Source organism: Actinoplanes sp. NPDC051343 (genome assembly GCF_044455125.1).
Classification (GTDB): Bacteria; Actinomycetota; Actinomycetes; order Mycobacteriales; family Micromonosporaceae; genus Actinoplanes.
In genome coordinates, this window is the sequence record NZ_JBITEL010000018.1 from 113,626 (window position 1) to 165,266 (window position 51,641).

Below are 51,641 nucleotides of genomic sequence, written 5' to 3' on the forward strand. Positions count from 1 at the left end.
GGGACGATCGACCCCAGGGAGAGCGCCGAAACCGGGCCGAGCGCGGACGCAACGCCACCGATTATCGTGTCGCCGAGCGCCGGGCCGCCGCGCGAGGCCATCTGGTAGATCGAGGAAACCCGCCCCCGCATCTCGTCCGGCGTCTCCAGTTGCACCGCGGCCTGCCGGATCGTCGTGGCCAGCGCGTCGAACGCGCCGACCAGCAGACCGGCGAGCAGGGCGAGCAGCAGCCAGCGGGACTGGGCCAGCAGGAGCGTGGCCACGCCGTACCCGGCGGAGGCGGCCAGCAGGATCCGGCCGGTCCGGCCGGGCCGGCCGACCAGGTGCACCACCGGCCAGGTGGCCAGCAGGGCGCCCGCGCTGGGAGCGCTCGAGAGCAGGCCGTACGCCGTGGGCCCGGCATGCAGCACGGTGAGCGTCAACGCCGGCAGGACCACGCGATAGGCCCCGAACAGGGTGGCCGACAGGTCGAGGCTCATCATCATCCAGATCGTCGGGCGCCGGGCCACGAAGCGAGCCCCCTCGGCGATGCTGTGCAGCACCGGCAGGTGTCTGGACGCTATCAGCCGCGGCACCTTGAGCACGCCGAGCACGATCGCCAGCACGGCGTAGGTGGCGGCGTCGGCCAGGTACATCAGGCCGGGGCCGTGCACGGCGATGAACAGGCCGGCCAGCGCCGGACCGGCCAGCACCGCGATCTCGCGGGACGGGTTGATCAGGGCGAACGCCTGCGCCAGCTGGTTGCGCGGGACCATGGCCGGGATCAGCGCCTGCCGGGCCGGCTGGTCGAAGGTGCCGGCCGCGGTCGTGAGCAGGACGGACGCCAGCACCTCGGCGACGCTGGCATGGCCGGACTCGGTGACGATGCCCAGCCCGAGGGCGACGACCAGGGCCAGCAGCTGGGTCGCCTGCAGGAGACGGCGGCGGTCGAGGCGGTCGGCGTACGCGCCGCCGATCGGGCTGAGCACGAGCAACGAGATCGCCTGCGCGAGGCCGACGAGGCCGGTCAGCGCGGTCGAACGGCTCAGTTCGTACACCTGGTAGAGGTTCGCGGCCACGGTTCCCCGGGTGCCGATCTGGGAGAAGACCACGCCGAACCAGTAGAGATCGAAATCGCGGTGCCTGAGAACCGCCGGGACGGCCATCGATGAGAGCCCCTCTCGATTTAGTGGCCAAATGGTATTACAGTTTGCCTGCCAGTCAGTGAAAGGCGGAACCCCCGATGCTCAAGCAGGAAATCAACGAGCTGCTGACCCGGACCGGGCCCGGAACCGAGATGGGCGACCTGTTCCGGCAGTACTGGATCCCGGCGCTGCTCGCCGAGGAACTGCCCGAACCCGGCAGCCCGCCGGTGCGGGTCAAGCTGCTCTCCGAGCGGTTGATCGCCTTCCGCGACAGCGCCGGCAACTACGGCCTGATCGACGAGTTCTGCGCGCATCGTGGCGCGTCGCTCTGGTTCGGCAACAACGAGCCGCAGGAAACCGGGCAGGCGCCCGGGCTGCGCTGCGCCTACCACGGCTGGAAGTACGACACGACGGGCCAGTGCATCGAGGTGCCGTCCGAGCCGGACAACAGCACGTTCTGCCGCAAGGTCAAGCTCACGTCGTACCCGATGGTCAAGGTCGGCGACGTCCTCTGGGCCTACATGGGCGACCCCGGCCGGCAACCCCCGCTCCCGGAGTACGAGTTCTGCACGGTCCCGTCCGAGCAGACCTACACGTCCAAGCGCTGGCAGGAGTGCAACTGGCTGCAGGCCCTCGAGGGCGGCATCGACTCCAGCCACGTCTCCTGGCTGCACAACGCCGGCCTGAAGAACGACCCGCTGTTCAAGGGTTCCAAGGGCAACGAGTACAACCTGAACGACATGCGGCCGTTCTTCGAGGTGGTCGAGTCCGACGGCGGCCTGCTCGTCGGCGTGCGCCGCAACGCGGAAGAGGGCCACTACTACTGGCGCATCACGCCGTGGGTCATGCCGGCCTTCACGATGGTGCCGCCGCGGGCCGACCACCCGGTGCACGGCCACTTCTGGGTGCCGATCGACGACGAGAACTGCTGGGTCTTCACCTTCGACTACCTGCCGGTCCGGGCGCTCACCGAGGCCGAGGTTGCGGCGATGAAGGCGGGCCACGGCGTGCACAACGAGTACGAGCCCGGCGGCACGTACCGGCCGCTGCAGAATCGGGACAACGACTACCTGATGGATCGCGGCGCCCAGCGCCGCGGCGAGACGTTCTCCGGCATCCGGGGCATCGCCATGCAGGACGCCTCACTGCAGGAGAGCATGGGCCCGATCGTCGACCGGTCCAAGGAGCGGCTGGTCTCGGCCGACAGCGGCATCATCAAGGCCCGGCGCAAGCTGGTCACCGCCGCGGTCGAGTTGCGCGACAAGGGCATCACACCGCCCGGCGTCGACCCGGCCCACCACCGGGTGCGCTCGGTCGCCACGGTGCTCCCCCAGGACGAGTCGTTCGTCGAGGCCTGCCGCGAAGACCTGGTGGCCACGCCGGGCGTCCGCCAGACGACGGTGTGAGGCCATGACCCTTTCCACTACCCCTCATGCCAGGCCGACCCTGCTCAACAGCTGCGCCTGGGCGACGACCGCCCGGGAGGCGGCCTTCCGGATCGACAAACCGCCGGCGTACGTACGCACGAGCCGCGTGTTCGCCCTCGACCCGGGCGCCGCCGACGTGGTGCGCGATCTGGCCCGGATGCCCTGGCACGACACCCGCTTCATCGCGTCGTTCGACGCCGGCACGCTCGCCGACGAACTGCGGGACGCCGACTTCGCCATGATGATCGCGACCGCCGACGACGGGGCCGCCGCGGCGTACGCGATCGGGCACGCCTGCTGGGAGCGCGGCATCACGACCGCCGGCATCGTGCTCGGCCCGGGCGGCCCCGGCCGGCACCGGGCGGCCACCGAAGCGGTCACCGCATTGCGCCCGCACGCCCGGGTCCTTCTGGTGACCGAGGACCGGCAGGACATCGTCGAGGTCCTGGGCGAGGTGGGTGCCTGATGCCGACGCTTCCGGCGCTCGTCGGCCGCAAGAAGTCCGGCGAGAAGATCGTCGGTGTGGTCGCCTGGGACTACCAGATGGCCCGCATCGCCGACCGCGCCGGCGCCGACCTCCTCGTCGTCGGCGACTCGGTCGGGGTCAACCTGTGGGGTCACGCCAACCCGTTCGAGGTCACGCTCGACGAGATGATCGTGGTGGCCAGGGCGGTCCGGCGCGGGGCCGGCTCGGCACTTGTCTGCTGCGACTTTCCCTACGGTCCCCTCCAGCAGGGTCCGGCGAGCGCGGTCGCGGCGGCGATCCGCATCGTCAAGGAGACCGGGGCCGACCTGGTCAAGCTCGACGGCGCGGGCGACCACCTGGACGGCGTGGAAGCGGTGCGCCGGGCCGGGGTGCCGGTCTTCGCGCAGATGGGCGTCACCCCGCAACTCGCCCTGCGCTACGGCGTCGACTACGCGGCCCTGTCCAAGGCGGGCGCGCAGGTCCCCGACTCGCTGGCCGGCGAACTGGTCGCCGAGGCCAAGCGCCTCGAGGCGGCCGGCTCCTCGATGATCGACTTCACCAATTCCGGGCCGGTCGCCGGGCGCCTGGTCACCGAGGCGGTCTCGATCCCGGTCCTCGGCGGCTTCGGCGGCGGGCCGTGGCTCGACGGGCGGGTGCGGATGGCGCACGCGGCCATCGGCTATGCCGCGAGCGGCCTCGACACGCCTGCCGACACGTACGCCCAGGTAGCGCAAGTGGCGCACTCGGCTCTCGCCGCCTATGCCGCGGACGTGCGCGCCGGCCGTCAGATCAAGGGGGGAATCCGCGTTGCCGACAGCGGTCGTTGACGGCATCAGCACGCGCTACGAGGTGACCGGCGACGGGCCGCCGCTGCTGATGTACTCCCCCGGCGGTTTCGACTCGCGCCTGGAGAACTGGTCGTCGCTCGGCGTCTACGCCCGCCTCGGCCTGCTTCCCCGGCTGTCCGAGCGTTATACCTGCATCACGTTCGACCGCCGCGAGTCCGGCCGCTCCGGTGGACGCCTCGCGCGCCTCGGCTGGGCCGACTACGTGGCCCAGGGCAAGGGACTGCTCGACCACCTGGGCTTCGACCGCGCCTTCCTGATGGGCGGCTGCGTCGGATGCTCCGCGGTGCTCGCGCTCGCGGTGGCCTACCCCGCGCTCGCACGCGGCATGGTGCTCTATTCCCCGGCCGGCGGCCCGCGCTACCGGATCGCCCAGCACGCGCGCTTCGCCGACCATCTGAGTTTCGTCCGGGAAAAGGGTCTGGCCGCGGTGGTCGAGCTGGCCCGCACGACCTCGCTCGGCTTCACCAAGGACCCGCGGCTCGGCCCCTGGGCACCCGTCCTTCGCACGGATCCGGCGTTTGCCGACGCTTACGCGTCGTTCGACCCGGTGCGGTACGCCGTGCTGGTCACCGGCATGTCGCGGCTGCTCTACGACCGCGACACGGTTCCCGGGGCCGAGCCGGAGGACCTGATGAGCCTCGACGTGCCGGCCCTGATCGTGCCCGGCCAGGACGCCTCGCACGCGCCCTCGGCCGCGCGCTACCTCGAGGAATGCCTGCCCGGGGCCGACCTCTGGGACGTGCCGGTCGCGCTTCAGACGGCCGGCAACGCGCCGTCACGCGTGCTGGAGTTCCTCGACGCCCACTGACCCGGCAGCGTTGCGGGTGCGGATGATCCCCCAGCCGACGAGCGCGCCCGCCACGACGGTCAGGGTCAGGCCGGCCACCGTGACCGCCGTCCGGAAGTCCGCGGTCTGTGCGGCGGTCCAGTGCGAGGTCGCGAGGTCGCCGGCGAACAGCGTCGCCAGAATCGTGCCGGTGGCGGCGATGGCGGCGCCCGAGGCGACCTCGGTGACGGTGTCGGTGAGCGCGACGCCGATCGTGGTCCGGTTCGCCGGCAGACCGCGGAGCACGTTGATCGCGGCGACCACGCCGACGACGCGCATCCCGGCCGCCACGAGGACCAGCGCGACGGCGATCCAGACATATCCGAATCGGCTCAGCAGGCCGTAGACGGCCAGCCCGGCCACGACCGACGAGGCGCTGAGCCAGGCCGCCCGTTCCAGGCCGACCCGCTCGACGAACGGGTTGACGAACGCGCCGCCCGCGACGAGCACGACCACCTGCGGCAGCATGGCGGCCGCGGCGAGGGCGGGCGACCAGCCCCAGTCGAGCTGAAGCTGAAGGGTCGCCAGGTAGCCGAGGCCGGCGGTCGCCAGTCCGGCGGCCGCCTTGCAGGCGAGGCCGCTGGACACCAGCGGGCGCATGACGAGCTTCAGGTCGAGCAGCGGATACCGGGCCGAGCGCTCGCGGAGAACGAAGAGGATTCCGGCCCCGACGGCGACGGCGGTGCCGGCCCAGGGCGCCCACGAGCCGGTGCCCTGGTTGACGAACAGGGTGGGCGTGACGAGCGCGAGCACGATCGCGGCCGTGCCGAGCGCCGCGCCGGGGACGTCGACCGGGTCGCGGTGCAGGTCGGCCGGCTGGTCGGCGCCGATCCCGGACCGGATGCCGACGATCGCGAGCACCGCGATCGGCACGTTGACCAGCAGCAGGACCTGCCACGGGGCGACCGCGAGCACGAAGCCGCCGGTGGTCGGACCGATCGCGAGACCGACCAGACCGACGGTCGAGATGAGCGTGGTGGCCCGCACCCGCAGGCCGTCCTCGGCGAACAGCCGGAAGGCCAGTGCCATCGAACCCGGCGTCGTCATCGCGGCCGCGACGCCGGTCACGACCCGGACCGCGATGAGCTGCTCGGCGGTCGTGACGAACGCCGTGGCCAGGCTGGCGAGGCCGAGGAGCGTCAGGCCGATCAGCATGACCCGCCGCCGGCCGTAGCGGTCGGCGACCGCGCCGAAGACCAGCATGAGACCGCCGAAGACGACCGCATAGGCGCCGGTCACCCACTGCAGCGCGACCGTCGAGGCGTGCAGCTCGCGCCCGATGGTGGGCAGCGCGACGTTGAGGATCGAGTTGTCGAGCATCTCGAAGAGGAAGACCGCCGACAGCCCGGTGAGTGCCACCCAGGCCGCCCGCAGTGACTGCGGTTCTCGCTTGTCCATGCCCTCACCGTAGAGCACCGCTCGTATTAATACGAGCGCCGTTCGTATGGGAAAGAACACCGCTCGTTCCCGGCTAGACTGCGCTCATGTCACCCACCCCGCAGCAACGGCGCGACGCGCGGCACCAGCTCAGCACCGGCTCGAGCACCCCCGGGCCCCGCCGCGGGCCGTCGCGCGGAAGCAAGCAGCCGATCACGGTCGACGCCATCATCGGCGCCGCGTTCGGCATCGTCGAGACCGAGGGCTACGAGGCCCTGACCATGCGGCGGGTCGCGACCGCGCTCGAGACCGGGTCGTCCTCGCTCTACGCCCACGTGGTCAACAAGGAGGACCTCGACGAGCTGCTCATCGGCCGCCTCTGCGCCGAGATCACGCTGCCCGTGCCCGACCCCGCGGCCTGGCGGCAGCAGATCGTCAGCATCTGCACCCAGCTGCGCGACCAGTACCTGCGCTATCCCGGCATTTCGCAGGCCGCCTTCGCCGCCGCCCCGTCGAACCTCGACACGCTCCGGGTCAGCGAGGGCATGCTGGCCGTGCTGCTCGCCGGTGGCATCCAGCCGCAGATCGCAGCCTGGGCGATCGACGCGCTGACGCTCTACGTCAACGCCTACAGCCTCGAATTCTCCCGGGCGACCCGGAACGGCGGCGCCTGGGTCCGCAGCCGCGACGAGATGCTGGAGCGGTTCGCCGCCCTACCGGGAACGTTCCCCCACACCAAGCGCTACGCCGCCGAGCTCACCGCCGGCACGGCCCACGAACGCTTCGACTTCACGGTCAACCTGATGCTCGACGGTCTCCGCGCATGAGCGGGGACGTCTGGGCCGGCCTGGCCGACAAATTCGCCGACGAGGCCTACGCCTCGGTCAAGGGCTACGTACGCACGTACGTCATGCACCACCACCTGCTCGCCCACCTGCCGGAACCCCCGGCCACGGTCCTCGACGTCGGCGGCGGCGCCGGCCACCAGTCCTTCCCCCTGGCCGAGCTCGGCTACGACGTGACCCTGCTCGACTCGTCCCCCGCCATGCTCGGCAAGGCCCGCGGGCGGGTGCCCGCCGGCGCCCGGGTCACCCTGGTCGAGGCCGACGGCGAGCGAGCCGCCGAAGCGGTGGACGGCCGGCTCTTCGACGCGGTGCTGTGCCACGGCGTCCTCGGCTACCTGGACCGCCCGGAACCGATGATCGAGCAACTGTGCCTCTGCGCCCGTCCCGGCGGCATCGTCTCGATCATGACCGGCAACGCGAACGCGTCGGCGGTGCGGCCGGCCCTGGAACAGCGCTGGGACGACGCCCTGGCCTCCTTCGACGCCCGCACCGAGATCGGCGTCCTCGGCGCACCGAGCCGGGCCGACACGGTCGGCGAACTCAGCGAACTGCTCCGCGCTCACGACGTCGAACCACAGGCCTGGTACGGCGTCTGGCTCTTCGCCGACTGGCTGGAGTTCAGCGGCGCCACCCCCGACCGCACCCAGGCCGAGAAGATCGCCGCCGCCGAGCTTCAGGCCAGCCGCCGCGATCCCTACCGCGGGATCAGCCGCGTCTTCCACCTGCTCGGCCGCAAAAGCCGGCCCTAGCCGCTACACCTAGCACCTGGCGCGGGTGTAGGGCACGTCGCCGAGGTCGGGGAAACTCGGCAGGTCGACGAAGTCGGACCGCCCGGCCTGCGCATATTCGACGGTGAACAGCACCGGCAGCGGCGCCGGGCAGGCGACCAGCACGTCGAACGTGATCGTCAGCCAAGTCGTGCCGCCGCCGGCCAGCAGAAAGTCGCCGCCGCGGCCCGCGGCCGGCAGCTGCCCGCAGCCGCCCCAGGTGGCCGCCGCCGCGTGCAGTCCCCGCAGCGGAAGAATCGCCTGCAGCTGATGCAACGCCACGGTGCCCGCCGACCGGTTGACCACCTCGACGCCCAGCTCCAGCTGGTCCTTCACCTGGGTCGAGCACCGCTTGCCGGTCCCGGCGACCGCCTGGTCGACCACCGGAGCGGCCGACGGCAGGACCGCGGGCGCCGCGCGGTCGGCACCGTGCCGGCGTCCGACCAGGTAGCCGGTCAGGCCGGCCAGCACGACAAGGACCAGAACCCACCCGAGCGCGATCCGGCCCGGCAGGCGCGGCGTCTCCTCGGACCCCGACTCGATGACATCCACCGCAGCCGGGCCGAGCTCGATCGAAGGGTTGGACCCGTCGTCCCGCGCCGCCATGGACCGATCTTAGGCGTGCCTGGGAATAGGCGCCCCGGGTGTGGGTATGGGCCTCGCATGGGTTCGCGGGTAGTGGTCCTGACCGGCGCGTCGAGCGGCATCGGCCGAGCGGCAGCGCTGGCGTTCGCCGCTCACGGCGATCAGGTGGTGCTGGCCGCCCGGGACCGCGCCACCCTCGAGGCGGTAGCCGCCCTGGCCGACGGCGACCCGCTGGTGGTGCCGGCCGACGTGACCCGGGCCGCCGAGGTCGAGGCGCTGGCCGCCGCCGCGGTACGGCGTCACGGCCGCATCGACGTCTGGGTCGACACGGCCGCGGTCATGGCGTACGGAAGGTTCGAGGACCTCCCCCACGAGGTCTTCGACCGGGTGGTGACCACCGACCTGCTGGGCTCGGCCCACGTGGCCCGGGCGGCGCTCCGGGTCTTCCGGCGACAGGGTCACGGCACCCTGATCATGGGTAGCTCCCTGCTCGCCCATGTGACCGTCCCTTACATGTCGGCCTACAGCACGGCGAAGTGGGGCCTGCGCGGCCTCTTCCGCACCCTGCGCCAGGAGACCCGCGACCTCCCCGACGTGCACGTCTGCTGGGTGGCCCCCGGCAGCGTGGACACCCCGATCTATACCAGCGCCGCCAACTACGCCCGCTTCGTGGGCCGCCCACCCCCGCCGGTCGACTCCCCCGAACGCGTGGCCGACGCCATTCTCGGTCTGGCCGACCGCCCCCGCACCGGGGCCACGGTGGGCGCCGCCAATCGCCTGATCCAGGCCGGCTTCGTCCTCTTCCCGCCCCTCTACGACGCCCTGGTGACCCCGCTGATGCGCAACTTCGGCCTGTCCCGCCAGGCCGCGGTCCCCCACGACGGCAACATCTTCACCCCGAAACCAAGAACCGAGGGCGGCCCCGCCCGCTGGACCAGAACCCAGGTAGCGAGCGCCACCGTCGCCGCCGGCACCGCAGCCACCCTGCTGACCCTCTCCGCCCTGCGCGGCCTGACCGCCGCCAGGAAACGCGCGAGCTGATCCCGCCGGCTACCGGGACTCGTCTCGCTCGATGGCCATGATCGCGTCGACGCGCCGCTGGTGGACACCACCACGGAACCCGGTCGTCAGCCAGAGGTCGGCAAGTTGGAGAGCCAGCGGGGCGGACACCACCTTGGCCCCGAGGATCAGCACATTGCTGTCGTTGTTGAGACGCGAGATCTCGGTGGTGAACCGATCGAAGCCCAGCCCGGCGCGCACCCCGTGAATCTTGTTACAGGCGATGTGCTCGCCTTGGCCGCTGCCGCCCACGATGATTCCCCGGTCGGCCTGGCCGCGGACCACGCGGTGCCCGACGTCGAGGCAGAGGGCCGGATAGTCGACCGGCTCGGGCCCGTCGGTGCCGCGGTCGTCGAGCGCATGCCCGTGCGCGGTCAGCCGCTCGATCAGCTCGGCCTTGAGGGCGACCCCGTTGTGATCGGCCGCGATAGCGATGCGCACAGTGATCCTTTCAGGCCGACAGGTTCCAGGTGCCGCGTGCGAACAGCTCCTCGAGCGCCGGCGGGCGGGTCAGGATGCGCTGGCTCAGGGCCGCCTGCACCAGCGCCTGCAGCACGTGCCGGTTGGGCTCGATGCCGTACGGCACGGGGTCGGCGCCGGTGATTGCGGCGACGCGGCTGTCCAGTTCGGACATTCCTGCGGCCAGGTAGCGCCGCTTGGCTTCGGCGAACGCCTCGAACAGGGTCGGCGCCAGGCCGGGATCGGCTGCCAGCAACGAATCCTTCACTACCAGCAGGTGGTTGACCGGGTAGATCCCGGTGCGGCGCAACGAGGCCAGCCCGGCCTCGAGCGGGTCGGGGATCAGCGGCACCAGGCCGTCGCCGGCGGGTACGCCGATGGCCGCGGCCAGCTCGCCCGACGCGACCATGCCGGCGAGGGCGGAGCCGGGCGGGGCCGGGACCACGTTCGCGGGCGGGCGGTAGGACGCCACATGCTCGTCACCGGACAGCACCCACGTGATGCGGGACAGGTCGACGCCGTACTCGTTCTGCAGCACGGACCGCGCCCAGACCCCGGTGGTCACCGTGTAGCCGCGGTTGACCCCGACGGACCGCCCTTCGAGCTGCTTCGGATGATCGATCGGGCCGCGGTCGAGACGCACGATGGCGCCGTGGTGGAACCCGCGTACGAGAAAGACCGGAAGCGCGGTGAAGGCCGCGCCGTGCTCCTTGGCCACCAGGTAGGTCGTGGCCGCCATCTCGCACACGTCGAACTCGGTCGATCGGACCATCCGCCGGAAGGCCTGCACGAGCACCGGAACGTCCTGCCAGTCGAGCTGGTAACCGGCCGGCTGCACCGAGCCGTCGGTGACCGCCCGGTTGATTTCCGAGGGCCTGGAAACTGAGGTCAGCACGTTGGTATGGTAGCAAACGGTTAGACCATTAGTCTTCTAAACCCCTGGGGGTCAGATGGCCGGGACCGTCCTCGCCGCGGTTCGCACGGCGCCGGGCACGACCGAGATCCGCGAGTTCGGAATGCCCGAGATCGCGGACGGCTCCGCGCTCATGCGGGTCGAGGTCGCCGGCATCTGCGGCACCGACGTGAAGATGTACGGCAAGCCGCCGTTCCCCGGCCCGGTCATCATGGGCCACGAGAACATCGGCATCATCGAACGGTCCGGCGCGGCTTTCCGCGAGCGCCATGGCGTACGCGACGGCGACCGCGTCTTCGTCGAGCACTACGTCGGCTGCTACCGCTGCGAGTGGTGCCGCATCGGACAGTACCGGCACTGCGAGCTGACCGACTGGCGCACCAACCCGGACGCCCGCCGTTACGGCTACACCTCCTCCGACAAGCCGGGCCGGCTCTGGGGCGGCTTCGCGCAATACCTGTACCTGCCGTGGAACGCCGTCGTGCACCGGGTTCCCGCCGACGTCACCGCCGAGCTGGGCGGCCTCGTCACCCCACTGTCCAACGGCATCGAGTGGGCGCTGGTCGACGGCGGCGTCGGCTACGACTCGCGGGTGCTCATCCAGGGGCCGGGTCAGCAGGGCCTGTCCCAGGTCGTGGCGTGCAAGCAGGCCGGCGCCTCGCTGATCGTCGTCACCGGGACGGCCCGCGACAAGGCCCGCCTCGACCTCGCACGTCGGCTGGGCGCCGACTTCACCATCGACGTCACGTCCGAGGACCCGCGCGAGCGGATCCGCGAGATCACCGGCGGCCGAGGGGTCGACGTGGTGCTCGACTGCACGGCCGGCGCCGGGACCGCCCCGGTGCTGCTCGGCATCGACGTGCTCAAGCGCCGCGAGGGCACGCTGCTGATCCAGGGCGAGCTGGCCGCGTTCCCCGCCTTCCCGGTGAAGAAGCTCACCGAGAAGGCGATCACCATCAAGAGCGCCCGCGGGCACAGCTTCCGCTCGTGCGAGCTCGCGCTCGCGCAGCTGGCGTCGCACCGGTTCCCGCTCGAGGAGCTGGCCACCCACACGTACGGCCTGGCCGACGTCGACACCGCGATCCGGGCGGTCGGCGGCGAGGCCGGCGAGGACGTCATCCACGTGTCGCTGCTGCCCTGGCGGGACCTCTGATGGCCCACGTCGTCAACCAGAACCCGCCGCGCACGCCGCTCGATCTCGTCGACGCCTTCGCCGGCCTGGGCGTGGCCACGGTCCACGAGGCGCAGGTCCGCACCGGCCTGATGCGTCCCCGGATCAGGCCGATCTGGAAGGGCGCCCACATCGCCGGCACCGCGGTCACGGTCAGCGTCCCGCCGAACGACAACTGGATGCTGCACGTCGCGGTCGAGCAGTGCCGGCCGGGCGACGTGCTGGTCGTCGCGCCGACCTCGTTCTCCGACGCCGGCTACTTCGGCGAGCTGCTCGCGACCGCCCTGGCCTACCGGGGCGTGCGCGGCCTGGTCATCGACGCCGGTTGCCGCGACGTCGCCGAGCTCGAGGCGATGGGTTTCCCGGTCTGGTCGGCCTGCGTATCGGCGACCGGCACCGTCAAGGAGACACTCGGCAGCGTCAACGTGCCGATCGTCTGCGCGGGCCAGATCGTCGACCCGGGCGATGTCGTGGTGGCCGACGCCGACGGCGTGGTCGTGGTTCCGCGCGCCGACGCTTCGCAGGTGCTGGCCGCCTCCCGGGCCCGCGAGGAGAAGGAAGCCCGGTCCCGCCGACGCTATGCGGCCGGCGAGCTCAGCCTCGACGTGTCGAACATGCGTGACGCGCTCGCCGCCGAAGGACTGACCTACCAATGATCATCGACATCCACGGTCACTACACGACGACTCCGGCCGGGCTCACCGCGTACCGGAAGAAGCAGATCGCCTGGATGGACGATCGCCGGACCGCCCGGCCCGACCCACCGGCGATCTCCGATCAGGAGATCGCCGAATCCATCGAACGCAACCAGCTGCGCCTGATGGACGAGCGCGGCGAGGACCTCATGCTCCTGTCCCCGAAGGCCTCGGGCATGGAACACCACCGCCCCGACCGCTCGGTGGCGCGCGACTGGGCGCGGGTCAGCAACGACCTTGTGCACCGGGTCGCCGGCCTGTTCCCGGGCCGGTTCGCGGCCGTCTGCCAGCTGCCGCAGACCCCCGGGGGCTCCCTTGTCGAGCCGATACTCGAGCTGCGGCGCTGCGTCGAGGAACTGGGTTTCGTCGGCTGCAACCTCAACCCCGACCCGTCCGGCGGCTTCTGGACCGCGCCGCCGCTCACCGACGAGTTCTGGTTCCCGCTCTACGAGGTGATGACCGAGCTCGACGTGCCCGCGATGATTCACGTGTCCTCTTCGGACAATCCGGCGGTCGACACGCTCGGCGGCCACTACCTCAACGCCGACACCACGGTCTTCATGCAGCTGGTCGCCGGCGACCTGTTCGCCCGCTTCCCGTCGCTGAGGTTCGTGATCCCGCACGGCGGCGGTGCCGTCCCCTACCACTGGGGCCGCTTCGAGGGCCTGGCGGCCCGGCTGGGCCGGCCGCCACTGCGCGACCACGTGCTGGGCAACGTGTACTTCGACACCTGCGTCTACCACCAGGCCGGTTTCGACCTTCTGACGTCGGTCGTCCCCGCCCGCAACCTGCTCTTCGCGGCCGAGATGCTGGGCGCGGTCCGCGGCGACGATCCCACCACCGGCCGGTCGTGGGACGACACGACGGCCTACTTCGCGTCGGCGCCGCTCCGGCCGGCCGACCGCGAACGCATCGCCTCCGAGAACGCCCGGACCGTCTACCCGCGCCTCGACAAGGTGCTGTCGTGAACCGCCCGGTGGTCGGGGTGGCCGGCCTGGGCGCGATGGGCCGGCCCATCGCCACGCGGCTGGCCGCACACGGCTTTCCGGTGCTCGGCCTCGATCCCCACGTCACGCTTGCGGGCGTACGCCGGGTCGACCGGCTCGACGCGGCCGACCTGGTCCTGGTCGTGGTCCCGACCGACGACGACGTGACCGCGGTCGTGACCGACCTGCTCGCCGCCCCGCACCCCCGGCCCGGCCAGGTGGTCGCGATCTGCTCGTCGGTGCGGCCGGAAACCTGCCGGAGTCTGGCCGGCGCGGCGGCCGAACACGGCGTCGACCTGCTCGACGTGGCGCTCACCGGCGGCATCCGCGGCGCCGAGGGCGGCACGCTCAACCTGCTCGTCGGCGGCGATCCGGCGGTCGCGACCCGCCTCGAGGACGTCTTCGCCGTCATCGCGAGCGGCTATCACGTGCTCGGCCCGGTCGGCGCGGGACAGGTCGGGAAGGCGGCCGGCAACCTCATCCACTGGGCCGAGATCGTGGCCATCGTCGAGTCGTTCCGGCTCGCCGAGGCGTACGGCGTCAAGCCCGCGGCCCTGCGGGACGCGCTGCAGCAGGGCGGAACCGATTCCCGGACCCTGCGCGAACTCGAACTGATGAAGTTCACCTGGTGGGCCAAGGACATCGACGTCGCCGCCGCGATGGCCGCGGCCGCCGGCGAGCACCTGCCCGTGGCCGAGCTGTCCCGCCGCCTGATGCCCGCGGTCACCGTTGACTCGGTGCGGGAGCTGCTCACACCGTAGTTTGGAGCTCATGAAGGCAGCACGTTTCGCCCGGTTCGGCGGCCCGGAAGTCCTCGAGATCGTCGAACTCCCCGACCCGCACGCCGGCCCCGGCCAGGTCAGGATCGTGGTGCGCGCGGCCGGCGTCAACGCAAGCGACTGGAAGAAACGCCAGGGCCGGATGGACCCGGAGCTCCCGCAGACCCTGGGCTACGAGGCTGCGGGCATCGTCGACGAGGTAGGCCCCGGCGTCACCGGCGTGGCGCCCGGCGACCGGGTGTTCGGCCTGTCCGCCGAGGGCGCGGCTCAAGCCACGTCGGCCGTGCTGTCCTTCTACGCGCCGATCCCGGCCTCGCTGGACTTCGCCGAAGCGGCCGCCCTGCCGTCCGTCATCGAGACGGCTACCCGCGCCCTCGACCAGCTCGGCGTCGGCGACGGCCAGACGCTGCTCATCAACGGCGCCTCCGGCAGCGTCGGCAGCGCCGCCACCCAGCTCGCCGTCGCCCGCAACGCCCGCGTCATCGGCACCGCCGGCCCGGCCAACCACGACTATCTGCGCTCGCTCGGCGCCACCCCGGTCGCCTACGGCGAAGGGATGGCTTCGCGGGTGCGGGAGCTGGCCCCCGACGGCGTCGACCGGGCTCTGGACGTCGCCGGCAGCGGCGTCCTGCCCGACCTGATCGAACTCGCCGGGGGGCCCGGCCACGTGGTGACGGTCGCCGACTTCGAGGGCGCCCAGCGGTACGGCGTCCGGTTCAGCCGGGGCGACACCGGCCGAGCACTCCACATCCTCACCGAGATCGGCCCCCTGATCGAATCCGGCCGTTTCACGCCCCCACCGGTCCAAACTTTCCCGCTCGCCGACATAGCCGAGGCCCACCGCGTCAGCGAGGCCGGCAAGACCCGCGCCAAACTGGTCCTCCTGGTCGACCAGATGAGTGATGACAGGGCAGCCGGCCCCGACCACGCAGATAGCCCCGGTCATCACTCGCTTGGAAGACCAAGTTTCGTTACGCCGAGTGCTTGGAAGTCAACCGCCGGCCGCATTGACGATCTGACCCGCACCCGCCGGTGTTCCGGGTGAAGCGCAATCGGCACCAGGGCCGCCCGGGCAAGAAATCAGATGTCCCGCCCCAGCCCGCGAAAGTCACGCGGCGGAAAGGGCGCCTCGATAACGCCCGATCTCCACCGCCGGCATGGGCCGGGGAGGCGCCGCCGCAGCCGATCAGCGCGGGCGGCGACAGCGGCGGCGGCGACCCGATCGTGAGGTCGCCGCCGCCGATATTCGGTCAGCTTCCGTAGACGCCGAACTCCCAGAGCGAGTAGCCGTACTGGGTGGTGCGCTGGGTGCCGTTCATCCGCACGTACCGTCCCGAACCGGAGACCGTGAGGGTCTGGTTGCCGCCGGTCCCGGCGGTCGTGGCATAGATGGTGGTCCAGTTGGTGCCGTCGGCCGAGGTCTGGACCTGGAACGCCTTGGCCGCGGCCGCCTCCCAGTTGAGGTTGACCGAGGTGATGGTGTGGGTGGCGCCCAGGTCGACCTGGAGCCACTGCGGGTCGGTGAACGTCGATGACCAGCGGGTGCCGGCGTTGCCGTCGGTCGCCGCCGAGGCCGGGAACGCGGTGGTGTTCTCGGACGACGTGGCGGTGGTCGGCCGGCCCTGCGAGAGCAGCGTGTTGCCGGGCGGCGGGGTGGTGGTGCCGCCGCCGTCGGTGCTCCAGACCTTCAGGTCGTAGAGCGAGTAGCCGTACTGCGACTGGCGGGCGGTGCCGTTGACCCGCACGTAGCGGGCGGTGCCGCCGACCGGCGCGTCGATGTGTTCGCTGGTGCCGTTGGTGTTGGTGTACGCCGTGGCCCAGTTGGTGCCGTCGGTCGAGGTCTGGATCTGGTACGCCTTGGCCGCCGACGCCTCCCAGTTCAGCGAGACGTGGTTGAGGTTGTAGTTCCGGCCCAGGTCGACCTGCACCCACTGCGGGTCGCTGAAGCCGCTCGACCAGCGCGTGGCCTGGTCGTTGTCGGTCACGTTGGACGCGGAGAACTGGGCGCTCTCGCTCGACGACGAGGTGGCCGTCCTGCCGGCGGCGACGTTGCTGCCCCAGCCCGACTGGCCGGCCGGGGCCTTGTTGTAGACGGCGAGGTAGTCGATGTCGAGGTGGCCGCCGGAGACGGTGCCCGCGGTGGGACCGCCGCCGAACGCGGCCGGGAACTGCCCGCCGATCGCCAGGTCGTAGATCGGCGTGAAGTTGTGGTGGATCGCGTTGTTCCAGGTGGTGGCGTCCACCTGGCTGGAGTTGATGGTGAAGATGTTGGTGTCGTCGAGGTAGTACCGGATCTGCTCGGGGCGCACCGAACGGTCGATCTCCACCGCGTACTTGTGGAAGCCGGACTTGCAACCGGCGCAGGCCCTCTCGCCGGAGCCGATGCCGGTGTATTCGTTGCACGGGTTGGGCGCGGGCGCGAGCCCGCCGCAGTGCAGCGTCGAGAAGAGCGAGTCGTGGCCGTTGATGTTCTCCATGACGTCGATCTCGCCCGAGCCGGGCCAGGGGATGCCGACACGCAGCGGCGAGCCGACCATCCAGTAGGCGGGCCAGTAGCCGAGTCCGTTGGCGGTGTTGACGTCGGGTTGTTTGAGCACCGATTCGATGCGTACGACGCCGCCGTCGGGGGCGCCGAACCCGTCGGCCTGGGTTTCGACCCGGCCCGACGTCCAGCCCGAGTTGGGGTCGGTGCCGGTGTGAAGCGCTTTCAGGACCAGGTGGCCCTGGCCGTCCTGGTAGACGTTGGCGGTGCTGGTCGTGGTCGTCTCGATCTCACCGGTGCCGAAGTTGGCGCCGGCGCCGGCGTCGTAGCGCCAGACGCCGGTGTCGAGCCCGGTGCCGGCCGCGCCGTTGAAGTCGTCGGACCAGGTCAGCGCGAAGCCGGCGGGTGCCGGTGGCACGGCCGCGTTCGCAGCGGCGGAGGGGATGAACTGGGTTGCCGTGGCCGCGCCGAGAATCAGCGCGGCCAGGCCGGCCCTGAGCCGTTTGGACATGGGGGTCACCTCAAGGGGGATGAAAGAAACCCGAGCGCTGGGGAAGCGCTTTCTCACCCTCTCCTTGGAACGTGTCGCTGTCAAGAAATCCGGAACCGGGATCAGTGGCCCGTCGCGCCAAAACAGGACCGACGGCATCGCCAGGAATATCCCGGTCGCCAGCGCCGCCGCGCCGGTCGCCCGCAGCGCGCGGCGGCGCCACACCCGGCGGCGCCCCGATCCGACCAGATCCTCCACGGTGAGCCGGATCGCCGGTACCTCCACCGCGTCCAGCCGTTCCCGCAGTTCCTGCTCCTCCATCACGAGCGCTTCCTTTCCGCGGAGACCGCTTCCATCAGTTCGCGAAGGGTGGCGAGGCCGCGCGAGCACTGGCTCTTGACGTTGCCGGCCGAGCGCCCGAGCGCCTCGGCCGTCTGCTCGACCGACAGGTCTCTGAGGTACCGCAACACGATCACCGCGCGCTGGCCCTTCGGCAGTGCACGCAACGCGGTGAGCAACTCGTCCCGGTCCTCGAGGCCGCTCGCCGGTTCGGCCGCGGGCCGGTCGGGGAGGTCGCCCAACTGCACGGCCGCGGCGGGAAAGGTTGCACGGTTCATCCGAGCGGTTGGTGTACACGTCCGACTGCGGACACTTTGCTTCCGCGAACGCGTGAGCCGACTCACAGTCAGCAGATGACTACACCGACTCCGCGTCCGAGCCGCTACGGCTGGGTTCCTGATCTCCCCGACCACCGTGACCACATCTTCAACGCGCCGGCCCCCGTGCTCGGCACGCTCCCGCCAAGCGTCGACCTGCGCCCGCAATGTCCGTCCACCGTCTACGACCAGGGCCGGCTGGGCAGCTGCACGGCCAACGCGATCGGCGCGGCCTTCGAGTTCGACCTACTGAAGCAGGGGTTGGCCGACTTCATGCCGTCGCGATTATTCATCTACTACAACGAGCGGGTCATCCTGGACACCGTCGACAGCGACAGCGGCGCGATGATCCGCGACGGCATCAAGAGCGTCAACAAGCAGGGCGTCTGCGCCGAGGACGACTGGAAGTACGACATCGAGCGGTTCACCGAGAAGCCCGCCCCGTCGTGCTACCAGTCGGCGCTCGACAACCAGGCACTGGCCTACAAGCGCATCCCGCAGAGCCTCAACCAGCTGCGCGGCTGCCTGGCCAACGGCTACCCGTTCGTCTTCGGCTTCACGGTCTACGAGAGCTTCGAGAGCGCCGAGGTCGCCCGGACCGGCGACGCACCGCTGCCCGGTGCGAGCGAGGCGGTGCTGGGCGGGCACGCGGTGCTGGCCGTCGGCTACGACGACGCGACCGCGCGGTTCTCGGTCCGTAACTCGTGGGGGCCGGACTGGGGCAACGGCGGCTACTTCACGCTGCCGTACGCCTATCTGACCGACCGTGGACTGGCGTCCGACTTCTGGACGATCTCTCAGGTCGAGTAAGGGATTTTGATGGTGACCTCGGTCGGCCCACCGGCCGGGCTCACGATTCTCAGGGTGCCGTCGACCGCCTCCAGGCGGTCGGCGATGCCCCGCAGGCCGCTGCCCCCGCCCGCCTTCGCTCCCCCGCGGCCGTTGTCGCCGACCGTGATCCGGTCACCGTCGAAGATCACCTGCGCGGACGTCGCGCCGCTGTGCTTGACCACGTTGCTCAAGGCCTCGGCGACGGCGAAATAGGCGGCGGTCTCGGCCGCCGCCGCCAGCGGCGACGGCGGTTCCCCGGTCACGGTCACCGGGACGGCGAGATCCAGGGCCAGGGCGCGTACGGCGTCCCCGAGCCCCCGATCGGCCAGCACCGGCGGATGGATGCTGTGCATGACTGCCCGCAGATCGTCGAGGGCCGCCACCGCGGTCGTGCGCGCCTCCTCCAGCAGCCGCTCGGCGGTGTCCGGGTCGCGGCGCAACAGGTCGCCCGCGAGCCCGAGGCTGAGCGCCAGCGACACCATCCGGGCCTGCGCACCGTCGTGCAGGTCGCGCTCGACCCGCTTCAACTCGGCCACCTGCCGGTCCAGGGCGGTACTTCGCGACCGGGTCAGCGTGCCGACCCGGGCCACCAGTTCCTGCTCGCGACGGCCGGGCGGACGCCGGTACATCAGGTAGTGGAAGGTGAAGATCGCCGAGGTCGCGAGCATCATCCACATCGGCCAGAAGTAGCCACCGCCGCTGAGCGCCCAGGACGCCAGGTCGACCGCGACGAGGAGGCCGCCCGCGGCCGCGTCGAGGGCGAGCCAGCGTTTCCGGCCCTCCGGGCGCAACGCCTTGCCGATGAGGTAAACGGCCGCGGCCACGGTCAGAAGTCCGAAGTAGACCCAGCGGGGCCAGAAGTAGCCATGGGTGATCGTCGCCCACGCCAGCGTGGCCGCCGCACCGAGCACGACCGCCACCGCGACGGCTGTTCGCCGGGTCATGCGGCCACCTTGCTCCTGCTCCGATACGCGATGTTCCGGAGCGCGATCTCGGCCGGCCCCCGGTAGCCCGCGGCGCTCATCCGGTTGGCCGCCACACACGACACGGTCCACACCGCCAGCGCGGCGAACAGCGCCCACCAGGTGCTGCCGCCCAGGTCGAGGGCCCACGGCGAGAACAGGGCCAGCCACGCCACCGACTGGAACAGATAGCCGCTCAGCGACCGCTGCCCGAGCGCCACCACCGGGGCGACCAGGCGGGACCTCGCGTTCAGGCGGATTGCGAGCAGGCCGAACAGGGCGACGTAGCCGACACCGCCGTACTCGCCGGTGACGTCGTGGAGCAGGCTCATGAGCTGGACGCTACCGGCGTCCACCCGCAGCCATCCGGCCGACACCAGACCGTAGGGCAGACCGCCGGCGATCGAGATCGCGAAGCCCGCGACGGCGGCGCGGCGCAGCAGCGTACGGTGGGCGGCCGGCTCCTCCAGGAGCCGCCGCCGCGCCGCCCAGATGCCCAGCCAGACGATGACGATGAACGGGATCACCGTCGCGGTGTGCAGCGGCCACTCGTGCAGGCGGTCGATGAGCGAGGCGCGGTAGCCCGGCGCGGCGAGCGACGGGTTGGGGCTGTTGGTCAGCACCGCGTTTCCCGGGTGGACTTTGAAGACCATCACGATGGTCAGGACGACCGCTTCGACGGTCTGCAGACCCCAGAGCCACAGGATCAGGCGGTGGAACCGGTCGCTGCGACGCAGCAACAGCAGGGTGCAGATCACCCCGACAATCCCGTACGCGCCGAGAAAGTCCCCGAAGTACAGAAGCGTGGCGTGCACCAACCCGAACCCGATGAGCGCGACGTTGCGACGCAGCAGGGTCCTCCGGTCGTACCGCCGCGCCATCTGCACCAGCCCGTAGCCGAACATGATCGCGAACACCGGATAGGCCCGGCTGTTGACGAAGAGGCTCATCAGCAGGTTGACGACCCGCTGCGGCCCGTGCGGTGTGCCATCGAGGCCGGGCTGCCCGGCGAAGGCGAAATTGGCCGCGTTGGCGAACGCGATGAACAACAGCATGGAGCCGCGGAGGAGGTCGGGGGCGAGGGACCGCTCATATCGCTTCATGCCGTTGAGCCTGGCCGTACCGCCGTTCCGTCACGAGAAGGCTGGAACCCGTCTCGCGGTGGTACTAGTACCCCTCCAGGTATTTCAGAACCGCCAGCACCCGCCGGTTGTCGTCGTCGGACGACTGCAGGCCGAGCTTGGCGAAAATGCTGTTGGTGTGCTTGGCAACCGCCTTCTCGGTGATGAACAGCGCGGTGCCGATCGCCGCGTTGGACCGGCCCTGAGCCATCTGCGCCAGCACCTCCCGCTCCCGCGGCGTGAGCTGCCCCAGCTCGTGGCGGTCGAGCAGCTTCGCCACGACGGTCGGGTCGAGCGCCGTGCCGCCGGCGGCCACCCGCTTGACCGCGTCGATGAACTCGCCGACGTTGGACACGCGGTCCTTCAACAGGTAGCCGATGCCGCCCCGCTGGTCGGCCAGCAGCTCGCGGGCGTAGAGCCGCTCGACGTACTGCGAGAGCACCAGCACCGGCAGGCCGGCCACTTCCCGGCGGGCGGCGAGGGCGGCCTTGAGCCCTTCGTCGGTGAAGGTGGGCGGCAGCCGCACGTCGACGACGGCGACGTCGGGCTTGCGGTCGAGGAGCTCCCGGAGCAGCTCAGGCCCGCTGCCGACGGCCGCGACGACCTCGAACCCGTACGCCTCGAGCATCCGGATGAGCCCGTCCCGCAGCAGCGCCAGGTCTTCACCGACAACAACTCGCACCGGGCCACGCTATCCGACTTCGTCCGATCCATCGAGCTCGGGAAGATGCGGTCAGCCGGATCGAGGACAGCTAGCGCAGCGATGCCGGCTCGGGGGCCCCGGTCAGCCAGCGCTGCGCATAGTCCGCCGCCGGCACCGGCCGCGAATACAGATATCCCTGCCCGAACCGATAGCCCATGGAGCGCAACACCTCCGCCTGCTCCGCCGTCTCGATGCCTTCCGCAACCGTCGACAGATTCAGGGTGGCCGCGATTTGGCTGACCGCCCGCGCCACCGCGCGCGGCCGCGAAGCCGTGGTCACGTTCTCGACGAACGAGCGGTCGAGCTTCAGCCCGGTCATCGGGCAGGTCAGGATCAGGCCCAGCGACGAGGCGGCCGTACCGAAGTCGTCGAGGGCGAGTGTGACGCCCAGCTCGCGCAACGCGTACAGGGTTTCGATCGCCACCGCGTCGTCGAGGAGGGCCGTCTCGGTGACCTCGATGATGAGGCTGGGGCCGGGCAGGCCGGTGTCGAGTAGCGCCTGGCGCACTTCGGCGGCGAAGCCGGGTTCGCGGAGTTGGCGTCCCGCCACGTTGACCCCGATCCGCATGCTTCCGGCCGCCGGGTGGGCGAGCCGCCACGAAGCCAGCTGCTCCAGGGCGGACCGCAGAACCCAGCGTCCGATCGGCACGATCAGGCCGCTCTCCTCGGCGATCGGGATGAACTCCGACGGCGGCACTGTGCCGACGTCCGGCCCGGCGTCCCACCGCAGCAACGTTTCCGCGCCGGTCGACGTGCCCGTCTCGAGGTGGACGATCGGCTGGTAGACGAGGCTGAACTGCTCGGCGTTCAGGGCCTCCTTCAGACGCGCGGCCAGCTCGGCGGTGCGGCGGATGCGGTGGCCGAGTGACGGGGTGTAGCGCACCCACGTGGCCCGGCCCTGGTCCTTGGCCGCGTACATCGCGATGTCGGCGTTGGTCAGGAGTTCCGCCATGTCGCTGCCGAAGGCGACCCCGATGCTGCACTGCACCACCACCGCGTCCTGATGCATGAGGGCCACCGGCCGGGCCAGCTGAGCCAGGATCCGTTCGGCGACGGCGTCGGCTTCGAGAACGGTCGCGCCGGGCAGCAGCACGGCGAATTCGTCGCCGCCGAGGCGGGCGACGAACTTCTTTTCCGGTACGGCGGTGCGCAGGCGGGCCGCGACCTCGACCAGCAGCGCGTCCCCGGCCGCGTGACCCATCGTGTCGTTGACCGTCTTGAAGTGGTCGAGGTCGACCAGCACCAGCGCGGCCGGCCCGTCCGCCAGCGAGGCGGCCAGCGAGTCGTGGAAGTGGGCGCGGTTGGCCAGTTTGGTCAGGCCGTCGTAGAGGGCCTGGTCGCGCAGCCGGGTCTCCTGCCGGCGCAGTTCGTCGAGGAGGGCCGCGTTGTCCTGGAAGGAGACGAGCTGCCGGGCCACGACGAGGGCGACCACCGCGATCGCGCCGAGGACCGCGACCCACAGCCGCGTGGAGGCTCCGGCGGGCAGCGTGATGACGAGGGCGGCGAAGACGGCGCTGACCGCCGCGTACGGGGCGAAGCTGTAAGGCTTCCGCCGCCGTGACCCGAACGGGTTTCTGGCCCGGCGCGTGAGCGCCTGCTGGATCCGCGGGCCGCAGACGAGCAGCGGGGAGGCGAGAACCGGCGTGTACAGCACCCAACCGGTGGGCGGGACGGCCAGCCCGGCGCAGAGCACCACGACCGCCGCCGTCATCGGCAGGGCGGCCAGCCGGTGCATGGGCGCGTTGCCGGACAGCACCATCTTGACCGCGGCGAACGACGTCACCGCGGCGACCATCGCGGCCGCCCGCGTGACCGCCCCGCCGTCGGCGAAGCACCAGGCCACGACGCCGCCGCCGACGAGCACGGTGGCCGAGTCGAGCCAGCGGGCCAGGCGGACCCGGCCGCGCTGGTCGGCCGCCGGGTGCACGAGCATGACGATCGTCACCGCGAGCTGGGCGACGGCCGTGAACGCCGACTGCACCGGCCCGGCGACCGCCGTCACACCTGACGCGCCGGTCCACAACTGGATCGCCTGCACGGTGTCTCCGACCAGGCACAGACTCATCGCCGCGGCGAGCACCCGCCAGAACCGCCGGACCGGCCCGACGGCCGCCCGCTGCACCTGCCAGGAACCCCACACGCAGGCCAGATCGAGCGGCGGCTGCGTCGTCCAGAGCACGCGCGGATCGCCGTGGAAGCTCAGCAGCAGTGCCACCGTGAGGACCGACCACAGCCCGAGCGCCCACAGCAGGGGGTCACGGCGAAGGGTCACCTATGTTGAGTCGGCACCCGCCGGCTACTCCTGAGTAATTGCCTTATGACAACAGCAGGTCGGTCAGACCGAACACCGGCCCGGACGCGGGAAGCTGAGGCGTGAAGGACGGCTGGAGGCTCAGGTAGGAAGCCGGGTCGGCGCGCAGCAGCCCGATCAGCACCTCGGCGACGATCCGTCCGCCGACCGGGCCGAGCCGGTTGCCGTCCTCGAACTGCTCGGCCTCCTTCAGGATGTAGTACCAGAGCGGCGTACCGCGGTCCCAGCCGCCCGCGACCGCAGGCGCCCCGATCGCCGCCGCGACCTGTTCGCCGCTGGGCAGCCCGGTCGTGTCGCCGCGCAGCAGATCCCGCACCGCCAGCGACTGGTACGCCGTCGTGTCGACCGTCCCGGTCACCTGATGCGGCAACCCGATCAGGCTGGCCGGGAGCTTGCCGTCGAGCCGCTTGGCGCGCTGCGCGGGCGGACGCCCCGGCACGTCGAAGATCTGGGCGAGGTCGAGCCACCGGCCGTCCGGGACCGGGCCGAAGCCGACCAGGTCGGGGAAGAGCGGGACGGCCGGGCCGCCCTCGACGAGGCGGTAGCTGTGCCGGATCTGGCCGTGCCCGTACCGGTAGGCCGCGTCAGCGAACTCGAGCGGGATGAACGCCTGCATCGGCTCCGGCGCGAACCACGTGCCGCCCTTGGTCAGCACCTCGTCGACCAGGTCGGCGCCGACCAGCCGGGGCAGGAAGTCGTGCACCACGACCCACTGGTAGTGCCAGGTCAGCATGATGCGGGCACGGTCGAACACGTCCGCCTCGGGCGTACCCTGCGCCCGCAGCCAGTCGACGATGCGGTTGTGCGCGTGCAGCAGCGCGACGTGCAGGCTGAGCACGAAGAAGTGGACGTCGTTGCGCGGGTCGCCGATCAGTGCCACGCCCTGCTGGTTGCGGGGCACGTCGTGGCCGCCGGCCGAGAAGAGGAACTTGGCCGGGTCGTCGACGTCGAACAGATAGGCCGAGCCGACCGGGCCGTCCGAGTAGAGCATCTCCAGGTTGAGCTTGGGGCTGCGGGCGTTGCGCAGCGCCTCCGGGTCGATGCCGACCCCGATCGGCGAGCGGTCGGCGGTGATGTCGTGGGCGACGATCTGCCCGAACAGCGGCCATCCGGCTGCCTCGGTGGCGTCGGCGGCGTCGGCGCCCTCGGCCGGGTCGAAGCAGATGCCACCGGGACTGCCGGCCCGCATCAGCAGGGCCGGGTCCTGGCTCAGCGGGCCCAGACCGGCGAACATGCGGCCGTAGCGAGCCGGACCGGTCGGGTGGTCGACGGCTCGGACCAGGCTGAGGCAGTTGATCATTTCTCCTCCTTGACGCGTCACTCAACAAAGACCGGACAAGGCGCCGGGACGTGACGTCACAAATGCGGGCGCTGCCTTGTCTAAGCCTTCGAACCGAACCTCACGGAAGGCAGAACACCATGAAGATCGCTGTCATCGGCGGAACCGGGCTCATCGGCTCGCAGGTCGTCAAGATCCTGAACGCGGCCGGGCACGAGGCGGTCCCGCAGTCGCCGTCCACCGGGCTCGACCTGCTCAGCGGCCAGGGCCTGGACGAGGCCCTCGAGGGCGCCGACGTCGTGGCCAACCTCAGCAACTCGCCGACCTTCGACGACGCCTCGCCCGCCTTCTTCCGGACGACCATGGACAACCTGATCGGTGCGGCCGCCAAGCACGGCGTCGGCAACGTGGTGATCCTGTCCATCGTCGGCGCCGAACTGGTGCCCGACCTGGTCTACTACCAGGCCAAGGTGCTGCAGGAGGACCTCCTCAAGGCCGGCCCGGTCCCGTGGTCGATCGTCCGGGCGACCCAGTTCTTCGAGTTCATGCCGTCGGTCATGACGTGGGTCGCGGACGAGAACGGCGTACACCTGCCGGCCACCCCCATCCAGCCGATGGCCTCGGCCGAGGTCGCCGCCCAGGTGGCCGACGTCTGCGCCGGCCCGGCGCTGAACGGCACCCGCAACATCGCCGGGCCGGAGGTTTTCCGCCTCGACGAGCTCGGCAAAATCATTCTGGCCGCGCAGGGCGATCACCGCCCGGTGGTCACCGACGACACGGCCGGCATGTTCGCGGCCGCGCCGGGCGACGCGCTGATCGCCAAGGAGGGCGCGGTCATCACCTCCACGACGTTCCGCGATTGGCTGGCGTCGCGCCGATAACCGACAGCAACTCCAGCTTCTCGTGGCTCCCGCTGCCCGGTGTGGCGTTATAGACCACGAGAAGCTGGGTCGCGTCCGGATCGACCAGCCGCTGGCAGTCCAGCTCCAGCCGCCCGGCCTCCGGGCGCACGATCCGCTTCGGCCCGGGTGGGCGAACCACCGCGTTAATCCTTTGTGGACACTCGCGTCACCGCCGCATCCTGGAGCACCTCTGCCCAGGTTGATGTGGCCGGTGTCGGCCGACCGCTGCAGCGTGGCAAATCCGGCCAGCCGGAACACGTGATCCCGCCGCGCCCAGCATCTGCTCCGACGGTGCGGGGCCGCGCGGCGCAGCTCGGTCGGCGGCTCCGCAGATCCTCCGCTAGGCTCGCGCGGTCGTGTATTCCCACAGTTTCGCCGCCTCTTCCTCGTCCCGTACACGGCGATAGATCGCCAGCTCGGCCGGCCCGCCGGTGAACTGCCCGAACCCGTCCGGCCCGTAGAGCCGCCCGCCCCGGGCGTCCGGCGCGGCCGCGGCGTAGAGGATCGGCACCGCACCCTGCTCGACGTGGTGCACGAACACACCCCAGCGGGCCAGGCGCGTCATCAGCGCCTCGTGCGGGGCCGGCCGGTCGCGCCCCAGGTTGGGCCCGGCGGCGTAAAGCCCGGTCAGCGTGGTGCCCGGGTGCGCGGCGTTGCTGACGATCCCCCACCCCGCGGCCCGGCTCCGGCGGTCGAGCTCCAGCGCGAACATCAGGTCGGCCAGCTTGGACTGCCCGTACGCTCGCACGGCCGAATATTTCCGGTCGCCCTGAAGGTCGGCCCAGTTCAGCCTGGCCGTACGGGCGGCGCTGCTGGTCACCGTGGTCACCCGCGCCCGCCCCTCGCGCAGCAGCGGCAACAGGTGCACGGTCAGCGCGAAATGCCCGACATAGTTGGTGCCGAACTGCAGCTCCAGCCCGTCCGCCGTGGTGTGCCGGGTGGCGGGCGCCATCACGCCGCCGTTGTTGACCAGCAGGTGGATCGGCCACCCCTCGTCGCCGAGCCGGTCCCCCAGCTCGGCCACCGACTTCAGCGAGGCCAGATCCAGCCGCCGAACCGACACCTCGGCCCCGGGCACCACGTCACGGATGCGTTCCAGCGCGGCCGCCCCCTTGGCCTCGTCCCGCACGGCCAGCAGCACCTCGGCGCCGGCATCCGCGAGGCGGGTGGCCAGTTCCAGCCCGAGGCCGCCGCTGGCGCCGGTGACCAGCGCACGGCGTCCACGAAGGTCGAGGTCGGTCGGCAGGGTCACTCTTCGGACGTCATCTCCCAATCGGACGGTGTTACCCAACGCTGCCGCGGCCCCCCGCCGGCCAACCATGGTCTGCCGATACAGGGCTCCGCGGCACTTTCCCGGCCGCGCCGACAACGCACCAGACGGTCCCGGCACGACACAGCGCGGCCCACCCGCGACGCCGCGAGACTTCAAGCGCGGCGCCGCCAGACCTCAGGCCCGGCACCGCCGAAGTCGAGGCAGCTGGAGTTCAGGGGTGATGCCAGCGGGCCAGCTTGGGCGGGCTGACGACGATCCAGAGGACCAGCACGTGGGTGCCGGTCACCTGCACGGCGACCACGGCGAGGGCCCGGCCGCCGCGGCGCAGCGCCAGGCCGGCGCGGCCGTTGACCGACTCGACGGTCAGGTCGGCGCCGGGGCGGCCGCAGAGAAGGACCTCGCAGAGGCGGCCGACGTCACCGCGCCCGTGCGCGGGGATCGGACCCGGGGCACCGCCGTCGCAGAGGGCGACGACCTCCGGGTGCAGGAGCGCGGCGACGTCGCCGGCGCGGCAGGCTTCCGCGAACCTCCGCACGACGTCGTCATGCGGATCGGGCATGCTCGGTCGGGACCACTTCCTTGTCGAGCGGCTCCGCCCCGGCGCCGTCCTTCGACAGCCCCGGCGGGGCACCGACATCCAACGAACGCCGCCCCACAGCGGCCTCCGACGGCACCGGCGAGACGTCGGCACCTGGCGTCACCATCCCACCAGGCACAACCGACGGTGTCGGCGAGGCGGTGGCCTCCGGCGGGGCCGGCGAGGCGGTGGCCTCCGACGGCGCCGGCGAGGCGGTGGCCTCCGACGGCGCGGGCGAGGCGGTGGCGTCCGATGGGGCGGGCGAGGCGGTGGCGTCCGATGGGGCGGGCTCGCCGGCCGTCACGAAGGCGCGTCGTGGGTGCTGCACGGAGGCCAGCGAGACGATGTCGCGGCCGAACAGTAGCGCCGTCAGCCAGACTGCCAGCACCCGGACCTTTCGCTCCCAGCTCGGCACCGCCAGCACGTGGTAGCCGCGGTGCATCAGCCAGGCCGGGAAGCCCTTGATGACGATGCCGTGGAACTGGAAGATGCCGCGGCCGAGGCCGAGCGTGGCGACCGTGCCGAGGCTGTGGTGCTTGTACTGCTTGAGCGGCCGGCCGCGCAACGACGCGACGATGTTGCCGGCCAGCAGCTTGCCCTGGCGTACGGCGTGCTGCGCGTTGGGCACCGTGGCCGCGCCCGGCGAGGGGGCCGCCAGGTCGGGCACCGCGGCGTCGTCGCCCGCACCCCAGGCGTCGGCGACCGGCGCCGAGGGTGTGCCCACCCGCAGATCGGCCCGCACGGTCAACATGCCGCGCGCGTCGATCGGCAGGTCGGTGTGGCTGCGGACCATCGGGTTGGCGCCGTTGCCCACGGTCCAGACTATGAGGCCGGAGTCGAAGGCCTCGCCGGTGGAGAGCCTGACGTGTCCGTCGCGCGCCGATTCCACCTGCGCATTGAGGTGTACGCGGCCGCCGCGCTTCTCGAGCGCACGGACCACCCACCGGCCGGGGCCGTCGGTGACCTCGGGCAGTATGCGGTCGCGGGCCTCGACCAGGTGGAAGTCGAGTTCGGCCGGGTCGATCTCGGGGTATCGCCGGGTCAGTGCGGCGGCCAGCGACAGCAGCTCGCCGAAGCCTTCGACGCCGGAGAAGCCGCCGCCCACGAAGGTGACGGTGAGCAGCCGTTGACGGGCGGGCCCGGGCGGGAGCATCGACGCCCGGTCGAAGTTGGTCAGCAGGCGGTCGCGGATCGCCACCGCTTCCTCGACGTGTTTCATGCCGATCGCCTGTTCGGCCACGCCGGGAATCGGGATCGTGCGGGTCACCGCGCCCGCGGTCACCACGATGATGTCGTATCTCAGGTCGAAGGGCGGGCCCGCCGACGGGTGCACGGTGGCCGTCCGATGCGCGTGGTCGACCTTCACGACCGTACCGGAAATGAGCCGTGACCGGCGTAGGTGCCGTCTCTGAGAGACGGCGGCGTGCCGCGCTTCGACCGAGCCGGCGAGCACCTCGGGCAGGAAGGGCTGATAGGTCATGTAGGGCCGCGGGTCGACCACGACCACCTCGGCCTCGTCGCGCCGGAGCTTCTTCTCCAGTTTCCAGGCCGTGTAGAAACCGGCGTAGCCGCCGCCGACAACGAGAATGGTCTTCACACGGCATAAGACAAGACAGGGTGCCGGATTGTGACGCCTCCGGGTCAGGAGAGCTGTGCCAGTTTTTCGGGAACGACCATCCAGAGCACCCGGTCGATGCGGGACTCCGATCCGGTGACCGTGATCACGCCGATGAATTCGCCGTTCTTGCGCATGACGGCCGCGGTCCCGCCGTTGGCGGAGGCCCAACTGATCTCGACGCCGTCCCAGTACCAGCCGGAGATCGCGGTGAAGAACTTCGCCACCCGCTCCGGCCCGACCACCGGCGTGCGGGCCACCCGGATCGCGCCGTTGCCGTCGGACACGCTCTGCACGTCGGCCGCGAACAGCGCCTCGAGGCCGGCCATGTCGCCGCTGCGGGCCGCCGCGATGAACCGCGTGAGGAGTTCCTTCTGCTCGTCGGCCGCCACCGGGGTGCGCCGGTCGCCGGCCACGTGCTTGCGGGCCCGGCTGACCAGCTGCCGCACCGCCGGCTCGGTCGACTGAAGGATGTCGGCGATCTGCCCGTACGGGTAGTCGAACGCCTCCCGGAGGACATAGGCCGCCCGCTCGTTCGGGGTCAGCTTCTCCATCAGGAGCAGGGCGGCGAACTCCAGCGCCTCACCCCGTTCGGCGCCCAGGTAGGGGTCGGCGGAGGTGTCGACCGGCTCGGGCAGCCACGGGCCGATGTAGGTTTCGCGGCGCACGCGGGCCGACTGCAGCTCGTTGATCGCCAGCCGGGTCGTGGTCGTGGCCAGGAAGGCTCCCGGGTTCTTGACCTGGCTGCGGTCGGTGGCCTGCCAGCGCAGCCAGACCTCCTGCAGCAGGTCCTCGGCCTCGCTGGCGCTGCTCAGCATGCGGTAGGCGATCCCGAAGAGCCGGGGTCGCAGGCCCTGGAACACCGCCGTCGCCTCGTCGAGATCCGTCACCGCCCCATCGTGGCGCACGAGTCCCCATTTACCAATCCGCCGATGACCTCGTCACAGATTCGGCCGCTGTCCGGTCACCCCTGCATGCAGCTCTTCGAACCCACCCTCGAACCGGCGGCCCAGGCGTTCGCGGACGCCACCGCCAAGCCCCCGTTCCTCTACGAACTCGGCCCGGAACGCGCCCGTCAGGTGCTCGACGACGTACAGGCCGCGCCGATCGGCAAGGCCGAGGTCCAGGAAAAATGGATCACGGTGCCGGTCGATGTCGGCGACGTCCGGGTCAGAATCCTCAAACCGGTGGGTGCGGCCACCGGGCCGCTTCCGGTCATCCTGTACGTCCATGGCGGCGGCTGGATTCTCGGCAACTCGGGCACCCACGACCGTCTCGTCCGCGAACTGACCGCCGGCACCGGCGCCGCGCTCGTGTTCGTGGAGTACGACCGTTCCCCCGAGGCGCGCTATCCGGTCGCGGTCGAGCAGGCGTACGCGACCGCGCAGTGGATCGCCCGCGAAGGCGGGGCGGAGGGCCTCGACGCCGCCCGCATGGTCGTGGCCGGGGATTCGGTCGGCGGCAACATGGCCACGGTCCTGACGATCCTCGCCAAGCAGCGCGGCGACGTCACGTTCCTTCACCAGTCGCTCTACTACCCGGTCACCGACGGCGGGCAGGACACCGGCAGCTACCGCACCTTCGCCGACGGGCCCTACCTGACCGCGGCCGCGATGGCCTGGTTCTGGGACGCCTACCTGCCCGACAAGGCCAAGCGCGACGAGATCACCGCGTCGCCGCTGCGGGCGACGCTCGACGAGCTGTCCGGCCTGCCCGAGACGTTCCTGATCGTCGACGAGAACGACGTCCTGCGCGACGAGGGCGAGGCCTACGGCCGCAAGCTAACGGGCGCGGGCGTACGCGTCACGAGCGCCCGTTACAACGGCACGCTGCACGATTTCATGATGCTCAATCCGGTCCGGGGCACCGCCGCCTCGACCGGCGCCATCGAGCAGGCCATCCACGTCATCCGTAAAGCCCTTTCCCGCTAGGAGTCGACAAATGACCACGGTTGTTCTCGTCCACGGCGCCTTCGCCGAGTCCGCCAGCTGGAACGGTGTCGTCGAGCGGCTGCAGGCCCGCTCGGTCGACGTCGTGGCGGTCGCCAACCCGCTGCGCAGCATCCCCGGCGACGCCGCCTACCTGCGTGACGTCCTCGCCACCATCGACGGCCCGGTCGTGCTCGCCGCCCACTCGTACGGCGGGATGGTCGTCAGCGAGGCCGCCGCCGGCTCGTCGAAGGTCGCCGGCCTGGTCTACGTCTGCGCCTTCGCCCCACTGACCGGGGAGTCGGCGTTCGACCTGTCCAACAAGTTCCCCGGCGGTACGCTCGGCGAGGCGCTGAACGCCTACCCGGTCGGCTCCGGCGGCCAGGAGTTCGCGATCCGCCCCGACGCCTTCCACCACCAGTTCTGCGCCGACGTGCCGGCCGCCACCGCGGCCGTCATGAGCGCCACCCAGCGCCCGGTCACCGCCGAAGCCCTGACCGCCGGCCTGCCCACCACCACGCCGGCCTGGCAGAGCATCCCGTCCTGGTTCGTCTTCAGCGACCAGGACCTCAACATTCCGGTTGCCCTGCACCGGTTCATGGCCGATCGGGCCGGGGCCAAGGGCGTACGGGAAATCGCCGGCGCCTCGCACGCGCTCAGCGTCTCCCGGCCGGAGGCCGTCGCGGCCTCGATCCTCGAGGCCGTCGACGCCTCCTGACCCGTCGTCGGGTCCCCGGCTTCCGGCCGGGGACCCGCACTCCCGGAAGGCCTGACGAGATGACCGAACTCCCGACCCAGCGCATCCTCACCAGCACGCTCGACGTCGCCTACCACGAAGCCGGTCCGGCGACCGGCCCGGCGGTCATCCTGCTGCACGGTTTCCCGTACGACGTGCACAGTTACGCCGGCGTCGCCCCGCTCCTGGCCGAGGCCGGCCACCGGGTGATCGTGCCGTACCTGCGGGGCCACGGCCCGACCCGTTTCCTGCGCCCCGACGAACCCCGCACCGGCCAGCAGGCCGCCCTCGGCGCGGACGTCATCGAACTCATGGACGCCCTGTCCCTGCCCACCGCCGTCCTGGCCGGTTACGACTGGGGCGGCCGGGCCGCCTGCGTGGCCGCCGCCCTCCATCCGGACCGGGTCGAGGGTCTGCTCACCGTCAACGGCTACCTGATCCAGGACATCGCCGCGGCCGCGAATCCGCTGGATCCGGCCCGGGAGGCCGGCTTCTGGTACTTCTTCTACTTCCTCACCGACCGCGGCCACGCCGGCCTGCTCGGCCACCGGCGCGAGATCGCCGAGGTGATCTGGCGCCGCAACTCTCCTAAGTGGTCATTCACGACGGCCGACCTGGACCGTGCGGCCGCCGCCTTCGACAACCCCGACTACGTCGACGTGGTCCTGCACTCCTACCGCCACCGCCTGGGAGCGGCGCCCGGCGCCCCGCGCTACGCCGCCCCCGAGGCCGCGCTGACCCGCACCCCGCCGATCACCGTCCCCACGGTCACCCTGGACGGCACCGCCGACGGCAACTTCCCGGCCACGAACGGCTTGGAGGACGCGCACCACTTCACCGGACCCCGCATCCACCGCCAGGTCCACGACGCCGGCCACAACCTCCCGCAGGAGGCGCCGGAGCAGTTCGCCGACGCGGTCCACGAGCTCGCATCCCTTACTGTGACGGCGTGACGGGGACCCTTCTGCGCGTACGCCTGCTGGCGGTTGCGGCGATCGCCGCCTTCCTGGCCCTGGCTCTGGGCATCCGCCTGGCCTTCACCGGAGGTGACGTCCTCGACAGCTCCCCGGCCCTGGCCCAATACTCGGGCACCACGCTGTACGCGGCGGTGGTCTACGCCGCTGTCTTCGCTTTGTTGCCCCGCACCCGCCCCGGGCCGGCCGCACTGGCCGCGCTCCTGCTCTGCTGGCTCGTCGAGTTCTTCCAGATGACCGGCATCCCGGCCCACCTCTCCGACCACAGCGCCCTGGCCCGGCTGGCGCTGGGCCGGTCCTTCGACCCGGCCGACCTCTTCTGGTACGCCGTCGGCATCCTCCCGCTGGCCGCGCTCCACGGCCTCGTCACCCGCCGCACCCGCGACTAGGGGTCGTGCATCCGGGATCTGAGCACGTCGAACTCGCATCCCGGCGCGTCCGGGTCGAAGCCGTGCCCGGTCAGCCAGCGCGACGCCACCAGGCTGCGCAGTGACCACCAGGCGCGGATCACGTCCCGGTCCGCGCCGGCGCCGTAGCCGGCAAGCAGGTCGTCGAGGCGTTCTTCGTGCCCGAGGGTCAGAGTGGCGAGGTCGAACATGGCGTCGCCGGGGGCGGCCTCGGACCAGTCGATGACGCCGGTGACCTCGTCGTCGTCGACGAACACGTGGGTGATCTGCAGGTCGCCGTGGATGAACGCCGGTTTCCACGGCCGGAGCGCGGCCTCGGCGATCCCGCGGTTGCGCCGGAGCACCTCGGCGGGCAGAACGGCGTTGGCGAGCAGCCACGCGCACTCGCGGTCGAGCTCCGCCGCCACGTCGTCGAGCCGGGCCCCCGGCCACGGCGGCAACGGCGCATCGTGCAGCCTCCGTACGGCCGCACCCGCCGCGGCCCAGGCCGCCGGTGACGCGGCCGACGGCTCGCCGAGGACGCCGAGCGCCTGGCCGGGCACCGCGGCGATCGCGAGCACGGGCGGCTCGCGCCAGAGGATCGCCGGGGTCGGTATCGGCGCCATGGCCATCGCCCGCACCTCGACGTCAGCGTGCGCCGGGTCGCCGTCGACCTTCAGGAACACGTCGCCGACGCGCAGCGTCGCACGCTGGCGGTGTGCGACGACGACTTCAACGTCTTCCATACCGGCCATCCTGGCGAGGACCGCCGCCGATGTCACCGGATTTTGCGGGTCCAGGGGAGTCACTCGACTAAACTGCCGCGATGCGATTCGCCCCCGGCCGGACCATCACCCGCCTACCCGGCGGGGAGGCGAACCCGTGACCGACGCCGGGGTCTTCGCGGCGTACGAGCCGGAGCCGTCCGGAAAACGGCCCCCGGCCGAGCCGGTCGTCATCCGCGAGGGCACGCCGGCGGACGTTCCCGGTTGTCTGCACCTGGTCGAGGCAGTCCTCGGATTGGATCCGGCCGGCTGGGCCGAAAGCCTGACCGCCAGCGCCACCGAGCCCGATCGCATGCTGCACGTGGCCGAAGACGCGGGCCGCATAGTCGGCTACGCAAGGGCCTCCCATTGGATTCGCCCCGCCGACGCCCCGCCGAACGCGGCCCCGTCCGGCTGGTACCTGCTGGGTCTGGTGGTAGCACCCACTCACCGCCGGCAAGGCCTCGGCGAGGCACTGACCACCGTTCGCCTGCGAGCGATAGCCGCCCGCGCCACCGAGGTCTACTACTTCGCCAATGCGCGGAACGAGGCCTCGCTGGATCTGCACACCCGCCTGGGATTCACCGAAGTGAGCCGCGATTTCTGGTTCCCCGGCCTGACCTTCGACGGCGGCGAGGGGGTTCTGGCCCGGGCCATCCTCGGGAACCCCGACTGACTCACCGGGCCGGAACCACATTCTTGGACCAGCGCATGGCTTCCATGACGGTCCGAGTCAGTTCGGCCCCCGAATACTGCCCCTCGAACGCCTCCATGTCGCCGCGCTGATAGGCCTCGACAGTACGGAGCAGCCGCCCCAGGGACCCGGTGCCGCGGGCGAGGGCAACGTCGATCTCGTCGCTCAACGGCAGGTGCTGCGCCAGCATCGCCGGCGTGACCGCCAGAAGCGCCGCCACCGCGGTGACGAGACCGGCCACGAACGCCGCGTCCGGGTCGGTCGAGAACGCCGGCGCCAGGTTGCTGCACAAGCGCGCCCGGTGCAGGGCATCCACCAGCTGGGCCTCGGTCGCCTCGGCCACGTCGTCGACGACCATCAGCATTGCCCATCGCCGGATCTGGTCGAGCCCCTGCATGACGACGGCCTGCCGGATCGACGAGATCCGGGTGGTGGGACAGGCGGCCGCCGAGTTGCTGGCCCGCAGAACGCGCATGGTCAGTGCGGGGTCGCTGGCGATGATCCTCAGGACCTCTTCGAGGTCGGCGTCCGAGTAGCCCAGCGCCGCCACCAGTTCGAGGCGGTGGAGTTTGGTCGGGGAGAGTGAGGCCGCCGTCAGCACTTGGGGCCGGGACAGGACGTACCCTTGCCGCAGTTCGAATCCGTAGTGGTTGGCCAGTTTCAGGTGGTCGGGGGTTTCCAGTCCTTCGGCCACGATCTGCATCTGCGGGTATCGGCGGCAGGCCGCGATGATCTCGTCGACGTGTTCGGTGACGCCGTTGAGGAGGTCGAGTTTGACGTACGACGCGTACGGGATGAGCCGTTCGTGGCCGGAGCCCCACACGAAGTCGTCGAGGGCGATCCGGTAGCCCTGCTCGACGAGCGCCGCCATCCCGTCGACCACCGCCTGGTCCACGGTGACCGTCTCCAGCACCTCCAGAACCACCTGTTCGGGCCCGAACGGCAGCGGGAGTTCGTTGACGAGGAACTCGCGGGTCATGTTGATGAAGCAGGTGCGGTCGCCGACGACCTCGTCGAGGCCGAATTCGGTGAACGCGTTCACGACGACCTGACTGGTTGCGTACGAGTCGCGCCGTTCGGCGTCGACCGCGTCCATCTGGCCGCGGAACAGCAGTTCGTACGCTACGACGTCGCCGGTCCGGTCGAAGATCGGCTGCCGTGCCACATGGACGAGATGGGTCCCCGGTGCGGGTGACGACAGGCGAATCAGCACGGTCCACCTATCGGGCGGCCGGCTCCGAATGTGAGAGGTAACGGCGGACCACCCGGGCCCCGATGCCGGTGAGGATCTCGTGCGGGTTGGTGTCGGCCCAGCGGGCCCAGTCGGCGGCCGTCGGCTCGCCGGCCGTGCCGGGGCCGAACATCACCGCGGTGTCGCCGGGCCGGACGGGCAGATCGCCGATGTCGACGACGACTTCGTCCATGGTGATGCGGCCGACGACGGGTACGCGTACGCCGTGCAGCTGAAACGACGCACGGCCCGACGCCCGCCAGGGAATCCCGTCGGCGAAGCCGAGCGGGATCTGCGCGAGCGGACCGCTCACCGAGACCACCCGGGCGCGAACCGTCATCGCCGGCGTGAGGCCGAAAGTGCGGCCGGGCACCGGCTCGCTGCCGTAGAGCGCGATTCCGGTACGCACGAGGTCGTGCCGGGTCTGCGGAAGGTGCAGCGTGGCGGCCGAGTTGGCCAGGTGGACGACCGGCGCGAGCACCCCGGCGGCCCGGGCGGCGTGGCGGAAGTCGGCGAACTGCCGGATCTGCTCGTGCAGCCCGGCGTCGGTGGTGTCCTCGGCCGTGGCGAGGTGCGACCAGAGCCCGGTGATGCGGATCGTGCCGGCCTCTTCGAGCCGGCGGGCGGCGTCGAGCAGCTTGGTCCAGTCCGGGGCGACGGCTCCCCCGCGGGACATGCCGGTGTCGGCCTTGAGGTGCACGGAGGCGGGCCGGCCGGATTTCCAGGCGTCGGCCGCGACGGATTCGAGCACCGCGACGTCGGCCACCGAGACGTCGATGCCGGCCGCCAGCACCGGGCCGAAGTCGTGGTCGGGCGGGTAGAGCCAGAGCAGCACCGGCGCGTCGATGCCGGCCGCCCGCAGGCGGAGGGCTTCGGCCGGGGTGGCCACGCCGAGCCACCCGGCGCCGTTGGCGAGCGCCGTCCGGGCGACCGGCACCATGCCGTGGCCGAAGCCGTCGGCCTTGACCACGGCCATCAGTTCGGCGCTGCCGGCCGTCCGGGTCAGCAGCCGGGTGTTGTGGGCGATCGCCGCGAGGTCGACGACCGCCTCGGACAGCACGTCGAGCGCGTAGGAGACGCTGGTCATCCGGCCACCGCGGCCACCGCCCGGCGCCCGGAGGCCAGCGCGGTGGCGATGAACTCGTCGAGCAACTGGCTGTACGAGACGCCGGCCGCCTGCCACATCTGCGGGTACTGCGAGTGGGAGGTCAGGCCGGGGATGGTGTTGACCTCGTTGACGACGGGGACGCTGTGGCCGTCGCGCTCGATCAGGAAGAAGTCGGCCCGCAACAGGCCGGCGCAGCCGAGGGCCCGGAAGACGCCGACCGCGGCCTCGGCGAGGAGCCGTTCCTGCGTCGCGTTGAGGTGGGCCGGGATGACGAAGGTGGTGCCGGCGTCGGTGTATTTGCCTTCGTAGTCGAAGAAGCCGCGGTCCTCGGCGATCTGGATCTCGAGGGCGGGCGCGGTGACGACCGTGCCGTCGGCCTTCTCGAGTACGGCGACGTCGATCTCACGGCCGCGGACGGCGGCTTCGACCAGCACCTTGCTGTCGCGGGCGCGGGCCTCGTCGAGGGCGGCGGCCAGGTCGTCCCAGTTGTCGACGCGGGAGACGCCGATGCTGGAGCCGCCGCGGGCCGGCTTGACGAAGACGGGCAGCCCGAGGCGTTCCCGGTCGGCTTCTTCGACGGTCTCGTCGTCGGGGCGGACGACCACGCCGTCGGCGACCTCGAACCCGGCCGTGCCCAGGAGTTTCTTGGTGAATTCCTTGTCCATCGCGGTGGCGCTGGCGAGGACGCCGCTGCCGACGTACGGCGTGCCGGCGATCTGCAGCAGCCCCTGCATGGTGCCGTCCTCGCCGAACGGGCCGTGCAGGACCGGGAACACCACGTCGACGCCGGTGAGCACCTTGAGCGCCGCGGCGATGCTGGCGAGCGGTTCGTCGTCCTTGGCGGCGGCGGCGAAGCCGGCGAGCAGCGACTCCACGTCGGCGGGCGGCCCCTGGTCGACGCCGGGCACCCAGACTCCCTCGGTGGTGATGTGCACCGGGGTGACCCGATAACGGGAGCGGTCGAGGTGGCTCAGCACGCCGACGGCCGACTGGCAGGAAACCTGGTGCTCCGTGTTACGCCCGCCGAACAGTACAGCGACGTTGATCAAGCCCGACAATTCAGTGACTCTCCGTATTTCGGTCGCGACCCGCTCGCGGATTCTGATTTCTCGGACGGCCCGGGAATGGTAGATGCACGCGCAATGTACCGGCAATCTATCGAAGCGTCGCAATGTGAGGTGTTCTGCGTCACACCCCGGCAGTACGCTGCGCAGTCGCGTCGTCTACCCGCTGTTCGCAGTGGCGGAAAACAGTTCTCGAACACATTTTTACCGCGCATTTCCCGGAATCACTGAGCAGCGATCCCGTCACTCTGGGTCGTATAGGTCCCGGAAACCGGGACAACCGCACGGGACTGTGGCCTTTTGTGGAGGGGACAACCGGCCGGATTGCATGCCCTTACCGATTCAACCTCTCGGTAAGGAGATCACACCTTGACCAGAACAATCGGTCGAAGCCTGGCGATCCTGGCCGCACTGCTGTGCGCCCTGGTCGCCGCGCCGACCACCGCAGCCTTCGCCGGCGGGACAGCCCCGGCCGTCGCCGCGGACGGGAGCACCGCCGCCTCGCCGGCGGTCGCCAAGGCCATGAGCGACTGCCCGCTCGAATACTGGTGCATCTACGCCTCCCCGAACTTCGGCGGCAGTCCCGGCAAGTGGAAGGACGCCGAGAACAACTACGGCTCGTGGCCGCACGCCGGCTGCCCGGACGGCACGTGGAACAACTGCGCCCAGTCGGTCTACAACCACGGCCGCAGCTACAAGGTCAGCTTCTTCGACGACTACGACCAGGGCGGGGCGTTCTTCTACCGGCTTCCGGCCGGCAGCTACCTGGCCAACCTGGCCCAGGACACGTGGAGCGACGGCACCAGCCCCAACCGGAAAATCGACTCGCACAACTGGCACGCTCCGTAGGGATGACCTGATGACCCGGAAAGTCTCCGTGGTCGCCGGTGTGATCCTGCTGGCTGCCATCGCCTGGGCGGTGGCAGCCGGTGCCCGGCCCGACCATGCACCGCTGCCCGATCCCGCCACTCTGAACACCGCCGCGCTGGACCTCGCGACCACGTCCACCGCCTACCAGCAGCGGGCTTACGTGCTCTCGCTGGCCGAGCAACAACTCATCACGCGCTGCATGGCCGGGCAGGGCTGGACGTACTGGCCGGCCGAGCCGGCACCGGTCACCGACCCCATCGACCTGCCGTACCGCCGTACGCACGGTTACGGCCTCAACGATCCGTCGGTCACGCCGCCCCCGGCCGGACCCCGGGACGACGATCCCGGCTTCGAGAAGGCCCTTTCCGGCAGCGCGCCGGCCTACCGTCAGATCACCCTGCCCAACGGGTCGACCCTCGGCTATCCGACCACCGGCTGCCTGGCGCAGGCCCGCGCGTCGCTCTACGGCGACGACACCACCTGGGCACGTGCCGACTCCGTCACCCAGATCCTCAGCAACACCGTGCTCACCCAGGCCGGCCGGGACCCCACTTTGACGAAGACCATCGAGCGATGGGCCGGGTGCATGAAGGCTGCGGGTTTCACCTACCAGTCCCCCGGCGCGGCGCTGTCAGCCCTCACCGCCGTCCACCCACGGGCCCGGGAAATCGCCGTGGCGACCGCGGACGGAAAGTGCCAGCTTCAGGTCGGACTGCCGGCGGCCGACCAGGCCGCGCGGCGGGCCACCGCCGCCGCCCTGCCGGTGGCTCAGCGCAGGGAGTTGCTGGATCTCGCCCGCGCGCATTGCCACGCCTACCGCCGGGCGGCGCAGGTGACCGGCCGATCCGGTCCGCAATGCTGACCGGTCAGCGAGACCGGCCCAGGCCGGCGTCCCGGGCCCGGACGATGGCCTCGGCCCGGTCGCGCAGCCGCAGTTTGGCGAAGATGGCCGACACCCGGTTGCGGACCGTCTTCGGGCTGAGCATGAGCCGCCGGGCAATCTCGTTGTTGGCCAGACCGCCCGCCATCATGTCGAGGACCGCCCGCTCGCCGGTGGTCAGCTCCGGGAACGGCGTCGCCGGAACGGGCGCCGCGGCGGCCGCGAAGTAGTCGGCCAGCCGGCGGGCGATCCGGGCCCCGAAGATCGCCTCGCCGTCGGCCGCGGCGTGCACGGCCCGGCGGACCTCGGCCGCCTCGGCCTCCTTCAGCAGGTAGCCCCGGGCGCCGGCCTTGACCGCGGCGAACACCGACTCGTCGTCGTCCATCATGGTCAGTACGACGACGGTGACGTCCGGCTGGTCGTTGCGGATCTCCCGGGTGGCTTCGATGCCGTCGAGCTCGGGCATCCGCAGGTCCATGAGCACGACGTCCGGCCGGGTGCGGGCCACGACCTCGACCGCCTCGCGGCCGGTGGCGGCCAGCCCGACCACCTCGACCTCCTCGAACTGATCGAGCAGCGCCCGCAAACCGTTGCGATAGACCGGATGATCGTCGGCGACCACTATCTTGATCGTGCTCGCGGTCATCGGCGCGTACCCTCCGTCGAAGAGCCGGGGCATTTATTGTTGACGATACGGGCAAAGGGGTACGCGTGGGGAGCGAGGACTTCGACACCGGTGTCGCCCATCCGGCCCGGCGCTACGACTACTGGCTGGGCGGGAAGGACAACTTCGCCGCCGACCGCGCATCCGGGGACGCCGTCGAGGCGCAGTTCCCGACGATCCGGGTCAGCGTGCGGGAAAACCGCTGGTTCCTGCACCGGGCCGTGGCGTTCGCCGCCCGGCACGAGCGGCTCCGGCAGTTCCTCGACATCGGCACCGGCATCCCGACCAGCCCCAACACGCATCAGATCGCGCAGCAGGCCGACCCGGCCGCCCGGATCGCCTACGCCGACAACGACCCGATAGTGCTCGCCCACGCCCGCGCGCTGCTGACCGGCACTCCCGAGGGCCGCACCGTCTACCTCGACGCCGACCTCCGCGAACCGGGCGAAATCCTCCGGCACCCCGAGCTGCTCCGCACGATCGACCTCTCGCAGCCGGTCGCGCTGATGCTGGTCGCCGTCCTGCACTTCCTCGGCGACGACGAGAACCCGCGCGCCGTTGTCGACACGCTGGTCGACGCCCTGGTCCCGGGCAGCCTGGTCATCGCCTCCCACGCGACCCTCGAACACCTCCCGGCCGACCAGGCCGAGGCGATCATCCGGGCCGACGGGCGGGCCCACCCGCGCTCCGGCGCCGCCCTGGCCGCCCTCTTCGACCGGCCCGACCTGCGACCGGTCGACGCCGTGAAGTCGGTCTCGCGCTGGTGGCCGGACGACGCGCCGCAGCCCCGCCCGACCGTCGAGGACACCGCCTGCAACGGCCTGGTGGCCCGCGTCGTCCGGAACACCCGCTGAACCGTCCGGCCTAGGCGGAGGCTTTCGCGGCCCGTTCGATGACCCGGGTGACTGCCGCCGGGTCGGAGATCAGGCCGAGGTGGCCGCCGCCGAAGTACGCGATCGACGCGCCTGTCAACTTCCACCAGCCGCCGCCCGGCAGACCGCCGCGCGGCCTAGCGGGAGGTGTCCAGCGCACGAAGCAGTTCGGCCTTCGTCATCGAGGAGCGGCCGTCGACGTTGCGGCGGCGGGCCTCGGCGTACAGCTCGGCCTTGGACCGCTCGTCCTTGGACCGCTCACCCTTCGCCGGGCTCCGGGGTTTGTCGGACGACTTCCTGGTGGGGCTGGGCTTGCCGAGCTCGTGCCAACTGCTCTCGGTCATCTCGACGCCGAACCTGCCGGCGGCCCGCTTGATCCGCTTGAAGGCCTCGTCGCGCTCGGCGTCGGAGACTTCGCGTACCTGGTCGAACCGGGCGATCGCGTTACGCACGTGCCGGGCGTCGTTCAGCGGCTCCTTGCGCACCCGCGGGAACGCGAAGGTGCTGTCGGACAGGGCGTTCCGGTCGGCGGCGTCAAGTTCATGCCTCTTGGTAGCCATGGGAAACAGGTACCCCCGCACGCTCACGGCTATGCACCGGCAGGGCTACCCGTCGGGGCCCCGCACAAACCAGTTACCTCCCGGAGCCGCCGGGTATGCCGGGCGGTGACGCCAATTTGCGGAGGTAATGATGAAGGCAGTCGTCTATCGGGGACCACGCCAGGTCGAGGTCACCGAGGTGCCGGATCCGTCGATCCAGGCGCCGACCGATGCGATCGTGCGGATCACCACGACCAACATCTGCGGTTCCGACCTGCACATGTACGAGGGCCGCTCGGCGGTCGAGGAGGGCAAGGTCCTCGGGCACGAGAACACCGGCGTGGTCGAGGCGGTCGGTGACGCGGTGGGCCGGGTCAAGGTCGGCGACCGGGTGTCAGTGCCGTTCAACATCGCCTGCGGCACCTGCCGCAACTGCGTCTCCGGCTGGACCAGCTACTGCCTGCGGACCAACCCGACCGACGGCGTCGACGGCGCGGCCTACGGCTATGCCAACATGGGCCCCTACGACGGTGGCCAGGCCGAGTTCCTGCGGGTGCCGTACGCCGACTTCAACCTGCTCGAGCTGCCGCCGGGGCGCGAGCACGAGAACGACTTCACGATGCTGTCGGACATCTTCCCGACCGGTTGGCACGGCACCGAGCTGGCCGGCATGCAGCCCGGCGACCGGGTGGCCGTCTTCGGCGCCGGCCCGGTCGGCCTGATGGCCGCACACAGCGCGATGATTCGCGGCGCCTCCGAGGTCTTCGTCGTCGACAAGGAACGCGACCGCCTCGACCTGGCCGGCAAGATCGGCGCCACTCCGGTCGACTTCTCCCGCGGCGACCCGGTCGAGCAGATTTTGGAGGCCACCGGAGGCCGTGGCACCGACTGCGGTGTCGAGGCGGTCGGTTATCAGGCCCACGACCCGTCCGGCGAGGAGCACCCCGAGCTGGTGCTCGACAACCTGGTCAAGGTCGTGCGGTCGACCGGTGGCATCGGCGTGGTCGGGGTCTATGTGCCTCAGGACCCGCACGCCGCGACCGCCCAGGCCCAGCAGGGGCGGATCGCCTTCGACTACGGCACGTTCTTCACCAAGGGCCAGCGCATGGGCACCGGCCAGTGCCCGGTCATGCGGTACAACCGGCACCTGCGCGACCTCATCGTCACCGGCCGTGCCCAGCCGTCGTTCCTGGTCTCGCACGAGCTTCCGCTGTCGGAGGCGGCCGACGGCTACGAGAAGTTCGACCGGCGCGAGGCCGGCTGGACCAAGGTGCTCCTCCGCCCGGCAGCCTGAAGAACGATCCGGTTGCCACTGCTCAGGTCGACAGTGGTGCGGCGGCCGGCGACGGCGACGGTCACCGTCGTGCGGCCCGCCGGTCGCCGGGCGTGCAGGGCGATCTCGGTCGGTGAGACCTGGCCGCCGCGGGTCTCCCAGGCCAGATCGACACTCACGCCCGGCCGCGCCACGAGGCCCGCCACGCGGCCGGACGGCCAGTCCGGGGGAACGGCGGGCAGTAGATCGATGAAGCCGCGGTGGCTCTGGACGAGCATTTCGGCGACTGCCGCGACGTAGCCGAAGTTGGCGTCGATCTGGTACGGCGGGTGGGCGGCGAGCAGGTTCGGGTAGAGGCCACCGCGCTCGCCGGACCGCTCGGTCGTCGCCGGGCGCAGCATCAGCGGGAGCAGGCGGGACACGTGGCCGGGCTGGCGGAGGCGGGCCCGCAGCGCGAGTTTCCAGGCCAGTGACCAGCCGGTCGAGTCGTCGCCGCGGTCGTCCAGGCTCCGGCTCGCGGCCGCCAGCAGCGCCGGGTCGTCGGGGGTGTCACCGGGATAGGCCCAGACCAGGTGGCTGACGTGCCGGTGGCCGGGCTCGCCCTGCGGCGGGTTGCCGGCCCATTCGGCGATCAGCCCGTCGGCGCCGATCGGCGGGGCCGGGATGCGGGGCCGCACCTCCCGGACGGCGGCAACCAGCGGGTCGCCGGAGCGGTCGAGCCGGGCGGCCAGGGCGGTCAGCGCATCGAACAGGCCCGCGATCAGGGCCAGGTCCATGGTGGCCGATCGACCGGCCGCCGTCGGGTGACCGCCCGACAGGTAGTGGTTCTCGGGTGAGGTGGAGGGCGACGTCCCGACTGAGCCGTCGCCGTGCGGAACCAGCCGGTCCAGGCAGAAGGCCGCGGCGCCGTGCAGGATCGGCCAGGCCCGGTCACCGGCGAACTCCGTCGACGCGCCGAAGCGGACGTGTTCGTGCAGCAGCCAGCTCAGCCACACCCCGCCCATGGGCCAGAACGCCCACGACGGATCCGCCCGGCCCCGGCCGACGGGCGCGGTGAACGCCCACGCGTCGGTGTTGTGGTGGGCGGCCCAGCCGCGGGCGCCGTACAGCTCGCGGGCGGTCGCGGCGCCCTCGCGGGCCAGCGCCTCGAGGAGGTCGACCAGCGGGGCGACGGTCTCGGCGAGGTCGGTGGTCTCGGCCGCCCAGTAGTTCATCTGCGTGTTGACGTTGATCGTGTAGTTGGAGCTCCACGGCGGCCGCATCTCGTTGTTCCACAGGCCCTGCAGAGTCGACGGCAGACCACCGGCGGCCGACGAGCAGATGGCCAGGTAGCGGCCGTAATGGAACAGCAGCGCGGCCAGGCCCGGGTCGCCGGCGCGGAGCCGCGTTCCGGTGGGCCGATCCGATGCCGGGCCGAGGTCGAGGGTCACCCGGTCGAAGAGTTCCGCGTGGGCCCGCTCGTGGCGGGAGACCAGCGCGTCGACACCGCGCGAGAACGCCTGCGAGACCCGCTCGCGAGCACCGCCGGAGGTTTCCGCCGGCGGCAAGCCGATTCCGGTGAACGTCGTCTCGGTGGCCAGGATCAGGTCGAGGTGGCGGACGCCGTCGGCCCCGCCGGCCACCGCGTGGCCGTCGTGCGAAACCCGGAACACCACCGCGCCACGCACCGCCGCGGCCGGATCGGGGTCCCAGACCGGGGACAGGTCGGGCTCGTGCGGCGGGGGCATGTCGCTCGGCAGCCGCACCGACAGCCAGGCGCCGTTTTCGTCGGCTCCCCGGCCGTACCCGAAAAGGGGTGACGTGATCTCCCAGCGCACCCCGACCGGTTGCTGCGCCCGAAGGCGCAGCACCAGGACCCCGTCGGCCCGGGAAACGAAGGAGGTCCAGCTCATGTCGGATCCGTCGAGCCGATAGGTGACGCGACAGGTCGCGGTCGAGAGGTCGAGCTCTCTCCGGTACGCCTCGACGACGCCGCCGGAAGCACCGGCGCTCAGGTGGAGGTCGGCGAACGGCAGGTAGGCCTGGGACCAGCCGCCCTGCAGGTCGTGGAGCCGCCGGTCGGCCTCGGCCGGGTCGCCGCGCTCGATCGCCGCCCGCGCCTCGTGCAACGCCGAAGCGGCGACCGCGGGGTCGATGCGGCTGTTGGCGGCCTCGTTGAGCGGGCTGCCCGACCACGCGGTGCCGTCGTTGATCTGCAGATGTTCCCGGCCCGGCCGGCCGTGCACCATGGCGCCCAGGCGCCCGTTGCCCAGCGGATAGGCCTCGAGCCAGCCGGCCGCCGGCGACGCGGACCAGAGAAGGTGCTCCACCGGCCGCATCCTAGACGGGGCGAGCCCGGCGCTCTGCGTCATCCGTTCGCTGCGGTGAGCGAGGTCCGCGGGCGGTAGCTCCCAGGCGGCGCGGGGTCGGTTAGTCTTCGATGCCCGCGCCGCCCCCACGGAGGGACCACAGTGACGATCAAGCCGCACGGCAAACGCCACAAATCGCCCGTCTGGGCGCGAATCACGTTGGCGCTGGGCATCGTCCTGGTCGTCGTGACGGGCAGCGGCTACGCGGCGATGGGCGTGGTGTCGCACAAGGTCAACTCGGCGTTGCCCGATGAGGACCTGCTCGGCTCCGTGCAAGGCTCGGGCGCCCAGAAGGGCGGCAAAGACGTCAAGGGCGCGAAGAACATCCTGCTGGTCAGCCTCGACACCCGGCCGAGCTGGTCGAAGTCGCACGAGCCGAGCCGCTCCGACTCGATCATCATCATGCACATCCCGGCCGACCACTCCACGGCGTACATGCTGTCGATCCCGCGGGACACGCTGATCGACATCCCGGCGTACGACAACGGCGCCCAGAAGTACGGCGGCGGCGCCAACAAGGTCAACTCGGCGTTCGCGTTCGGCAGCCGCGGCCTCGACGGCGACAAGGCCATCCAGAACGGCACCAAGCTGCTCGCCCTGACCGTACAGAAGAAGTTCGGCATCGTGCCGGACGCCGCCGCGATCATCGACTTCTCCGGCTTCAAGCAGATCATGCAGGTGCTCGGCAAGGTCTGCATGTACGTCGACGAGGACGTCACCTCGATCCATGTGGGACACACCGCGGACGGGAAGCAGGCGGTGCCGTACAAGACCGACGCCGCCGGCGCCCACCCCCGCAAGGTCCCGGGCGTCACCGCCAACAAATACACGGTCGGCAACCACTGCTTCACCCCCACCGAGGCGCTCGACTACGCCCGGCAGCGCGATCTGCTGTCCAAGGGCGACAGCGACTACGGCCGCCAGCGCCACCAGCAGCAGCTCCTCAAGGCGATCATGAAGCAGACGGTCAGCAAGGGGCTCAGCTCCCCGAGTAAGCTGCCCGGGCTGCTCAACGCCGTCGGCAAGGCGATGGTCATCGACAAGGGTGGCATCGACCTGGAGGACTGGGCGCTGAACATGAAGGACATCAACCCCGACCACCTGGTGACGCTGCGCACCAACGGCGACTCGCCCAACGGCTTCCGGACCGTGCCGTCGAGCCAGACCCCGCCCGGTGTCGGCGAGGCCCAGTACCTCGATGACGAGAGCCTTCAGATGTTCGCGGCGGCCAGGAACGACTCGCTCTCGTCGTTCGTCCTCAACCACCCCACCTGGGTGGCGGCCAACTAAAGGCGAACTAGCCGGCCTTCACCTTGTCGTGCAGACCCTTGATGGCCTGCACGTAGATCTCGGAGAAGGTCGGGAACGGCTGGATCGTGTCGCGCAGGATGTCGAGCGGCACGTTGGCCCGGATGGCCAGCGTGGCCTGCTGCAGCCACTCCCCCGCCTCGGGGCCCACCGCGTACGCGCCGGTCAGCACCTGCCCGTCGCTGAGCAGCGTGAGGAAGCCGGTCGAGTCGGCGTACTCGCGGGTGTAGGCGGCCGTCTTCGCCACGTCCTTGAGCTGCACCGTGGAGCTCACCGGTGCCTCGGTCACCCCGACCGCCGCGACCTGCGGATCGGTGTAGACGACGCGGGGAACCGCCCGGTAGTCGGCCGGGCGCGGGTTGCCGAGGATGTTGTCGGCGACCACCTCGCCCTGGTATTTCCCGACGTGGGTGAGCATGAACAGGCCGGTGGAGTCGCCCACCGCCCAGGTGCGGTCGGCCACGCGCAGGTTCTCGTCGACCGGGATGCCCCGGGACGTGCCCTCGACGCCGATCGTCTCCAGGCCGATGCCCTCGACCCGGGGCCGCCGGCCGGTCGCGACCAGCAGCTTCGAGCCCCGCAGTTCCTGGCCGTCGTCGAGGGTGAGGACGTACTCGTCGCCCTCGAGGCGGGCCGCCGTCGCGTGCGGGCCCAGCACCACCTCGACGCCGTCCCGGCGCAGAACCGTGCCGAGGGCCTCGCCGAGGGACTCCGGCTCCCGGGGCAGGACGTGCCGGCCGGGGCCGGTGATGACCACCTCCCCGCCCAGCCGGCGGACCGCCTGGGCCATCTCGACCCCCACCGGGCCGCAACCGAGCACGATCAACCGGCGCGGGACCTCCTTCATCCCGGTCACCTCGCGGTTGGTCCAGATGCCGGGCAGGTCCCGCAGGCCCTCGATGGGCGGGATGACCGCGTCGGCACCGGTGGCGATGACCACGTGGTCGGCCGTGTAGCGCCGCCCGGCCACCTCGACCACGCCCGTCCCGGCCAGCTTGCCGCTGCCCCGGATCAGCGCGATGCCGGTGTCGGCCAGCCAGCGCTCCTGCCCGGCGTCGGAGTAGTCCGACACCATGAAGTCGCGCCAGGCCAGGGCGGCCGCCACGTCGACCTCCGCGGTGGCCAGCGCCTCGTGGGCGGCCTGCACCGCCTCGCCCGGCCGCAGCAGCGTCTTGGACGGGATGCACGCGTAGTACGAGCATTCGCCGCCGACCAGTTCCCGCTCGACCAGGGCGACCCGCAGCCCGCCGTCGGCCAGGGCGCCGGCCGTGTGCTCGCCGGGTGAACCGCCACCCATCACGATGACGTCGAAGTCGCTCACGAAAATCTCCCGTCTAGTGAAGATGCCCGGCCCGGACGAGCATCTCGTTGACCGCCACCCGCCGCTCCCGGGTGACGATGTAGGAGATGGCGTCGGCGATGTCGGAGGCGTCCAGTGCCTCGCCCGGCGACACCACACTGACCCGTACGTGCTCGGCGAGCAACTCCTGCCGGAGCGACTCGGTGAATCCCCGCAGCCCGAACTGGGTCAGGTTGTAGACGCTGCGGCCCGGCCGGGCCAACCGGCCGGCGGTCGAGCCGACGTTGACCAGATCGGCGACCTGCCGCGGGGACGTCGCGGCCGCGTCGATCAGGTACGGGATCGCCGCGTGCGTGATGTGCAGCAGTGCCGCCACGTTGAGCGAGACCATCCGGTCCCAGTCCTCGACCGTGGTGTGCAGGGCCGAGTTGAGCAGCATGATGCCAGCGTTGTTGACCAGGATGTCGAGCCGCCCGAGCCGATCCAGCGTGCGCTGGACCACGTCGTCGGCTTCCACCGGGTCGGTGATGTCGGCCTCGATCGGAATGCCGATTCCCGCCCGGTCCAGGCGGTCCCGGTGGGTACCGACCAGCGCCACCGCCGCGCCCTGGAGGGCGAGGCGGCGGGCGATGGCGGCGCCGGTACCGCAACTCGCCCCGGTGACGAGGGCGACCGCCCCGTCCAACGCCAAGTCGGACATGGCCGCCGTTCCTCAGGAGGGCAGTTCGGTGCCGGCCTGCTCGGCCACCATGTAGGCCGCGTACCAGTCGGGCCAGTTCGGGTCCTCCTGGCCGGTGCGGGCCTCGTGCTCGCCGTGTGCGGCGGCGGCCCGGCGCAGCGCGGCGGCGAGGTCGGACGTGGACGAGAACTGGGTGACCGACGGGTCGAGCCGGCCCGGGAGCCGGTTGGTGATCTCCTGCAGTAGCCAGCCGTTGCCGTCCGGGTCGCTGAACGACAGGAACGAGCCGTAGCTGCCGCGGCTCGGGGCCGGACCGTCCACGCGGGCGTCGGTACCGCCGTGGTGGAAGACGCCGCCGGCGTCGTGGAAGACCTCGGTCGGCTCGGCACCCATCCGCTTGAGTTCGTCGCGGGCGGCCTCGATATCGCTGACGATCAGGTGGAGGCCCTGGGCCGTACCGGGTTCCTGGGCCGTCACCGACTTGCCGAAGATGACCGAGGTGGGCGAGCCCGGCGGGGTGACCTGCACGACCCGGAAACTCTCGTCCGTGGCGACGTCCGCGTCGAGCCGCCAGCCGAGGCCGGTGTAGAAGTCCTTGGCCCGATCGACATCGCTGACACCGATCACGACGACTTCCAGCTTCATATCCATGACTAGAGCCTCCAGCGCTCATCCGTGTTGCCGACGGGTAGAGATTCCCGCGCCCGGCACCGGGGTCGCGCCAGGGAAAGTCCCTGGCTTACGCCCGCCCGGGGTGCACACGGGCGCGAGCGAGGTCACCACGGCGGCAGGATCTTCACGCATGAGACTCCGATCACCGGCCGGTACCGCCCTGATCGCCGCGACCGTCCTCGCCTCCATGGTCGGCTTCCTGGACGCCTACATGATCAACGTGGCGATCCCGGCGATCGGCCACGACCTGCACGCGAGCGTCAGCGAACTCCAGTGGGTGCTGACCGGCTACCTGATCACGGTCGCGTCGATCCTGCTGCTCGCCGGGGCGCTAGCCGACCACTTCGGCCGCCGCCCGGTGCTGGTCGCCGGCCTGCTGGTGATGTTGGTCGCCTCGGTCGGCTGCGCCCTGGCCCCGAACACCGCCCTGCTGATCGTGGCCCGGCTGGTGCAGGGCGTCGGCGGCGCGCTGGTCGTGCCGAGCAGCCTGGCACTGCTCAACGGGACGCTGCGCGAACAGGACCGCGCCCGCGGCATCGGCATCTGGGCCGGCATCTCGACGCTGGCCACCACCCTGGGCCCGTACGGCGGCGGCTGGCTGGTCGACCACGCCTCCTGGCGCTGGGTGTTCCTGCTCAACCTGCCGCTGATCCTGCTCGCCCTGCTCGTGCTGAGCCGTCTCCCGATCGGCGTCACCACCCGGCGCCCGCTCTCGCTCGACGCCGCCGGCGCGCTGCTGGCCGTTCTCGGCCTCGGCGGGATCATCTATGCGCTGACCGAGGGCCCGGACGCCGGCTGGGCAACCGGCCCGGTGCTCGGCGCCGGCATCGTCGGCGTGCTCTGCCTGGCCGCGCTGGTGCCGGTGGAGCAGCGGCTGCGCCGGCCGATGCTGCGAACGTCGCTGTTCCGGTCCCGGCCGTTCGACGCGATCAACGCGGCCACCCTGCTGTTCTACGGCGCACTGGGCGCGGTCGGCTACCTGGTGGTGCTGCAGTGCGAGCTACGGCTGGGCTACAGCGCGACCGCGGCGGGCGCCGCGCTGATCCCCGAGTCGGCGGTCTTCCTGCTGGTCTCGCCACTGGTCGGCGGCGTGGTCGCCCGGATCGGCACCCGCTGGCCGATGGCGGTCGGCATCCTGGTCGTCGCGCTCGGCTTCGTCTGGCTGTCGAACGCCGCGCCGGGCGACTCCTACGCCGCGGCGATCCTTCCGGGCGCGCTGCTCTGGGGCCTCGGCATCGGCCTGGCCGTCGCGCCGCTCACCGCGGGCGTGCTGGCGGCGGTCGACGAGGGCGACCTCGGCGAGGCGGCGGCGATCAACGACGCCGCCTCCCGGGTCGGCGGCGTGGTGCTGGTCGCGCTGGTGCCGGTGCTGCTCGGCGCGGGCAGCGCCACCGGCCTGACCGAGCCGCTGACCCGCCACTACCAGTCGGCGATGCTGGTGCTCGCGGCGGTGACAGCGGTCGCCGCGGCGCTCACGGCCGTCTTCGTGCCGAGCCGCAAAATCCCGCCGGCCCACCTGCCGCCGGCTCCCCGCGTCACATCCTGCGCCGCGCCGGTCGCCGCCTAGGGCTTGCCCCGCCGATCACGCGGGAGCGAGGCGCGGTCCAGGTGGTGGCTGACGTCGGGCGCGCCGCGCTCGCATCCCGGTGTTGGATGTGGGCGTGGCGCGGCCGCCGCCAGGCGCTGGCTGGGCCACGCCGCAGGCCCTCGTGATCGGCAGGACAAGCCCTAGTACTGCAACGGCACTTAAGTTGATCTTCTGCGCCAGTGGGATAGTTCGGCTTGTCGTTGTCTGCGTCGTCGGAAGCGTGACCAGCTGACG

General features: G+C 71.3%; 51 protein-coding genes and 1 pseudogene (1 of these 52 running past the window's edge). 25 read left to right on the forward strand and 27 right to left on the reverse strand.

The window, feature by feature from the left end; genetic code table 11:
- A protein-coding gene (locus tag ACIA5C_RS42460) for an MFS transporter (protein ID WP_396065779.1) crosses the window boundary here: on the reverse strand, positions 1 to 1,145 show its 5' portion. It extends 94 nt beyond the left edge of the window; the window shows 1,145 of its 1,239 coding nt (coding positions 1-1,145); the start codon lies at positions 1,143 to 1,145; the stop codon falls past the left edge of the window.
- 77 nt (positions 1,146 to 1,222) lie between these two features.
- On the opposite strand from ACIA5C_RS42460, the gene ACIA5C_RS42465 reads away from it, so the two are divergent.
- Genes ACIA5C_RS42465 through ACIA5C_RS42480 form a run of 4 tightly spaced genes read left to right on the forward strand, consistent with a single transcriptional unit; the run spans position 1,223 to position 4,673 of the window.
- Positions 1,223 to 2,530, forward strand: a complete 1,308-nt coding sequence (locus ACIA5C_RS42465; RefSeq protein ID WP_396065781.1) for a Rieske 2Fe-2S domain-containing protein — start codon at positions 1,223 to 1,225, stop codon at positions 2,528 to 2,530.
- Positions 2,531 to 2,534: 4 nt separating this feature from the next.
- Positions 2,535 to 3,017, forward strand: coding sequence for a hypothetical protein (locus tag ACIA5C_RS42470; RefSeq protein ID WP_396065783.1), 483 nt, complete (start codon positions 2,535 to 2,537; stop codon positions 3,015 to 3,017).
- Positions 3,017 to 3,844: a 3-methyl-2-oxobutanoate hydroxymethyltransferase gene (locus ACIA5C_RS42475; RefSeq protein ID WP_396065785.1), complete on the forward strand. Its 828-nt coding sequence runs from the start codon at positions 3,017 to 3,019 to the stop codon at positions 3,842 to 3,844. The genes ACIA5C_RS42470 and ACIA5C_RS42475 overlap by 1 nt, the downstream gene beginning before the upstream one ends.
- Positions 3,825 to 4,673: an alpha/beta fold hydrolase gene (locus ACIA5C_RS42480; RefSeq protein WP_396065787.1), complete on the forward strand. Its 849-nt coding sequence runs from the start codon at positions 3,825 to 3,827 to the stop codon at positions 4,671 to 4,673. The genes ACIA5C_RS42475 and ACIA5C_RS42480 overlap by 20 nt, the downstream gene beginning before the upstream one ends.
- Here ACIA5C_RS42480 and ACIA5C_RS42485 read toward each other — a convergent pair.
- Complete coding sequence (locus ACIA5C_RS42485) at positions 4,641 to 6,089, reverse strand: MFS transporter (RefSeq protein WP_396065789.1); 1,449 nt, start codon at positions 6,087 to 6,089, stop codon at positions 4,641 to 4,643. The two genes, ACIA5C_RS42480 and ACIA5C_RS42485, sit on opposite strands and share 33 nt — an antisense overlap.
- 86 nt (positions 6,090 to 6,175) lie before the next feature.
- Here ACIA5C_RS42485 and ACIA5C_RS42490 point away from each other — a divergent pair, with 86 nt between their 5' ends.
- Positions 6,176 to 6,895 carry a TetR/AcrR family transcriptional regulator gene (locus tag ACIA5C_RS42490; RefSeq protein ID WP_396065791.1) on the forward strand — a complete coding sequence of 240 codons (720 nt, stop codon included), beginning with the start codon at positions 6,176 to 6,178 and terminating at the stop codon, positions 6,893 to 6,895.
- An 83-nt stretch (positions 6,896 to 6,978) separates the two neighbouring features.
- Positions 6,979 to 7,662: a class I SAM-dependent methyltransferase gene (locus ACIA5C_RS42495; RefSeq protein WP_396065883.1), complete on the forward strand. Its 684-nt coding sequence runs from the start codon at positions 6,979 to 6,981 to the stop codon at positions 7,660 to 7,662.
- Positions 7,663 to 7,671: 9 nt separating this feature from the next.
- On the opposite strand, the gene ACIA5C_RS42500 is transcribed toward ACIA5C_RS42495, so the two are convergent.
- Positions 7,672 to 8,286, reverse strand: a complete 615-nt coding sequence (locus tag ACIA5C_RS42500; RefSeq protein WP_396065793.1) for a hypothetical protein — start codon at positions 8,284 to 8,286, stop codon at positions 7,672 to 7,674.
- 57 nt (positions 8,287 to 8,343) lie between these two features.
- On the opposite strand from ACIA5C_RS42500, the gene ACIA5C_RS42505 reads away from it, so the two are divergent.
- Positions 8,344 to 9,306 (forward strand): SDR family NAD(P)-dependent oxidoreductase, encoded by a 963-nt coding sequence (locus ACIA5C_RS42505; RefSeq protein WP_396065795.1) that lies wholly within the window; start codon positions 8,344 to 8,346, stop codon positions 9,304 to 9,306.
- Positions 9,307 to 9,315: 9 nt separating this feature from the next.
- Here ACIA5C_RS42505 and ACIA5C_RS42510 read toward each other — a convergent pair whose 3' ends face one another.
- On the reverse strand, positions 9,316 to 9,765 hold the full coding sequence (locus ACIA5C_RS42510) for an RpiB/LacA/LacB family sugar-phosphate isomerase (RefSeq protein WP_396065797.1): 450 nt from the start codon (positions 9,763 to 9,765) through the stop codon (positions 9,316 to 9,318).
- 10 nt (positions 9,766 to 9,775) lie between these two features.
- Positions 9,776 to 10,678: an ABC transporter substrate-binding protein gene (locus ACIA5C_RS42515; protein ID WP_396065799.1), complete on the reverse strand. Its 903-nt coding sequence runs from the start codon at positions 10,676 to 10,678 to the stop codon at positions 9,776 to 9,778.
- A 55-nt stretch (positions 10,679 to 10,733) separates the two neighbouring features.
- On the opposite strand from ACIA5C_RS42515, the gene ACIA5C_RS42520 reads away from it, so the two are divergent.
- From ACIA5C_RS42520 to ACIA5C_RS42540, 5 genes and pseudogenes are all read left to right on the forward strand, one after another.
- Positions 10,734 to 11,849 carry a zinc-binding dehydrogenase gene (locus ACIA5C_RS42520; protein ID WP_396065801.1) on the forward strand — a complete coding sequence of 372 codons (1,116 nt, stop codon included), beginning with the start codon at positions 10,734 to 10,736 and terminating at the stop codon, positions 11,847 to 11,849.
- Positions 11,849 to 12,523 (forward strand): 4-carboxy-4-hydroxy-2-oxoadipate aldolase/oxaloacetate decarboxylase, encoded by a 675-nt coding sequence (locus tag ACIA5C_RS42525; RefSeq protein ID WP_396065803.1) that lies wholly within the window; start codon positions 11,849 to 11,851, stop codon positions 12,521 to 12,523. Before ACIA5C_RS42520 ends, ACIA5C_RS42525 begins: the two co-directional genes overlap by 1 nt.
- A complete protein-coding gene (locus tag ACIA5C_RS42530) occupies positions 12,520 to 13,530 on the forward strand; it encodes an amidohydrolase family protein (protein ID WP_396065805.1) in 1,011 nt (336 codons plus the stop codon). The genes ACIA5C_RS42525 and ACIA5C_RS42530 overlap by 4 nt, the downstream gene beginning before the upstream one ends.
- Positions 13,527 to 14,309 (forward strand): NAD(P)-dependent oxidoreductase, encoded by a 783-nt coding sequence (locus ACIA5C_RS42535; protein ID WP_396065807.1) that lies wholly within the window; start codon positions 13,527 to 13,529, stop codon positions 14,307 to 14,309. Before ACIA5C_RS42530 ends, ACIA5C_RS42535 begins: the two co-directional genes overlap by 4 nt.
- A gap of 10 nt (positions 14,310 to 14,319) precedes the next feature.
- A pseudogene (locus tag ACIA5C_RS42540) lies at positions 14,320 to 15,213 on the forward strand (NADP-dependent oxidoreductase); the annotation flags it as partial.
- Positions 15,214 to 15,577: 364 nt separating this feature from the next.
- On the opposite strand, the gene ACIA5C_RS42545 reads toward ACIA5C_RS42540, so the two are convergent.
- Positions 15,578 to 17,620 (reverse strand): discoidin domain-containing protein, encoded by a 2,043-nt coding sequence (locus tag ACIA5C_RS42545; RefSeq protein WP_396065885.1) that lies wholly within the window; start codon positions 17,618 to 17,620, stop codon positions 15,578 to 15,580.
- The gene (locus tag ACIA5C_RS42550; RefSeq protein WP_396065809.1) at positions 17,620 to 17,916 is read right to left on the reverse strand and encodes a sigma-70 family RNA polymerase sigma factor; all 297 of its coding nucleotides are present in this window, start codon (positions 17,914 to 17,916) and stop codon (positions 17,620 to 17,622) included. Before ACIA5C_RS42550 ends, ACIA5C_RS42545 begins: the two co-directional genes overlap by 1 nt.
- Positions 17,917 to 17,991: 75 nt before the next feature.
- On the opposite strand from ACIA5C_RS42550, the gene ACIA5C_RS42555 reads away from it, so the two are divergent.
- Positions 17,992 to 18,765 (forward strand): C1 family peptidase, encoded by a 774-nt coding sequence (locus ACIA5C_RS42555; protein ID WP_396065811.1) that lies wholly within the window; start codon positions 17,992 to 17,994, stop codon positions 18,763 to 18,765.
- On the opposite strand, the gene ACIA5C_RS42560 is transcribed toward ACIA5C_RS42555, so the two are convergent.
- The 5 genes from ACIA5C_RS42560 to ACIA5C_RS42580 all read right to left on the reverse strand — a co-directional run bounded on the left by ACIA5C_RS42560 (position 18,753) and on the right by ACIA5C_RS42580 (position 25,183).
- Entirely contained in the window at positions 18,753 to 19,730 is a 978-nt protein-coding gene (locus ACIA5C_RS42560) for a sensor histidine kinase (protein WP_396065813.1), read from the reverse strand. The two genes, ACIA5C_RS42555 and ACIA5C_RS42560, sit on opposite strands and share 13 nt — an antisense overlap.
- Positions 19,727 to 20,851, reverse strand: a complete 1,125-nt coding sequence (locus ACIA5C_RS42565) for a DUF418 domain-containing protein (RefSeq protein WP_396065815.1) — start codon at positions 20,849 to 20,851, stop codon at positions 19,727 to 19,729. Before ACIA5C_RS42565 ends, ACIA5C_RS42560 begins: the two co-directional genes overlap by 4 nt.
- Positions 20,852 to 20,915: 64 nt before the next feature.
- On the reverse strand, positions 20,916 to 21,551 hold the full coding sequence (locus ACIA5C_RS42570) for a LuxR C-terminal-related transcriptional regulator (protein WP_396065817.1): 636 nt from the start codon (positions 21,549 to 21,551) through the stop codon (positions 20,916 to 20,918).
- Positions 21,552 to 21,621: 70 nt separating this feature from the next.
- Positions 21,622 to 23,844: a putative bifunctional diguanylate cyclase/phosphodiesterase gene (locus ACIA5C_RS42575; protein WP_396065819.1), complete on the reverse strand. Its 2,223-nt coding sequence runs from the start codon at positions 23,842 to 23,844 to the stop codon at positions 21,622 to 21,624.
- Positions 23,845 to 23,887: 43 nt separating this feature from the next.
- The gene (locus ACIA5C_RS42580; RefSeq protein ID WP_396065821.1) at positions 23,888 to 25,183 is read right to left on the reverse strand and encodes a peroxidase family protein; all 1,296 of its coding nucleotides are present in this window, start codon (positions 25,181 to 25,183) and stop codon (positions 23,888 to 23,890) included.
- A 119-nt stretch (positions 25,184 to 25,302) separates the two neighbouring features.
- Here ACIA5C_RS42580 and ACIA5C_RS42585 point away from each other — a divergent pair, with 119 nt between their 5' ends.
- Positions 25,303 to 26,043, forward strand: a complete 741-nt coding sequence (locus ACIA5C_RS42585; RefSeq protein ID WP_396065823.1) for an SDR family oxidoreductase — start codon at positions 25,303 to 25,305, stop codon at positions 26,041 to 26,043.
- Here the strand turns inward: ACIA5C_RS42585 and ACIA5C_RS42590 are convergent.
- The 5 genes from ACIA5C_RS42590 to ACIA5C_RS42610 all read right to left on the reverse strand — a co-directional run bounded on the left by ACIA5C_RS42590 (position 26,000) and on the right by ACIA5C_RS42610 (position 30,419).
- Positions 26,000 to 26,203, reverse strand: a complete 204-nt coding sequence (locus ACIA5C_RS42590) for a hypothetical protein (protein ID WP_396065825.1) — start codon at positions 26,201 to 26,203, stop codon at positions 26,000 to 26,002. The two genes, ACIA5C_RS42585 and ACIA5C_RS42590, sit on opposite strands and share 44 nt — an antisense overlap.
- A 201-nt stretch (positions 26,204 to 26,404) precedes the next feature.
- The gene (locus ACIA5C_RS42595; protein WP_396065827.1) at positions 26,405 to 27,316 is read right to left on the reverse strand and encodes an SDR family oxidoreductase; all 912 of its coding nucleotides are present in this window, start codon (positions 27,314 to 27,316) and stop codon (positions 26,405 to 26,407) included.
- A gap of 232 nt (positions 27,317 to 27,548) precedes the next feature.
- Entirely contained in the window at positions 27,549 to 27,896 is a 348-nt protein-coding gene (locus ACIA5C_RS42600) for a siderophore-interacting protein (protein WP_396065829.1), read from the reverse strand.
- Positions 27,880 to 29,511 carry an FAD-dependent oxidoreductase gene (locus ACIA5C_RS42605; RefSeq protein WP_396065831.1) on the reverse strand — a complete coding sequence of 544 codons (1,632 nt, stop codon included), beginning with the start codon at positions 29,509 to 29,511 and terminating at the stop codon, positions 27,880 to 27,882. Before ACIA5C_RS42605 ends, ACIA5C_RS42600 begins: the two co-directional genes overlap by 17 nt.
- A gap of 44 nt (positions 29,512 to 29,555) precedes the next feature.
- Positions 29,556 to 30,419, reverse strand: coding sequence for an RNA polymerase sigma-70 factor (locus tag ACIA5C_RS42610; RefSeq protein WP_396065833.1), 864 nt, complete (start codon positions 30,417 to 30,419; stop codon positions 29,556 to 29,558).
- Positions 30,420 to 30,461: 42 nt separating this feature from the next.
- Between ACIA5C_RS42610 and ACIA5C_RS42615 the strand changes: the two genes are divergently transcribed.
- The 4 genes from ACIA5C_RS42615 to ACIA5C_RS42630 are packed head-to-tail and all read left to right on the forward strand — an operon-like array spanning position 30,462 to position 33,556.
- Complete coding sequence (locus ACIA5C_RS42615; protein WP_396065835.1) at positions 30,462 to 31,460, forward strand: alpha/beta hydrolase; 999 nt, start codon at positions 30,462 to 30,464, stop codon at positions 31,458 to 31,460.
- Positions 31,461 to 31,470: 10 nt separating this feature from the next.
- Entirely contained in the window at positions 31,471 to 32,175 is a 705-nt protein-coding gene (locus tag ACIA5C_RS42620) for an alpha/beta fold hydrolase (RefSeq protein WP_396065837.1), read from the forward strand.
- 59 nt (positions 32,176 to 32,234) lie between these two features.
- Positions 32,235 to 33,146, forward strand: coding sequence for an alpha/beta fold hydrolase (locus ACIA5C_RS42625; protein ID WP_396065839.1), 912 nt, complete (start codon positions 32,235 to 32,237; stop codon positions 33,144 to 33,146).
- Positions 33,143 to 33,556, forward strand: a complete 414-nt coding sequence (locus ACIA5C_RS42630; protein WP_396065841.1) for a DUF2809 domain-containing protein — start codon at positions 33,143 to 33,145, stop codon at positions 33,554 to 33,556. The genes ACIA5C_RS42625 and ACIA5C_RS42630 overlap by 4 nt, the downstream gene beginning before the upstream one ends.
- Here the strand turns inward: ACIA5C_RS42630 and ACIA5C_RS42635 are convergent.
- Positions 33,553 to 34,299, reverse strand: a complete 747-nt coding sequence (locus ACIA5C_RS42635; protein ID WP_396065843.1) for a phosphotransferase family protein — start codon at positions 34,297 to 34,299, stop codon at positions 33,553 to 33,555. The two genes, ACIA5C_RS42630 and ACIA5C_RS42635, sit on opposite strands and share 4 nt — an antisense overlap.
- A 136-nt stretch (positions 34,300 to 34,435) precedes the next feature.
- Between ACIA5C_RS42635 and ACIA5C_RS42640 the strand changes: the two genes are divergently transcribed.
- Complete coding sequence (locus tag ACIA5C_RS42640) at positions 34,436 to 34,993, forward strand: GNAT family N-acetyltransferase (protein WP_396065845.1); 558 nt, start codon at positions 34,436 to 34,438, stop codon at positions 34,991 to 34,993.
- Between the two features lies 1 nt (position 34,994).
- Here the strand turns inward: ACIA5C_RS42640 and ACIA5C_RS42645 are convergent, their stop codons facing one another.
- The 3 genes from ACIA5C_RS42645 to ACIA5C_RS42655 are packed head-to-tail and all read right to left on the reverse strand — an operon-like array spanning position 34,995 to position 38,399.
- Positions 34,995 to 36,224, reverse strand: a complete 1,230-nt coding sequence (locus ACIA5C_RS42645; protein WP_396065847.1) for an EAL and HDOD domain-containing protein — start codon at positions 36,222 to 36,224, stop codon at positions 34,995 to 34,997.
- A gap of 7 nt (positions 36,225 to 36,231) precedes the next feature.
- Positions 36,232 to 37,329, reverse strand: a complete 1,098-nt coding sequence (gene alr / locus ACIA5C_RS42650) for an alanine racemase (RefSeq protein WP_396065849.1) — start codon at positions 37,327 to 37,329, stop codon at positions 36,232 to 36,234.
- The gene (locus ACIA5C_RS42655) at positions 37,326 to 38,399 is read right to left on the reverse strand and encodes a D-alanine--D-alanine ligase family protein (protein WP_396065851.1); all 1,074 of its coding nucleotides are present in this window, start codon (positions 38,397 to 38,399) and stop codon (positions 37,326 to 37,328) included. The genes alr and ACIA5C_RS42655 overlap by 4 nt, the downstream gene beginning before the upstream one ends.
- A 384-nt stretch (positions 38,400 to 38,783) precedes the next feature.
- Between ACIA5C_RS42655 and ACIA5C_RS42660 the strand changes: the two genes are divergently transcribed.
- Together ACIA5C_RS42660 and ACIA5C_RS42665 are read left to right on the forward strand one after the other, a co-directional pair.
- A complete protein-coding gene (locus ACIA5C_RS42660; protein ID WP_396065853.1) occupies positions 38,784 to 39,263 on the forward strand; it encodes a peptidase inhibitor family I36 protein in 480 nt (159 codons plus the stop codon).
- A gap of 10 nt (positions 39,264 to 39,273) precedes the next feature.
- A complete protein-coding gene (locus ACIA5C_RS42665; protein ID WP_396065855.1) occupies positions 39,274 to 40,146 on the forward strand; it encodes a hypothetical protein in 873 nt (290 codons plus the stop codon).
- Between the two features lie 4 nt (positions 40,147 to 40,150).
- On the opposite strand, the gene ACIA5C_RS42670 is transcribed toward ACIA5C_RS42665, so the two are convergent.
- A complete protein-coding gene (locus ACIA5C_RS42670; protein WP_396065857.1) occupies positions 40,151 to 40,810 on the reverse strand; it encodes a response regulator in 660 nt (219 codons plus the stop codon).
- Between the two features lie 65 nt (positions 40,811 to 40,875).
- Here ACIA5C_RS42670 and ACIA5C_RS42675 point away from each other — a divergent pair, with 65 nt between their 5' ends.
- Positions 40,876 to 41,682, forward strand: coding sequence for an SAM-dependent methyltransferase (locus ACIA5C_RS42675; protein ID WP_396065859.1), 807 nt, complete (start codon positions 40,876 to 40,878; stop codon positions 41,680 to 41,682).
- 155 nt (positions 41,683 to 41,837) lie between these two features.
- Here ACIA5C_RS42675 and ACIA5C_RS42680 read toward each other — a convergent pair whose 3' ends face one another.
- Positions 41,838 to 42,260: a DUF6582 domain-containing protein gene (locus ACIA5C_RS42680; protein ID WP_396065861.1), complete on the reverse strand. Its 423-nt coding sequence runs from the start codon at positions 42,258 to 42,260 to the stop codon at positions 41,838 to 41,840.
- A gap of 130 nt (positions 42,261 to 42,390) precedes the next feature.
- On the opposite strand from ACIA5C_RS42680, the gene ACIA5C_RS42685 reads away from it, so the two are divergent.
- The gene (locus ACIA5C_RS42685; protein ID WP_396065863.1) at positions 42,391 to 43,533 is read left to right on the forward strand and encodes a glutathione-independent formaldehyde dehydrogenase; all 1,143 of its coding nucleotides are present in this window, start codon (positions 42,391 to 42,393) and stop codon (positions 43,531 to 43,533) included.
- Here the strand turns inward: ACIA5C_RS42685 and ACIA5C_RS42690 are convergent.
- The gene (locus ACIA5C_RS42690; RefSeq protein WP_396065865.1) at positions 43,470 to 45,821 is read right to left on the reverse strand and encodes a glycosyl hydrolase family 95 catalytic domain-containing protein; all 2,352 of its coding nucleotides are present in this window, start codon (positions 45,819 to 45,821) and stop codon (positions 43,470 to 43,472) included. The genes ACIA5C_RS42685 and ACIA5C_RS42690 overlap by 64 nt on opposite strands.
- A 141-nt stretch (positions 45,822 to 45,962) precedes the next feature.
- On the opposite strand from ACIA5C_RS42690, the gene ACIA5C_RS42695 reads away from it, so the two are divergent.
- Positions 45,963 to 47,150: an LCP family protein gene (locus ACIA5C_RS42695; protein WP_396065867.1), complete on the forward strand. Its 1,188-nt coding sequence runs from the start codon at positions 45,963 to 45,965 to the stop codon at positions 47,148 to 47,150.
- 7 nt (positions 47,151 to 47,157) lie between these two features.
- Here the strand turns inward: ACIA5C_RS42695 and ACIA5C_RS42700 are convergent, their stop codons facing one another.
- The 3 genes from ACIA5C_RS42700 to ACIA5C_RS42710 are packed head-to-tail and all read right to left on the reverse strand — an operon-like array spanning position 47,158 to position 49,798.
- Entirely contained in the window at positions 47,158 to 48,489 is a 1,332-nt protein-coding gene (locus tag ACIA5C_RS42700) for a dihydrolipoyl dehydrogenase family protein (protein WP_396065869.1), read from the reverse strand.
- A 13-nt stretch (positions 48,490 to 48,502) separates the two neighbouring features.
- A complete protein-coding gene (locus ACIA5C_RS42705) occupies positions 48,503 to 49,168 on the reverse strand; it encodes an SDR family NAD(P)-dependent oxidoreductase (RefSeq protein ID WP_396065871.1) in 666 nt (221 codons plus the stop codon).
- 12 nt (positions 49,169 to 49,180) lie between these two features.
- Complete coding sequence (locus ACIA5C_RS42710) at positions 49,181 to 49,798, reverse strand: VOC family protein (protein ID WP_396065873.1); 618 nt, start codon at positions 49,796 to 49,798, stop codon at positions 49,181 to 49,183.
- On the opposite strand from ACIA5C_RS42710, the gene ACIA5C_RS42715 reads away from it, so the two are divergent.
- On the forward strand, positions 49,797 to 51,386 hold the full coding sequence (locus ACIA5C_RS42715; protein ID WP_396065875.1) for an MFS transporter: 1,590 nt from the start codon (positions 49,797 to 49,799) through the stop codon (positions 51,384 to 51,386). The two genes, ACIA5C_RS42710 and ACIA5C_RS42715, sit on opposite strands and share 2 nt — an antisense overlap.
- Positions 51,387 to 51,641 lie beyond the last annotated feature (255 nt).

Coding starts and splice junctions, on each gene's coding strand:
- ACIA5C_RS42470 (WP_396065783.1), top strand. CDS start 2,535: ATGACCCTTTCCACTACCCCTCATGCCAGGCCGACCCTGCTCAACAGC.
- alr (WP_396065849.1), bottom strand. CDS start 37,329: ATGACCAGCGTCTCCTACGCGCTCGACGTGCTGTCCGAGGCGGTCGTC.
- ACIA5C_RS42520 (WP_396065801.1), top strand. CDS start 10,734: ATGGCCGGGACCGTCCTCGCCGCGGTTCGCACGGCGCCGGGCACGACC.
- ACIA5C_RS42615 (WP_396065835.1), top strand. CDS start 30,462: ATGACCTCGTCACAGATTCGGCCGCTGTCCGGTCACCCCTGCATGCAG.
- ACIA5C_RS42585 (WP_396065823.1), top strand. CDS start 25,303: ATGAAGATCGCTGTCATCGGCGGAACCGGGCTCATCGGCTCGCAGGTC.
- ACIA5C_RS42685 (WP_396065863.1), top strand. CDS start 42,391: ATGAAGGCAGTCGTCTATCGGGGACCACGCCAGGTCGAGGTCACCGAG.
- ACIA5C_RS42505 (WP_396065795.1), top strand. CDS start 8,344: ATGGGTTCGCGGGTAGTGGTCCTGACCGGCGCGTCGAGCGGCATCGGC.
- ACIA5C_RS42620 (WP_396065837.1), top strand. CDS start 31,471: ATGACCACGGTTGTTCTCGTCCACGGCGCCTTCGCCGAGTCCGCCAGC.
- ACIA5C_RS42665 (WP_396065855.1), top strand. CDS start 39,274: ATGACCCGGAAAGTCTCCGTGGTCGCCGGTGTGATCCTGCTGGCTGCC.
- ACIA5C_RS42530 (WP_396065805.1), top strand. CDS start 12,520: ATGATCATCGACATCCACGGTCACTACACGACGACTCCGGCCGGGCTC.
- ACIA5C_RS42525 (WP_396065803.1), top strand. CDS start 11,849: ATGGCCCACGTCGTCAACCAGAACCCGCCGCGCACGCCGCTCGATCTC.
- ACIA5C_RS42680 (WP_396065861.1), bottom strand. CDS start 42,260: ATGGCTACCAAGAGGCATGAACTTGACGCCGCCGACCGGAACGCCCTG.
- ACIA5C_RS42465 (WP_396065781.1), top strand. CDS start 1,223: ATGCTCAAGCAGGAAATCAACGAGCTGCTGACCCGGACCGGGCCCGGA.
- ACIA5C_RS42500 (WP_396065793.1), bottom strand. CDS start 8,286: ATGGCGGCGCGGGACGACGGGTCCAACCCTTCGATCGAGCTCGGCCCG.
- ACIA5C_RS42705 (WP_396065871.1), bottom strand. CDS start 49,168: ATGTCCGACTTGGCGTTGGACGGGGCGGTCGCCCTCGTCACCGGGGCG.
- ACIA5C_RS42475 (WP_396065785.1), top strand. CDS start 3,017: ATGCCGACGCTTCCGGCGCTCGTCGGCCGCAAGAAGTCCGGCGAGAAG.
- ACIA5C_RS42490 (WP_396065791.1), top strand. CDS start 6,176: ATGTCACCCACCCCGCAGCAACGGCGCGACGCGCGGCACCAGCTCAGC.
- ACIA5C_RS42715 (WP_396065875.1), top strand. CDS start 49,797: ATGACTAGAGCCTCCAGCGCTCATCCGTGTTGCCGACGGGTAGAGATT.
- ACIA5C_RS42495 (WP_396065883.1), top strand. CDS start 6,979: ATGCACCACCACCTGCTCGCCCACCTGCCGGAACCCCCGGCCACGGTC.
- ACIA5C_RS42670 (WP_396065857.1), bottom strand. CDS start 40,810: ATGACCGCGAGCACGATCAAGATAGTGGTCGCCGACGATCATCCGGTC.
- ACIA5C_RS42560 (WP_396065813.1), bottom strand. CDS start 19,730: ATGACCCGGCGAACAGCCGTCGCGGTGGCGGTCGTGCTCGGTGCGGCG.
- ACIA5C_RS42635 (WP_396065843.1), bottom strand. CDS start 34,299: ATGGAAGACGTTGAAGTCGTCGTCGCACACCGCCAGCGTGCGACGCTG.
- ACIA5C_RS42580 (WP_396065821.1), bottom strand. CDS start 25,183: ATGATCAACTGCCTCAGCCTGGTCCGAGCCGTCGACCACCCGACCGGT.
- ACIA5C_RS42600 (WP_396065829.1), bottom strand. CDS start 27,896: ATGCCCGATCCGCATGACGACGTCGTGCGGAGGTTCGCGGAAGCCTGC.
- ACIA5C_RS42485 (WP_396065789.1), bottom strand. CDS start 6,089: ATGGACAAGCGAGAACCGCAGTCACTGCGGGCGGCCTGGGTGGCACTC.
- ACIA5C_RS42550 (WP_396065809.1), bottom strand. CDS start 17,916: ATGAACCGTGCAACCTTTCCCGCCGCGGCCGTGCAGTTGGGCGACCTC.
- ACIA5C_RS42565 (WP_396065815.1), bottom strand. CDS start 20,851: ATGAAGCGATATGAGCGGTCCCTCGCCCCCGACCTCCTCCGCGGCTCC.
- ACIA5C_RS42710 (WP_396065873.1), bottom strand. CDS start 49,798: ATGGATATGAAGCTGGAAGTCGTCGTGATCGGTGTCAGCGATGTCGAT.
- ACIA5C_RS42625 (WP_396065839.1), top strand. CDS start 32,235: ATGACCGAACTCCCGACCCAGCGCATCCTCACCAGCACGCTCGACGTC.
- ACIA5C_RS42555 (WP_396065811.1), top strand. CDS start 17,992: ATGACTACACCGACTCCGCGTCCGAGCCGCTACGGCTGGGTTCCTGAT.
- ACIA5C_RS42545 (WP_396065885.1), bottom strand. CDS start 17,620: ATGGAGGAGCAGGAACTGCGGGAACGGCTGGACGCGGTGGAGGTACCG.